We start from the raw sequence: 53711 nt of genomic DNA on the forward strand, positions 1-53711 counted from the left end.
GCGGAGTGCCAGGCGAGGCGGATCATCAGGCCACCATAGTGACCCCAGTCAGCGGGCCACCATTCCTGATCATCCGTCATCAGCGCCTGGACGTCTGCCTTGACCGCCTGATAGTCGAGCGACTTGACGGCCGTGCGGTGGTCATAGTCAGGGTCCATCGGGTTGGTGCGGGCGCCGTGCTGATGCAGGATGTCCAGGTTGAGCGATTTCGGCCACCATTTTGTGACGCTGTTGTCGGTCCCGGTGTTCCCGCCGTGCATGACGGGGCAGCCGCCGGCCGGATCGATGTTGTTGCCGTCCATGAAGTCTCTCCCTTGAGGTGAATCCGCAGAGCACAGACGCTCTGTTGAGAATCATTCTAACAAGCCGCTATCATTAACTCCAATTGGATATCCTGAAGATTGTGATAAGCTCAACTTATGATTGGACTCACGCTGAAACAGCTCCGCTATTTTGAAGCGCTTGCGCGCCATCAGCACTTTGGACGCGCTGCAGATGCCTGCTCTATTTCGCAGCCGGCGCTGTCGCAGCAGATCAAGGAACTGGAGGCGATGTTCGGGACGCCCCTGGTCGAACGAGGCAGGCGGGAGATCCGCCTGACGCCGATCGGACTTGGTCTGCTGGAGAAAGCCCGGCAGATTCTGCTCACCGTCGAAGAACTGGACGATCTGGTGCGTGCCGCGCAGGGGCCGCTGTCTGGACGTCTGAGGCTGGGCATCATCCCGACCGTGGCCCCGTATTTCCTGCCCACGATCATCGCTGATCTGGCCGGGCGCTTTCCCGGTGTTGACCTTAATCTCCGGGAGGCCGTCACCCATTCCCTGATCGGCGATCTGCAGGATGGGCGCATAGATCTTGCCGTTGTTGCACTGCCGATTTCGGAGCCGGCTCTCACAGAGTTTGCCCTGTTTGAGGAAGATTTCGTGCTGGTGCGGATGTCACAGGACGCCGATAAACCTGTACCCAGCCCAATTGCACTGCAGGCCATGCGGTTGCTGTTGCTGGAGGAGGGGCACTGTTTCCGCGACCAGGCATTGTCCTTCTGCGAGTTCGGCGAGACCCGACCGGGTGCCCTGATGGAGGGCAGTTCGCTGTCAACACTGGTGCAGATGGTTGGCGCGGGCATGGGGGTTACGCTGATCCCCGAGATGGCCGTTGATCTGGAAACCCGTTCTGCCGATGTTGCCATCGCAAGGTTCCCGCATCCACGCCCGTCGCGCACCATCGGTATGGTCTGGCGCAAAACAAATCCTCTGGCGGATCAGCTGATGCAGGTCGGAGCGATCATCCGGGCGGCTGGCATGGGTGCACGTGGCAGCAAGCAGCCAGTTTCTCAGGAGTGAGACAGCGCCTCCCGGATCGTGTCGCTGTAGGCACCGATCGCGCCCAGCCCGCCAGTGTGTATGTAACAGACCCGCGCGCCTTTCCGGATGTCACCGGTTGCTGCAAGCGCGGAAACAGCGGCAAAGGATTTGGCCGTATAAACGGGATCAAGGATCAGGCCGCTGTAGTGTGCTGCGAGCAGCATGGCATCGGCGGTGGGCTTGCCGACCTGGCCATAGCCTGGTGCCAGTGCGCCGTCCCACAAAACGATGTCGTCCGGCACGATGCCTGAGGCGCCGTCCCACAGGTCTGCCAGACGCGCAACGATGCGCCTGATGCGCGATGTCTGATCCCGGGCCGGTCGGCGGACGCAACTGCCGATCACCCTTGCTTTTGACCCGTTGCCGCGCAGGCCTGCCAGAAGACCGCTGTGCGTGGACCCGCTGCCGGAGGCGACAACGAAAACATCAAATCCGTCGTCCTGATCCAGTATCTCCCGGGCGCAATCCACATAGCCGAGTGCGCCAAGCGGTGGATGCCCTTCTGAGAGATGAATGATGTAGGGTGTGCGCCCTTCAGAGCGCAGGACTTTTGCCCTCTCATGCAGTGCGGCGTCTGCTCCCTCTTCGTCCTCACCCTCGGGGAAGGTCATAATCTCAGCCCCGAGCATTTCGCACAGCAGGACATTACCTGCAGTGCGGTAGGCTTCCGGCTTGCCCGGAACACGGTCTTCCAGCTGCACAATTGCCTGCATGCCAAGCGCGGCGGCGACTGCAGCTGTCAGCCGCACAAAGTTGGATTGCACAGCCCCGGTGATCAGAACCGTGTCGGCCCCGGCACTGACAGCCGCACCAAAATAGTACTCAAGCTGTCGCGCTTTGTTACCGCCAAAGCATGGCCCGGCGAGATCATCACGTTTGATCCAGAGTTCGATGCCCAGATGATCAGACAACCGTCCGGCGTGTTCCAGAGGGGTTGGCTGCTGCACGATGGTTGAGCGGGGATGCATGTGGATGCCCTGTGAAGATGCAGTTGGCTGCAACTATCGGCGATGGGCTGCTCTGGTGCAATGCCGGACCCCTTGCGCGCAGATTACTCCGCAGCCACCGTCCAGCCGGGGTCGAGCGACAGTGTCCCGGGCGTCCATTGACGTACATCGTTTTCCAGCACGGCTTTTCTGAGCGACGCCATACGCCTGCGCCGCTCTTCAGCGGGCATATCCAGTGCAGAAAGAATGGCTCTGTCCATCGATTTGTTTGAAAACGGGTTCGCGACAATCGCATCACCCAGCTCTACGGCGGCCCCCGCAAATTCAGACAGCACCAGAGCGCCGTCGCCGTCGATACGGGAAGCAACAAACTCTTTGCAAACGAGGTTCATGCCGTCTGCCAGAGGTGTGATCCAGGCAACATCGGCGACCTGGTAGTAGGCCACGAGATCGGCAAAAGGGATCGCGCGTGAAATCAGCGCTACCGGCTGCCAGTCCAGGGTGCCGAAACGGCCATTGATCCGACCGGCGGTCTGTTCGATATCGCTCTGGACGTTTTCATAAGCGGTCATTCCACTGGCCGCAGACACAGAGACATGCATGAGGCGGATCTTGCCGCGCAGTTCCGGATTGTTCTCCAGAATCCGTTCAAAGCAACTGAGCTGTTCCAGGCCTCCTTTGGTGTAATCCGTGCGCCCGACTGACAGGATCAGGCGGGTGTCGCCCAGATCAGCACGCAGCCGCGCGGCCTGAGCCTGGGCTTCATCCGACCGCGCCCGCTGGTCGATAAAATCCGTATCGACACCGACAGGCGTGACACTGACTGAGACGCGCTGATTTTCGAAACTTACCTCGGTCGGCATGATGCGCTCGGTCAGTGCCGTTCCCTCGGAAATCCATTTGTCAGGCACACGTTCGCGCTCGGTGACCTCGACATCGAAAAGGCTGCGCGCAACTGATACAAAGTTTGCCGCATACCGTGGTACGTGAAAGCCCACATCATCACAGGCCAGCAGACTGGCCATGATCTCCTTGCGCCAGGGCAGAACATTGAACATGTCCACCGACGGAAAAGGTGTGTGATGAAAGAAAGCGATACGTACATCCGGGCGCAGCTCACGCAGGTATCCGGGCACCAGCCAAAGATTATAATCGTGTACCCAGACCAGCGCGCCCGGCGCGGCTTCCTCCGCTGCGGCTTCGGCAAAGCGTCGGTTAACGGCCTGAAAATTCGGCCAGTCTACAGGGTCGTAATTATAGCGTTCCTTGAAATTGTGGAGGATCGGCCAGAATGCCTCTTTCGAGGTCACATGATAGTATTCCCGCACCTGTTCCGCCGACAGCGGCAGCCGCGACACCGAATACTGACCATAGGCGTCGTTGATCTCGATCCGCGGCTCGAAATCAGGGTTTTCCGGATCATCGGCCAGTTTCCAGGCGATCCATGCGCCATGCTGCACACCGCCGAAAAAGCTTTTGAGCGTGGGGACAATCCCGTTCGGGCTCTTGTTTTCGCGCAGAACAGTTCTGCCGTTCTCCTCGACTTCCTCGTAAGGCTGCCGGTGGTACACGATGATCAGGTCAGACGACATGCTGTTCTCCTCAGCTGGCAGGGAACATCCTGCGCGCCACAATGGCCTCGGCGATGCCGGAGACGCCGTGCGCCTGCGCTTTGTGGACGTGGTCGAGATCGTTCAGTTCGCGCAACAGCGCGTCTTCGGAATTGCCGACGGCTACGGCCGGGAGGCCAAGTGCAAGCATCGACAGATCGTTCAGGGTGTCGCCGGCAACCAGCGTCCGTTCGTTTCTGATCCCCAGATATGCCAGCAGGCGCAGCAGGGTCGGACCTTTGCTGACGCCACGTGGCAGAACGTCGAAATAACGGTTGTCAGAAATCAGTGTGTCCAGGCCCATGCCCTCGACCGTGGCCACGGTCGAAGGGTTAAACTGCCCCGGATCCATGTCATAGCTCACGCGGTAGCGAAAGGCGGCAGACTGCAGGCGCAGGCCGGGCGCTCCCGACAGGGCAGCCTGCACGCGCAGCCCGGCGTCACCCCAGGCTGCTGCAATCTCTTCTTCCAGCTCTTCGATCGGGTCCAGCACATGATCATGACCAACACGGGCAACTGTCGTTCCGACATCCCCGACAACAAAATCCGGACGCGGCACACCCTTGTTGCGCGTCAGATCACTGATGAAACCCGGGTCGCGACCAGTGACAAAAATCAGTCCGATTCGATGGCGGTTGCCGTCGATCCACGCGTAGAAGCGCTCGCGGTCTTCTTCGGTGCCGCCAAGGAAGGTTCCGTCGAGATCTGTGGCAAGCACCAGATCCTTTTGTGCAATATCGGGCATGGTGAAGGTTTCGTGACGGGTCATGATATCCTTTCTGCAAGTGTTGTGATGTCCTGATCAGAGGCGGGGTGGCTGAACGCGACGTCCATTGCACGCGGCTCTGCTTCGATCGGGCGCGCCCACAGGCTGGCAAATGCCATTCCCAGATCGGCGCCCTCGTGCAGGATGTCCCGCACCGTTTCACAAATAGGCATAGACACACCGAGGCGGCGTGCCAGATCGGTGACGGAGCGCGCATTGAATTCACCCTCGACGACCACAGGGCGCCCGTCAAAACAGCAATCGCGCGGGACGCCCTCGCCCAGTTGCTGCCCAAGCGCCATATTGCGCGACGTCGTGCTGGAGCAGGTCAGAGACAGGTCCCCGATGCCGGAAAGACCTGTGACCGTTTCGCGACGCCCGCCGAGCGCTTCGGTCAGAACTTTCATCTCGTCCAGCCCGCGGGTGATAAGAGCAGCACGCGTGTTTTCAGCAAAACCCGCGCCTGTCATCATGCCGCAGGCTATGGCGATCACGTTCTTTACCGCACCGCCTATCTCGACCCCGATCAGGTCGTCCGAGACATAGGCGCGGAAGCTTTCGGTCGTCAGCGAAACAGCCAGCCGTGCAGCCGGGCTTTCGTCGGGGCGCAACCGGTCCGCGTATGTGAATGGAAACGCCACAGTGGCCGCAGTCGGATGTCCAAGTGCGGTCTCCCGCGCGAAAGTTGGGCCCGACACGCAGCCGATCGGCCGGTGGCCGAGTTCCTCTTCGGCGACCTGTGTCATCAGCAAGCCGGTTTCTGCTTCAATACCCTTGGCACATATCGCGACCGGCACGCCCGGGGCGGCGTGCTCGGCAACCTGGCGGGCGACGCTGCGAACACTGCGGGAGGGCACAACAATCAGGATCACCTCGGCCCCGGCAAGCGCATCAGAAAGTCGGCGTGCGGCTCGCAGCGCAGGCGGGAGATCCACGCCGGGAAGATAGTCTGCGTTTTCATGATACCGGTTGATATTGTCCACGGCACCGCTGTTACGGCCCCAGATACATGTGCGAACACCGGCCCGCGCCAGCGTCGCGGCCAGAGCGGTGCCCCACGATCCGGCACCAACGACAGCGGCGCGCCGGTACTGACGCGCCGGAAAGGGGCAGGGTGATCCGGATACCGGTTCGTGCTTCATTGATCCCTCGCTGTTATCAGGACCGCATCCGGCGGCCGAAAAACTGGTTGTGTCGCAAACAGGCTGTTGATGTCGCAAAAGATGTATCCGAAGAGTTTCATTTCAATGCCGCGACTGCAAAAGATAGGTCAAATTGCTCCGTTTCGTCGCAGGCTGACGGTCAATTTGATCAAAAAATGTGCGCTGATGCGCGCCGATTAAGCAAGAAGTAATCCAAAAGCGACAAATTGATGTCGATTTTTGACTTTTTGGGATCGGCTCTTATATCATGCCGCAACGCAGCACGAGTTTGGGAGTTATCTGTCATGAAGTCATCCGCCGTCCGTACCGCTATTTTCCCAGTTGCCGGCCTGGGCACCCGCTTTCTGCCCGCCACCAAAGCAACTCCAAAGGAACTGTTACCGGTTCTCGACACGCCTCTTATCCAGTACGCCATCGACGAAGCACAGGCAGCCGGCATCGAGAGGATGGTATTTGTGAGCCACCCCTCAAAGGCCGCCATCGAACGCCACGTTATGGATGACGTGCGCCTGAGGTCCGAGCTGCGCGCAAGGGGAAAGCCCGAACTCGCGGCTGAACTCAAAGAAGCGTCTTTCCCTGTCGGGTCCGACGAGGTGGTCTTCGCCATGCAGAATGAACCGCTCGGACTGGGCCATGCCGTTGCCTGCGCGCGCGATCATGTTTTGCCGGGACCGGTCGCCGTTATCCTGCCCGACGATCTGATACTCGGCGAGGGTTGCATCGGCGAAATGATCGAAGCCTATCGAAACGTTCCCGCAGGTCACCTTGTGGCAACCATGCAGGTGGCCGCCAGAGAGACCCGCAAATACGGCATTCTGTCAGTGTGTGATCAGGAAGGACGCGTGCTGCGTGCGGACGGAATGGTCGAGAAACCGGATCCTGACAAAGCACCTTCCCGCGATGCCGTGGTCGGACGTTACATTCTGGACGGATCAGTCTTTGATGATCTGTCTGCGCAGACCCCGGGCGCCGGAGGAGAAATCCAGCTTACAGATGCCATTGCCCGCGGCGCGCAGAGGGTCGGCCTGGCAGGGTTTCGTTTTTCGGGCCAGCGTTTCGACTGCGGCTCCAAGGCGGGCATGCTGCGCGCAACCCTGCATCTCGCGGCGGAGGACCCGGAATGCGAAGAGGTTCTGCAGGAAATTGTGGCTTCACGGTCTTCGGCGCTCGCCGCCTGACCGTCAGGCCTGCGCAGTTCAGCTCTGATCGATAAGCCCCCAGGCCTCATAGTCCGAAACCAGCAGGTGCACCGGGCCTGTGTCTTCATCAATATCGGCGAAGCGACCGATTTCCTGTTCAAAGATATTGTCGGTGAGGTCATCGTTGACAGCTGATACCTCGCCGATCAGGACATCGCCGCCTTCGCCCCAGAACTTGTGCCAGTTGCCAGGTCGCAATGTCACGCTCTCGCCAGGGGCAAGTTTCAGCACATCGCCCGGTGCAAGTGTCCGCAGCATGCCGTCGCAGGCCACAGGCACCGGGGCATCGCGGTCAATGCTGCCGTCGGGCGCACTTTCAAACATTTCAATAGCCAGTGTGGCGCCGCCGCGGTTGATGATGTCCTCTGTCTTGAGAACATGACGGTGCATCGGTGAAATCTGGTTATGGCGCGAAATCATGATTTTTTCGGCATAGCACATCCCGCCGCCCGCCTGCAGTTCAGCCAGTGAGCCGTTACGGGTGGTGAAGAGGAACAAACCCATATTGTCGAAATCGCCCGCACCATAGTCGGTGATGTCCCATCCCAGCCTTGCAGTCGTAATGCCCCGGATATCGTCTCTGCGGCGGAGCATTTCGTCGGGCGACCAGTAGGCGAATGCAGGCATCCGGTAGCCGAAAGACCTGATGAAGGCATCGGCTTCCTGCAAAATCGTATTGATTTCAGAGCGTTTCATAGGGGCTGTCTCCGGGTGTTTGCAGGCTGTGCTTACCGTCGCGCCGGCTGACGTAAAAGCGGTTTCTGCCATAGCACGTGACGAAACAGGTTTCGGCAAGACGTCCTGCGGGCGATTCCGCAGGATCAGATATCAAGTTCCCCGATAAGTGCGGCCCAGGACGCGCCGTGCATGTCCCGGTCGTTGACCGCGCCCTGAACAGCCGGGCGGGGCAGGCTGAACTTTACAACATGCAGGTTTTCGATATCGAACCGTTTAACCGTCTGAGAGTCGGCGTCAAAAACGGCTGCAATCTGAGCGACGCTCAGCCCGTTCCGTACGCGGGCAAAGCTCTCGGCTGAGCCGCAGAAAATATCGATGGTCAGCCAGAACGGGCCGGCGTTTTTGCTGCGTACCTTGGTGACGAGAGAGCGGAGTTCAGCCAATGTCGATGACCTCCAGCCGGAAAGCACTCATCGGATCAGCCAGATGCAGCACATGGTTCATTGCAAACTCGTATACTACGCCGTGCGCCATTTCAGGCGGCGAGAAGAGAAAGGCAAAGGTTGGCTGCTCCTCTTCCTGCGTCAGTGGATGGTGCAGCAGATAAGGATTCAGCATTTTGCCGATCTCGCCGGCCTGAGCTTCGGTTGGCGCGGTGATGATGGCCACAACGCCGATTTCCACCGGATCAGCTTTACGTTTTTCCAGTTTGCCAAAGCTGGCGGAATGACCGATCAGACGCAGTTCAAGTGTGAATGCGTCCGCGCTCAGCTCCATCCGGTCCATGACTTTGGCACTGCATTTTGCGACGATATCCTCTGCCCATGCGGGTGCATTCTGCACATAGTGCTGATCGCGCAGCAGGGCGATGGCGACACTCCGGTAGCCCACAGCACGCGCGCCTTCCAGCTTGACCGTATAGTCATCCGACGGCACCCATTCAGAGCCGGTTACCCGCACAGACCTTGCATCAATGCTGGTATATTCGGCATCTGTCACATCAAGGTGGCCACCCGGTTCAAAGAGGATAAAGGGGTCAGAGTTCTCATACAGCATATGCGCCGACACAGTGTGCGGAGAGGCATGCGCGCCATCCGCCAGAGGAGTGACGGTGAAACCGGCATCGTCAAAATCGATCATGATCACGCCGGACTGCGGGTTTGTTGCACACAGCGCACCACATTCCCCTATTTTCGCGCCGTGCCATGCGCCGCCCGCGTGACAGCCTTTCATCAACGGGAGCGCGGCAAGGATTGCAGTATCAGTTGTCCGGCCCGCGATGACAATATCCGCACCTGTTTCCAGAGCTGCAGCGATCTGCTCAGCACCTGCAAGGGCAACAATGTTGGAGCAGGAGCGAATGGTACCGGCATCAATATCCGGTGCATTGCCAAGTGGCGTGATCTGGTTTGCCTCCCATTCAGAGGCAACAGCCTCCGGATCCTGCCCGCTGCGCAGTACAGCAATCCGAAGCGGGTTACCCTGCTCGGCGGCGATCTCGCGTGTGATGTCGAGCATCCAGTCAACCGCGCTGTCCGCGCCACATGTTCCAGCCGTACCGATAACCAGAGGCACACCAGCTTCGGCCCGGGCCTTCATCAGGCCCGCCCACTCGATTTTGGTCGAGGATCGCGCGTATTTTGAAACGCCGCGCCCAAGATAGGACGGCCCGCTGTCTGTGGAGCCGCCATCAATTGCTATGATGTCGGGCCCTGCTGCGATGCCACGCTGCAGGGCCTCCTGATCATAGTTCAGACCCAGTGCACCAGAAGGAACAAGGACTTTTACCATCAGTCGACGGGTCCGTCCGTCGGGTGCTTTTCCGGTTTCTTCAGAACGCCGCGCAGGAACATCGGTGCAACAAAGCCTGCAATTGCTGCAATCCAGAACCCGATGGCGATCGGTGACGAGAAGAGATACATCGGATCGCCATCCGACAGCGTCATGGCGCGGCGCAGTGCGTCTTCCATTTTGCCGCCGAGCAGAATGCCCAGAATGACCGGCACGGTCGGCACATCCAGTTTACGCAGGAAGTACCCAAGAACGCCGAAACCGATCATGAGAAGCAGATCAAAATAGCTGCCCGAGAGGGAATAGATGCCAACAAACGAGATCATTGTTACCCCGGGCAACAGAACCCAGGCCGGCACCATGAGAATTTTCACAAAAATCTTCACCATTGGCACATTCATCGCCAGCAGAACGAAGTTTGCGATCAGCAGTGAAGCGATAAGGCCCCAGACCACCTCCGGCCGTTCGGAAAAGAGCGTGGGACCCGGTGTGATGTTCAGCGTCATCAGCAACGCCAGCAGAACTGCGGTGGTGCCAGACCCTGGCACGCCCAGTGTCAGCATCGGAACAAGTGCGCCGCCGGCGGCCGAGTTATTGCCTGCTTCTGGTGCCGCGATGCCTTTGGGCACGCCTGTACCAAAGCCACCTTTGGGCCCGGCAATGGATTTCTCGGTCATATAAGCCAGAAACGAGCCAAGTGATGCACCTGCACCGGGCAGAATACCGGCGATAAACCCGACGCCCGAGGCGCGCAGCATGGTCCATCTGGTGGCCATGATATCTTTCCAGGGGATTGTAACCTTGCCGAGCTTAACCCCGATGGAGGATCCTTTTCCGTGGCTCTCAATGAAAAAGAAAATCTCGGCGATGGCGAAAAGGCCAACGATCGCAACCAGGAAATCAATGCCATCGTAAAGGTGCAGGTTGCCACCGGTCAGGCGGGGCAGGCCCGAGGAACTGTCGACGCCGATCATGGCAATACCAAGACCGATGCAGGCGGCCAGCGCGGCCTTGGCCTGGTTGTTGGACGCCATGCCACCAAGCGTACAGAAGGCCAGCAGGTACAGCGCAAAGTATTCCGCCGGGCCAAAGAGAAACGCAACCCGCGCCAGAGATGGCGCAAGAAGCATCAGGCCGATGGTGGCCAGCAGCGCGCCGACAAAGGACGCAACGCCCGAGAGTACAAGCGCATCGCCCGCCCGCCCCGCTTTGGCCATCGGGTAACCATCGAGCGTCGTCATCAGGGCCGGTTCGTCACCGGGAATGTTGAGCAGAATAGAGGAAATCCGGCCACCATACATTGCGCCGTAGTAGACCGAGGTCATCAGCACCAGCGCTGACGTCGCATCAAGGCCGAGAGTGAATGTAATGGGGATCAGAATGGCCACCCCGTTTGAGGGGCCGAGGCCCGGCAGCGCGCCGATAATGGTGCCCAGAAAGCAGCCGCAGACCGCCAGAAAAAGGGTATAGGGCGACAGAGCGACACCAAAGCCGATGGCAAGGTTTGCAAGAATATCCATGTCAGTGTCCCCCGACGAACGGAATGAGAATGGCGATTGCGTCCCATAGCTTGGCTGCGGTCGGAATGCGGTAGGCGACAATGTTGCCCAGGCCCAGCGCATATTTGAACAGGACAAACAGGCCCAGTGACAGGCCAATGCCGGACAGGATCGCGGGTTTGATCCGCGGGGAAATCTGGTAACTCAGGATGCCTGCGGCAAAGACTGTCGGCAGGATGAACCCCAGCGGCGTCAGCAGCACAGCATAAAACGCCAGCACAACAACAGCGATGGCCATTGAAACCCAGGTTGGCGGCTGCGGCCAAGCGGGGTCAGGATCGGGTTTGAAAATAATCGACAACGAACACAGCGCTGCAACCGCACCGATCATCAGCGGGAACAGTTTCGGCAGAAATTCGCCCGAGAAGAAGTTCGTCTGAATCTGAGTGGCAGCCGCGATATACGCGACTGCCGTGATCAGAGTGATCAGACCGAAAATGCGGTCTGATGCCATTACTGAGTGACTCCCAGCTCTTTCGAAAGTCCTGCGATGTCTGCGACCAGACCATCAATATAGGACTGGAAGTCGCCGCCCACCTTGGTGAAAGGCGCGAGACCATTGTCAGCCATCGCCTGTGCCCACTCAGGGCTGTCAGCGACCTGCTGGAGCTTGCCTGCCCACTCGTCGAACTGCGCGTCAGAGATGTCTTTGGGTACGTACAGACCACGCCAGTTCACGGCGACCACGTCATAACCCTGCTCTTTGGCTGTGGGGATGTCCTCAAAGCCCGGCACCCGCTCGTCGGTCAGCACTGCAATGACGCGGATGTCGCCGTTCGCAAGGAAACTTACGACTTCGGACATATCGCCTGTCATCGCCTGGGTGAAACCACCTACGGTCTGTGTGATTGCATCCGCGCCGCCGTCGACACCGATGTATTTCACTTTGGTGATGTCAGTGAAACCACCCTCTTTCAGCACCATCAGTGGTTTCATGTGGTCAAAGCCACCCACTGCGGAGCCGCCGGCAAAGGCAACAGATCCCGGATCCGCCTTGATCGCCTCAACGAGGTCGCCAAGCGACTGATATTCGCTGTCCGCAGCCACAACGATGACGCCTGGATCAGCACCGATGGCGCCCACAAAGCGCACCTGGTCGGCGGTCATACCGGCATAGGCATTCTGTGCCAGACGCGTGGTTGTTGCCGTGGATGCGGCGACAATAAGGTCTGCATCATCGCTGCGTTCGTTGACGACATTGCCGAAGGCCAGACCACCGCCTGCGCCAGGCATATTGGTCACCTGAACGGGTTTGTCCACGGCACCGATATCATACATGATTTTGCCGATCTGACGGCAGGTGAAATCCCAGCCGCCGCCGGGGTTTGCTGGTGCGATACATTCGGCAGCTGTCGAAGCGCCGGCGGCACCAAAAGTGAGAACGGCACTCGTGATGAGCGCCCCTGCGAGACGTTTTGTCATTGGTTCCTCCCATTTGACAGGCGGGCCTCCACCCGCTTGTGTAGTCACAAGACTGTAGGAACCTGACACCAACCTGTCACGCATGAAGAACACAACCCGGCCATGAGATTTCTGCTCGTAGAGGACAATGCTGATCTGGCCCGGGCGCTGTCCGGGCGCTTTGTGCTGGGCGGCCATGCGGTCGATCACGCGGCCAGCCTGGAGGATGCGGAGCTGGCGACGCAGACAGTCGGTTATGATCTGATTTTACTGGATATTATGCTACCTGATGGCGATGGCCGCACTTTCCTGCGACGTCACCGCAGCGCAGACAACCCGACGCCTGTCATCGTGCTGACGGCGCGTTCCGAGGTGTCGGACCGCGTGGGTCTGCTGGATCTGGGGGCGGATGACTATATCACCAAGCCTTTCGACTTTACCGAGCTTGAAGCGCGTGTGCGGGCCGTGTTGCGTCGCCATGGCGGGGCTGCGGACAACAGTCGCGAGTTTGCCGGGCTGACATTCGATTCGACCAGCGGGGTCATTTCAGCAGGTGGTGAGAGCACACAGCTGCGCAATCGCGAGACTCGGCTGCTGGAAGTTTTCTTTGCAGCGCCAGGTCAGATATTTTCCAAGTCGCACCTGATGGACAGGCTGTTCTCGTTCTCAGAGGAGGTCTCCGAGAATGCGATTGAAGTCTATGTAGGCAGGCTCCGGCGCCGGCTGTCGGCTTCTGACGCGACCATCGAAACGGTGCGCGGTATGGGCTACAGGATGGTGCGACGCGAATGAAAACGGGCGCCCCTTCCATACGCCGGCGTCTTGTACTGCAGCTTGCGCTTGTTGCGGCACTGTTGTCGGTGGCGTTTTTTCTGGCCGTGCGCGGGGTTGCGGGCAACGCCACTGAACAGACGCAGGATAATATCCTCGCGGCCTCTGCCACCTCAATCGCCGATGCGCTGTATTCAGAGAGCGGGGCTGTGCGGGTTGAGATCCCCTATTCGGCGCTTTCCATGCTCGGTACTGTTTCAGAAGACCGCGTTTTCTACCATGTGATCGTGGATGGCGAGACGCTCACCGGCTATGACGACCTGCCGCTGCCTCAGGGGCGCAGCGGGTCGCGCGCGCCGGTGTTCGACACCTATTCATACCGTGGCGACAGTCTGCGTGCGGTTGTTGTGACGCGGACGCTGACTGCGGCGAACCAGCCGCGTTTTGTTCAGGTCGTGGTTGCGCAGACCCGCCTTGGGCTCGAGGCAATCTCTTCGCGGATCACGACAACGGCCACAGCGGTTGGCGTTGCGTTTTTCCTTGTGGCAACGGCACTCAGCGCTTTTGCTGCTCAGAACGCGCTGCGCCCTCTCAGTCGTCTTGCCGATGCTATGGCGCGGCGGGGTCCCAAGGATCTGCGCCCGGTCAGTGCCGAGGCGCCGGCGGAGCTTGCGCCCCTCGTTGGTGGCCTGAACAGTTTTATGTCACGGCTTGGTGCGGCTCTCGGCCGGTCCGAAGATCTGATCGTTGAAGCAGCGCACCGCGTGCGTACACCACTGGCCACTGTCCGCACCCAGGCTGAGGTGGTGCACCTGCAGATGGAGAAACCCGAAAACCGCCAGGCGCTGCGTCAGATGATCCGCGCTGTCGACGAAAGCTCGCGCTCGGCGGGGCAGTTGCTGGACCATGCGATGGTCACCCTGCGTTCCGATCACCTTGAGACTGAGAAAGTGGATCCCGCTGACCTGTTGCGTGACGTCGTGGACCGCCTGGGGCCTACCGCCGGACTGCGTGATATTGCCATTCATCTTGAATTGCCGGACGCGCCACTCCGCATCGAGGGCGACCCGATCCTGCTGCAGAACGCAGTACGCAACATTCTGGACAATGCCATCAAATACTCACCGGCCGAAACAGACATCAGGGTCTCGATGGAAGGTACCGGCACATGTCGGATGACCTTCTGCGATCAGGGCAGGGGGTTTGAAGCGGCGGATATCATGCGTCTGCCCGACCGTTTCTCGCGCGGATCCAATGTTGGTGATGTCGTCGGGTCCGGCCTGGGTCTGACCATCGTATCAGACGTAGCCCGCGCCCATGGCGGTACGCTCGAAATCGCCCCCAACCCGGAAGGAGCCGGTGCATGCGTCACGCTTGTCTTGCCCTGCTGCTGATATTGCAGGCCGCCCGCGTCATGGCTTTTGAAATTGAGGAAAGCCACAGCTATCCGGCTGGTGAGTCGCAGCTGCGTATCCTGTCGACAGCTGATCAGAGTGTTTTCGATCCGATCATCCGTGCGTTCCAGACCGAACATCCGGCGATCTCGATAACATACGATGTCGCGGGCAGCACTGCCGTGATGAGTGCCATTCTGGACGAGGGGGCTGCTTATGATCTGGTGATTTCCTCGGCAATGGATCTGCAGACAAAACTGGCAAATGACGGACTGGCCCTGGCGTACCGTTCAGAGGCCACCGCCCGTCTGCCGGACTGGGCCAGCTGGCGCGATATGGTCTTTGGGTTCACACAGGAACCGGCGGTGATCGTCGTGAATAACCGGCTCTTTGGTGATCTGCCTCTGCCGCAGAACCGTGCTGCGCTGATAGAACTGCTGCGGGACCACCCGGATATTTTCCGCAGGCGTATCGGCACCTATGATGTGCGCGTTTCCGGCCTGGGCTATCTGTTTGCCACGCAGGATTCCCGGAATACCGAAAGCTACTGGCGGCTGACCGAGGTGATGGGGCGGCTTGATACCAGGCTGTACTGCTGCTCGGGCGAGATGATCAGTGATGTCGCCAGCGGCGAGCTTGCGCTGGCATACAACGTACTGGGCTCCTACGCCCGTGCGCGGTTGCGCGATACGCCCGGTATCCGCGTTGTTGAGATGGAGGATTTCGTATCGGTCATGCTGCGCTCGGCGCTGATCCCGGCGGGCGCAGATGCGGTCGAAGAGGCCGGCCAGATGATTGATTTTCTGGCAGCCATGGCAGAACGACCGGATCTGGCGGCACTGACCGGACTGCCACCGGTCAGCCTGGACGCGTCCGGCACGGACGAACGGGTTCTGAGGCCGATCCGTCTGGGGCCGGGGCTGCTGGTTTTTCTGGACCGGATGCGGCGGGATACGTTTCTGCGCAGCTGGGTCAGTTCGGTCAAACAGCAATAGATCAGCTGCGCGGCGGTGTGGACCTGTACACCGGCAGACGCCATCCGAATGCAAGAGAGCCAGCGCGCAGCGCCCAGGTCACAGCTGCGCAGATGAGCAGCGGAATAATCGCATCGGGAAAGAAAGGACGCGCCACGGTACCTGCGGTCGCCCCTGCAAAGGCCGCTGTTACATAAAGCTCGCCCTGACGCAGCACGACCGGCACGTCGTTCAGTACAACATCACGCAGCAGACCCCCCATGCACCCCGTGATCGTACCCATCAACACCACAACCAGCGGCGGCTGACCGAGGGACAGCGCCACCCCCATGCCGGCGGGCACGGCTACGGCCAGCGCAAAGCTGTCCAGCCATATCAGTGTTCTGAGCCGGCTCTCAAACAGATGGGCCGTCAGATAGACAAGCACCGCTGCAGCACAGGCCACGGCGATGTATCCCGGCTGGGCAATCCAGAAAATCGGGTTTCGGTCGAGCAGCACGTCCCGCAGTGTGCCGCCGCCAACTGCTGTCAGGCAGGCAACAAAAGCAAACCCGACAACATCAAGCTGTTGCCGGCTTGCCACCAGCGCACCGGTCAGGGCAAAGACAAATACCGAAGCATAATCGAGCAGCGCCAGCAGGGTCATTTCTTGTAAGGAGCCATGCCGGCGCGCGCCAGTTCGTCCGCACGTTCGTTTTGTGCATGCCCCGCGTGGCCCTTGACCCATTTCCAGGTCACATTGTGCTGCTGGTTGGCCGCATCGAGACGCTGCCAGAGTTCAGCGTTGGCAACGGGTTTCTTTGCTGCGTTCTTCCAGCCGTTCTTTTTCCAGCCGTGTATCCAGCCGGTAATACCGTTTTTGACGTAATTGCTGTCTGTCACGATGGTGATGGTGCTCGTCCGGCTCAGGCTTTCGAGCGCGCTGATGGCCGCCATCAGCTCCATCCGGTTGTTCGTGGTCTGCGGCTCTCCGCCCTTGAGTTCACGCTCTTTGACCACCTTGTCCCCGTCCATTGCGCGTAACAATGCACCCCAGCCGCCAGGACCCGGATTGCCCGAACAGGCACCGTCTGTGTATGCAAAAAGTTCAGGCATGTGCAGCGAGGCTTATCCACGCGGCATCTGTGCCGTCAAGGCCCTTGCCAATGCCTTCTGCGCGCCTGGTTACTGTCATGCCGGCGGCTTCCAGCAGACCTGTCAGTTCCGTGTCAGTGTAATAGGTGTAAAGCCGGCCGATACTGTCTCGTTTGCTGCCCGCGCCTGATTTCAGCGCGATGTGAAACCGGCCTCCCGGTTTCAGTGCCGTCGCGATGCGCGCCAGATGTCCGGGCATCTCATCGCGTGCTGCGTGCAACAGCGAAAAGTTGGCCCAGATACCATCAAAAGTGTCGGTTTCAGTGAGCGTATTGAACCCGGCCTGGCGGGCGATAACACCGCTTTGTTCTGCCGCCAGAGCGACCATTTCCGCCACCGGGTCCCAGGCATGTGCCTCTAGCCCCGCGCGCGCCATGACCGCAGCCGAAGCCCCCGGCCCGCACCCCAGATCCAGAACACGACCGCCCGAAGGTATGTCACGGATAAAGGCTGAGAGCAGCGGATCACTGTCATTGGCATTGTTGGTCATGCCCGCGTATTCAACTGCCTTTTCGGCATAGACACTCAGGGTCTGTTCATCACTCACAGGAATACTCCGACAGCAAGACAGGCAAGAACAATTGTTGTCAGCAGGACCCGCAGGTTCATCCACCATGCCGGGGTCAATCTCCAGCGGGAAAAGGCAAAGTCGAGGATCAGCAAACCTGCAAAACCAAACATCAGGTTGAGGCCCGCAGTGACCGGCCCGCCACCGGTCATGAAAAATGCCCAGAGCGCAGGAATGACCGACAGCGCGTATCCGATCGCCGCCTGTGTCCCGCTGGCCTTTGTCGCAAAGCCCCAGAGTACGCCGGACATAAAAGAAAGGATCACAGAGCCATAGAAAAGCTGAACGTAAGGGCCGATAAAGCGTGAGCCCAGGTTTGACAGACCCCATTGCGCCAGGGGATCGCTGAGGTACGTCAGCGCGCCCCAGACAAACGGGATAAGGCCGGCGAGGCCGAGCAGGAGAGGGGCTGTGGGGATGCGGTTCATAATGGTTCTGTTGTGCCTGCGGTTCAGGTTTCTGTCAGGATCCGGGAGCCGCCTGCCGCCGTTCCGTTCGGGGTGGACGCCCGTTTGAGGATCTGTGACCGGATCAGCTCTGCGGCATCGGCGGGCGCGTGCGCGCCGGTATCGATGCTGATGACATCCGGACGGGGAACAGCGCAATAGTCATTGCGGTCCAGGTGGCTTTGCAGACCCTCATGCGATGTCAGCTTGCCGCGTGCCAGCCTGTCCGGGGCGCTTACCCTCTCAAACAGCAGTTCTGTCGCACAATGCAGATATACGGGCACAAGGCTGCCTTTTTCTTTGGCCAGAACCGATTCCCATTCGGTCAGGACCGGCAGATCCTCTGGGTGTACATAGCAGGCGGTCGTTACAATAAAGGCGTTTTCAGACCGGGCCGCCGCGCGCAGCAGGGATATCCGCAGCTCTCCGACAAGATTCCAGAAGCCGGGTGCGCCAAAGTCCAGAACGGTTTTTGCGAGATCAATACTGTCGTGGTTTTCAAGAACCCTGGCTGGCAGAAAGTCAGCCAGCCTGTGAGCGATTGTGCGTTTGCCGACTGCCGGATGACCGTGGATGAAAATCAGGTCCATCGCCGTTTCACGCCGGTTCGCGCAGGACACGCGGGACTTTGAACTCCACGTTTTCCACAGCGGTTTCAACAAGTTCGCGGGTTACATCATAGCGATCACAGAACGCATCGATCACTTCATTGATCAGAACCTCGGGTGCGGAGGCACCCGCAGTGATCCCGACCGAGCGGATCCCTTCGAGGGCGCGCCAGTCGATATCCGTGGATCGCTGCACCAGCTGCGCATATTCGCACCCGGCACGCGCACCAACCTCGACAAGGCGTCTGGAATTTGACGAGTTCGGGGCGCCCACAACCAGCATCGCGTCGCATTTCGGCGCCATCGCCTTGACCGCCTCCTGGCGGTTCGTCGTGGCATAGCAGATATCTTCTTTGTGCGGGCCGACGATGGCCGGGAATCTTTCCTGGAGGGCCGCGACCACATCGGCGGTGTCATCTACGCTCAGTGTGGTCTGCGTGACATAGGCCAGCCGCTCGGGATCGCGCACGCTGAGACCCGCGACATCTCCGGGCGTTTCGACAAGAAGCACCTCACCCTCGGGAAGCTGCCCCATGGTGCCCACGGTTTCAGGGTGTCCGGCGTGGCCGATCATGACCATCTGCAGGCCGTTGTCCGCGTGGCGCTGTGCTTCGATATGTACCTTGCTTACGAGCGGGCAGGTGGCATCGACATAGACCATTTCGCGCGCCTGTGCGGCCCGGGGAACCGATTTCGGAACACCATGAGCTGAAAAGATCACCGGTCGGTCGTCGGGGCATTCAGACAGCTCTTCAACGAAAATGGCGCCTTTCTCGCGCAGCCCGTCCACAACGAATTTGTTGTGCACGATCTCGTGCCGCACATAGACTGGCGCACCCCACTTTTCGAGCGCCATCTCGACAATCTTGATGGCACGGTCAACGCCCGCGCAGAACCCACGCGGGGCCGCAAGATAGAGGGTAAGGGGCGGTCTGGTCATGACTGTCTCCGGTTGCCGTCCCCAGAGTTAAGCCTTTGACCGCGCAGCGTCCAGTGGTGCGTTGTTCTGTCGCCAGATCAGCCGTTGCTGGCTTCGGCGAAATCCCGCGGCGGACGACCAATAACATCCTTGAGTTCGTCGAGTTCGATGAAGTTGTCCGCCTGGCGGCGCAGTTCATCGGAAATCATCGGTGGCTGGCTCCGGATGGTCGAGACAACAGAGACCCGCACGCCCGAGCGCTGAAGGCTTTCCACGAGCGGGCGGAAATCGCCGTCACCGGAGAACAGAACAATGTGATCGACACGCGGCGCGAGTTCCATCGCGTCAACGGTCAGTTCGATGTCCATGTTGCCCTTGACCTTACGACGCCCCATGCTGTCGGTGTATTCGCGCGCGGGCTTGGTCACCATGGTGAAACCATTGTAGTTCAGCCAGTCGACAAGCGGGCGGATCGGCGAATACTCGTCATTCTCCAGAAGGGCCGTATAATAAAACGCGCGGAGCAGTTTGCCGCGGCGCATAAACTCCTGTCGAAGCAGTTTGTAATCAATGTCGAACCCGAGCGCTTTGGCTGCGGCGTAAAGGTTCGAGCCGTCTATGAACAGAGCAAGACGCTCGTCCTTGTAAAACATGGTCAGTCCTTCCGATGGTACCGGACGCTGGTACTCTGAACCTTTTGGCGTAATTATTGTGCGGTCCGTTTGAGGGGCAAAATAGGGGATTTTCCTGGTGTCGCAAGGGCGCAAAACCTTAAAAACAGGCGGAAAGCTGCCTCAATTCCGGTCAGTTGCCCTGGTCGCCGTAGGGTCAAACTATCCTTCGGTATCAGGTGACGCTGCGGAAACTATCCGAATGGGTATACGCGCTGTCCAAACGGACAGAACGGTGATTCGCGCCGTCAGCAGGTTCTACAGGACTCCCGCATTCCCGCCGGGAAACGGGCCTGATTTTGTGAACGCTGCCCTTGCAGTGGAGACAGACCTGGCACCTGCGGACTTCCTCGCATTGCTCCACAGAACCGAAGCCGGCCTCGGCCGCGTCCGCAGGGAACGGTGGGCGCCGAGAACGCTCGATCTTGACCTGATCGCCGTGGGCGATGTCGTCCTGCCGGACGCTCAAACCCACAAAACGTGGCGGGAACTGGGCCTGGAGGCTCAGATGTCGACCGCGCCGGATACCCTGATCCTGCCGCACCCCCGGCTGCAGGAGCGTGCTTTTGTGCTCGTTCCGCTGGCGGATGTGGCTTCTGACTGGGTCCATCCGGTACTGGGACAGAGCGTGGCCGCAATGCTTGATGCGCTGCCGCAAAGCCAGCGCGATGAGGTCCGGATCCTGCAATAGGTGCTTGTAAACCTGTGTGATCCACCCTAAATAGCGCACTTCTGATACCCTTTTTCCGCACGGAGAATCTCATGGCCCGCGTCACCGTTGAAGATTGCGTCGATAAAGTCCCGAACCGTTTTGAACTGGTTATGCTGGCCGCTCACCGCGCGCGTGAGATTTCCTCGGGTGCGGCCATTACGGTAAACCGCGACAACGACAAGAACCCTGTTGTCTCGCTGCGTGAGATCGCCGACGAGACCCAGAGCGCTGAAGAGCTGCGCGAACGTCTGATCGAGAGCAATCAGAACCAGATCGAGGTTGATGAGCCGGAAGAAGATGCAATGGCGCTTCTGATGGGGGCCGAGCAGGACAAACCGGAAGAAGACAGCATGTCCGAAGAGATGCTGCTCCGCCAGCTGATGGCGGCACAGGGGCAGGGCTGACACAGTCCTCCGCCTGCCTGAGGAAAACATGGCATGGCAATCACCGTCGAAGTCCCGGACATCACCGCTGACGATCTGATTGCGCTTGTTGCCAAATACAATCCCCGTACCAACGCTGACCTGATCCGCGCGGCCTATGAATATGGTCGCGACATGCATGACGGTCAGTACCGGCATTCCGGCGAGCCCTACTTCACACATCCGGTCGCTGTTGCAGCAATCCTGACAGAACAGCAGCTTGACGATGCGACGATCATAACAGCGCTGCTGCACGATACGATCGAAGACACCAAAGCATCTTATTCCGAGGTCGAAACAAGGTTTGGCAAGGAAGTTGCTGAACTGGTCGACGGTGTCACCAAACTGACGAACCTTCAGCTTAATTCGACTGAAACCAAACAGGCCGAGAATTTCCGCAAACTGTTCATGGCAATGTCCAAGGACCTGCGCGTCATTCTGGTGAAACTGGGTGACCGTCTGCACAATATGCGCACGATCAAAGCGATGCGCCCCGAAAAGCAGGCCCAGAAAGCCCGGGAAACCATGGACATCTTTGCGCCTCTGGCGGGGCGCATGGGGATGCAGTGGATGCGTGAGGAACTCGAGGACCTTGCGTTCCGGGTGCTCAATCCGGAAGGGCGTGCCAGCATCATCCGCCGTTTTATTAACCTGCAGCGCGAAACCGGCGATGTGATCCAGCGGATCACCGGCGACATGCGGCTGGAACTGGACAAGGCGGGCGTTGAGGCCGAGGTGTTCGGCCGGGCGAAAAAGCCGTATTCCATCTGGCGCAAGATGCAGGAAAAGGAACAGACTTTTTCCCGGCTGTCGGACATCTACGGATTTCGTATCATCACCGCGAGTGAGGAAGACTGTTACCGGACACTTGGTGCTATTCACCAGCGCTGGCGTGCGGTGCCCGGACGGTTCAAGGATTATATCAGCCAGCCCAAATCCAACGGGTACCGTTCCATTCACACCACCGTGTCCGGGCGCGACGGCAAGCGGGTTGAGGTGCAGATACGCACCGGCCAGATGCATGACGTGGCCGAAACCGGCGTGGCTGCGCACTGGTCCTATCGTGACGGCGTCCGCAGTCAGAACCCCTTTGCGGTAGATCCGGCAAAGTGGATCACGACCCTGACCGAACAGTTTGATGCCGAAGAAGACCACCAGGATTTCCTGGAAGCGGTCAAGCTGGAAATGTATTCGGACCAGGTCTTCTGTTTCACCCCCAAAGGAGAGGTCGTCAAGCTGCCCCGTGGTGCGACGCCGATTGATTTTGCCTTTGCGATCCACACCCGTATCGGCATGGCCTGCGTCGGTGCAAAGGTCGACCACATGCGGGTGCCGCTCTGGACGCGGCTCAAAAACGGTCAGTCGGTAGACATCATCACGGCAGAAGGTCAGAGCCCTCAGGCAACCTGGCTGGATATTGCAACCACCGGCAAGGCCCGCGCTGCGATCCGAAAGTCGCTGCGCGAGGAAGACCGCGCACGGTTTGTAAAACTCGGACGCGAGCTGGCACGCTCTGCGTTTGAGCATGTAGGGCGCAAGGCGACAGACAAGGCACTCGCCACAGCGGCACGGAACATGCGCCTCAAAAACCGGGATGACCTGCTGGCGCGGCTGGGAAGCGCGGAAATCACCGGCCGCGAAGCGGTACAGGCGGTCTATCCGGACCTGACGCCCAAAAAAGGCGAAAAGGTTGACGCAAGCCGCGCTGTTATCGGCCTTTCACCCGACCAGTCTTTCGACCGTGCCTTCTGTTGTCAGCCGCTTCCGGGGGAACGTATTGTCGGGATCACGTTCAAGGGCCGCGGTGTTGTGGTGCATGCCATCGACTGCGAACGCCTTGGCGCTTACGAAGACCAGCCCGAGCGCTGGCTTGACCTGCGCTGGCACGAGGGCAGCCATCCGGCGGTGTATGGTGCCACGCTTGAGGTTACGCTGAACAACGACACCGGTACTCTGGGGCGTATCTGTACGCTGATCGGAGAGACCCGTGCCAATATTTCTGATCTGCAGTTTGTCGACCGCAAACCTGACTTTTTCCGCCTGCTGATCTATGTGGAGCTTCGGGATGTGGCGCATCTGCACTCGCTGATGCTGACGCTGGAGGCCGAAAGTGATGTCGCCGCTGTGTCGCGGACGCGCAATATGTCGCAGACCCAAACAGAATCACCCGCCTGATGTCGCATCGCGGTCATCTGGTAGTCATATTTACACGATGATCTGTCATGGTCGCCGCGCAATCGCTGAAATGAGGAAGCTTCCGCTTGGTCTTTAAACGCAGAGATCCCAAAAGCTGGCCGCGTGCCCTGCTTGAGTTTCTGTGGCCGCGTGGCGGCTGGGCACGGGCGTTTCACTATGTAAAGCACCGTATGCGGCGCCTGCCGGACAGCCCCGAGCGGATCGCGCGCGGTATCTGGGCCGGTGTATTTGCTTCTTTCACACCATTCTACGGTTTCCACTTCTTTATTGCTGCTGGTCTGGCGACAGTCATGCGCGGCAATGTCATCGCCTCGCTGATGGCCACCTTCTTCGGGAACCCTCTGACCTATGTGCCGATCGGCGTGGCTGCGCTTTCGACCGGGCACTGGCTCCTCGGCGATACGATGGATGAGGCAGTTCCGCGGTCCTTTGGCGGAAAATTTGTCGATGCCGGCGCTGATCTGAAGGACAACTTCAAAGCGATGTTTACCGAGGACACAGCTGACTGGAGCGGGTGGCATGTCTTTTATGACGAAATTTTCTTTCCCTACATGGTGGGCGGTATTCTTCCGGGTATCTTCTTTGCGACCCTGTGTTATTATTTGTCTGTTCCGCTCATAAGGGCGTATCAGAAGCGTCGCAAAGGCGCTATCAAAGCCAAGTTTGACGCGCTTAAAGCCAAAGCCGCAGCAAAAGCGGACGCCAAGCGCAAAGCGGAACATCATTCAGCCGGGGAATAAAAAGGGGGACGTATGTCTTTTGCTGGAAAACTGCGCCTTGGCGTAAACATTGATCACGTGGCGACGGTGCGCAACGCACGCGGCGGCGCCTATCCCGACCCGCTGCGGGCCGCAAGAATTGCAGAAGAAGCGGGGGCGGACGGCATTACCGCCCACCTGCGCGAAGACCGCCGGCACATCTCGGATGCCGACATCGAGGGTCTGATGGACGTGCTGACGGTACCGCTCAACTTTGAAATGGCCGCCACGGATGAAATGCAGCAGATCGCTCTGCGCCATCGTCCGCACGCGGTCTGTATTGTCCCGGAAAAACGCGAGGAACGCACCACCGAGGGTGGACTCGAAGTCGCGCGCGAGGAGAACCGGCTGGCGCACTTTATCGCACCGTTGCGGGACGCCGGGTGCCGGGTCTCTATTTTCATTGCCGCCGACAAGCGTCAGATAGAAGCGGCACACCGGATCGGCGCTCAGGTGATCGAACTGCATACCGGGGCTTATTGTGATGCGCATGCCGAGGGCGATACGAAAACCCGCGACCGCGAGCTCGAGGCGCTGCGCGAAATGTCGTCCTTTGCGCACAGTCTCGGGCTTGAGGTCCATGCCGGCCACGGGCTGACATATGACACAGTTTCACCCGTGGCAGCCTTCCCGGAGGTTATGGAGCTCAACATAGGTCATTTCCTGATCGGCGAGAGCATTTTTCTGGGCCTTGGGCCGGCCATTTCGCAGATGCGAAAACTTATGGACGATGCGCGCAGCTGACCCCTGAAAGCTCCTCCTGACCGCGTATATTTCCCGCATCCCGAGAGCGCCTGGCGGATTTCCGCTTTGTGGCGAGAATGTGGCAACTTTTGCCCAGAAGTTGACACATTTCTCCCCTAGGTTGCGTGAAGGGTTATTTTCTTTAAGGTTTTCACTATGTTCCGTCCTATTCGATTCTGTCTCACGATGTTTCTGTCGCTGGTTGCGACCGCCGCGATCGCCCAGCTTCTTTTTGTCAGTACCGGTCTTTCCGTCAGCCTTGCGCCTGCACCCTTTGCCTGCCTTGTGTTCGCGGCCCTTCTCGAGGGTCAGAGCTTTGCAAAAGGCAATAAAAAAAGGCCTCAGCGCGATGCAATCTGGCTGGCCGCGCTCAGCATGACCGCTATGGCTGTGCTCATTCTCGACGCGATTTACGCATTTTTCCGCATTTTTTCACCGGCCCATGTGGCCGCGCTGGGCCAGATCGAACCGATGAATTTCGCTGTCGCACTGATCGCTCTGGCGATTGTTGCCTGTATTGCTGTACGCTTCAGCTACGAAACAGGATTGAAACTGGTGCTGGATCGCCACACTCCCTAAGGTTGAGAGGTATTTGCCTCATGGAAACGGCGGAAACGCTCATTCCGTTATCTCTTGTGCTGATCGGCTGGATGATTGCCGGCGGCAGTCCCGGGCCCGCGACCCTCGCGATTTCCGGAACATCAATGCAGCAGGGCCGGCTGGCCGGACTGACGATTGCGTTTGGTATCCTCGCAGGGTCTGCCTCCTGGGGGATCGCTGCTGCGATGGGGTTTTCGGCGGTGATGATGGCAAATGTCTGGCTCATTGAGGTGCTGCGCTATCTGGGTGCGGGTTACCTGTTCTGGCTGGCTCTGCGTTCATTGCGGTCAGCCTGGCGCGGCGGTTCGCTGACCAGCCCCGAGGTGCGGCGCGCTCACCTTTTCCGGCGGGGCATGCTTCTGCACCTGACAAATCCCAAGGCCGTGCTGGGATGGGGCGCGATCTACGCGATTGCGCTGCCACCACAGGCCGCTCCGTGGGATGTCTGGAGCCTGTTCGCATCTCTTTTTGCGTGTTCCTGTGTTGTTTTTCTGGGATACGCGCTGGTATTTTCCTGGGGGCCCGTTGCGCGTGGATATGCCCGCGCCCGTCGCATTTTCGATGTCGCGTTCGGTGTTCTTTTCGGACTGGCCGGCCTGAGGATACTGACTGCGCGGTTTGTCTGAACATGCCGTGTTTCGCCTGTTTCGTGATCGCTGTTCTCACTTCTGTCGCTGCACGCTACAAGGGCGCAGACAGGGAAAGGGCAGGGTATGATCCTCGGTATTGGAACAGATCTGGCGAATATCGACCGGATTCAGGGCACACTGAACCGCTTCGGCGACCGCTTCAAAAACCGGGTCTTCACGGAAACGGAGCAGCGCAAGGCTGAGCGCCGCAAGGATGTGGCCGGCACCTATGCGAAACGCTGGGCCGCCAAGGAGGCGTGTTCCAAAGCGCTGGGCACCGGCCTCGCCATGGGGATTTCCTGGAAAGACATGGCAGTGAGCAACCTGCGGACAGGCCAGCCGGTAATGCAGGTGACAGGTTGGGCGGCCGACAGGCTGGCCGAAATGACGCCTGAAGGGCATGAAGCGGTTATCCATGTCACCCTGACGGACGATCACCCATGGGCCCAGGCATTTGTTGTGATCGAGGCGCGGCCCCGCACTGCCTGATACACAGGTGTGACCGGTGATCGCCTTGACTTGCCGGGTCTGCCTGCGCATTACGACCCAAACCAGTCAGGAATCCGCCACATGGCCGCCAAAGAGAAAAAACCGCAGAACGCCTTTGTTGAGACGGTGAAAACCATTGTCTACGCGCTGCTGATTGCAGGTGTGTTCCGGACCCTGTTTTTTCAGCCGTTCTGGATTCCGTCCGGATCGATGAAAGAGACGCTGCTGGTGGGCGATTTTCTCTTTGTGAACAAGATGGCTTACGGATACTCCTACGCCTCCTGCCCCAGCCTCTATATGCCGCGGTTTGGCGTGGATATAGACGCCAGAGACATCTGCGGTTTTCTGGACGGTGACAATTCGCGGATCCTGGGTGGCGACCCGGAGCGCGGTGATGTTGTTGTGTTCCGCCATCCCGTGTCCGGACGCGACTACATCAAGCGCCTGATTGGTCTGCCGGGTGACAAAATACAGTTGCAGGATGGTCTGGTCGTTCTGAACGGAGAAGTGTTGCCACAGGAACCTGCCGGTACCTTTGAAGAGGTCATGGAACCGCAGGGACCGGAAGGCCGGCGCCCGCGCTGTTCGAATGGTCCGGTCGGTGACGGCGGTGCCTGTCTCAAGACCCGCGCCATCGAGACACTCCCCGACGGCTCCCGCTACACGGTGCTGGACATCGGCCCGCAGTCGTCTGACCGGACAGGCATCTACACTGTGCCCGAAGGCCACTATTTCTTTATGGGCGACAACCGTGACAACTCAGCAGACAGCCGGCTTGCACAACAGGTGCAGGGCGTGGGATTTGTGCCTTACGAAAATCTGATTGGTCGCGCGGACCGCATTGTCTTCTCTTCGGGTGGCCGGTCCATGCTGTTCTTCTGGACCTGGCGTGGGGACCGTTTCTTTAAGGCTGTAGAGTGAAACTCTCCGCCGAACTCAGGGCCTTTCAGGACCGGTTGGGCTATGCGTTTACCCGGCCGGAACTCCTGGCGCAGGCGATCACGCATGCTTCCATGTCCTCTGCGACCCGCGACGACAACCAGCGCCTTGAATTTCTGGGGGACAGGGTGCTCGGGCTGGTCATGGCCGAGGCGTTGCTGGCACTTGACCCGGGTGCGACCGAAGGGCAGCTCGCGCCGCGTTTCAATGCGCTTGTGCGAAAAGAGACCTGCGCCGACGTCGCGCGCGATATCGACCTCGGTGCAGTACTGCGTCTGGGGCGGTCTGAGATGTTGTCTGGCGGGCGTCGCAAGCAGGCGCTCCTGGGCGACGGCATAGAGGCAGTGATAGCGGCGGTGTATCTTGATGGCGGCTTTGGTGTGGCCAAGGAGACGATTCTGAGGCTCTGGGGCGCTCGCGTGCACGACGTGGATAAAGATGCACGGGATGCAAAAACTGCTTTGCAGGAGTGGGCACAGGCCCGGGGCCTGCGCCCCCCCCTCTATACTGAAACTGCACGGACCGGGCCGGATCACGCGCCCCGGTTTACAATTTCCGCCAGCCTCGAGAACGGGGCCGAACAGGCCGCTTGTGCCGGATCCAAACGGCAGGCAGAACAGGCCGCCGCTGCGGCGCTACTCGCCGAACTGGAGAAATCAGGATGAGCACGCGGGCAGGTTTTGTTGCACTGATCGGTGAGCCCAACGCGGGAAAGTCTACGCTGCTTAACCGTATGGTTGGTGCCAAGGTATCGATTGTAACCCACAAGGTTCAGACGACCCGGGCACGGATCAGAGGTGTGGCGATGCAGGGCGACAGCCAGATCGTTTTCGTTGACACGCCGGGACTTTTCCAGCCACGGCGCCGGCTGGACCGGGCGATGGTTGCTGCTGCGTGGGGCGGTGCCGCCGATGCCGATATCGTCGTGCTGATGGTCGAGGCGCATCGTGGCGTGACCGAGGGTGTGGAGCGCATCCTTGAAGGGTTGAGCGATATCGGCGAGGGACGCACGGTCGCTCTGGCAATCAACAAGATCGACAGGGTGGCGGCCGAGACACTTCTGGCGCTCAGCCAGGATCTGAACGAGCGGTACAGTTTTGCAGGCACTTTCATGATCTCTGCAGAGCGCGGGCACGGGGTGGATGATCTGCGCCAGTGGCTGGCGACCGAAGTACCCGAAGGCCCGTTTCTTTACCCCGAGGACCAGATTGCCGATCTGCCTGTGCGCATGATTGCGGCCGAGATGACCCGCGAAAAGCTGACACTCCGCCTGCACCAGGAACTGCCGTACCAGCTGACGGTAGAAACCGAAAAGTGGGAAGAGCGCAAAGACGGCTCGGCCCGGATTGACCAGTTGGTCTATGTTGTCCGCGACGGTCACAAGGGGATCGTTCTGGGGCACAAAGGCGAGACGATAAAAGCTGTTTCCAAAGCGGCGCGCGAAGAACTTGAAGAGTTTCTGGGGCGCCGGGTGCATCTTTTTCTGCAGGTCAAGGTGCGGCCCAACTGGCTGGAAGAGGCTGAGCGTTATTCCGAGATGGGACTGGAGTTCAGGGATGGGAATAACTGAGCGCGTTTTGTGCATTGCTGAGGCATTCCGGTAATGGCGCGCCTCACCGCACGGTTCTGGGTTGACGCTTATCTCGCACGCCTGCGTGGCGCGGATATTCCCGCTTTTGTCGTTGCCCACGGTGATGATACGGCAGGAACGGTCCTTGTAAAAATGAACACTCTGGATGGTGAGGGCCGACTGTTTCACAGGACATGGGACCTGCTTGAGGACAGGCAGATCTGGTCGGAACTTGCCACGGGCGCGGAAAGCGATCTGGACGCTGCGATCGAACGGCAGCGCGGTTTTGATCCGGATATCTGGGTCATCGAAGTCGAAGACCGGCAGGGTCGCCATCTGCTGGACCAGCCCGGGCTGAGCTGATGGAATGGCGGGATCAGGGCATTCTGCTGAATACGCGCCGTCACGGCGAAACCTCTGCGATTATCGAGGTTTTTACACCCGACCATGGCCGTCATGCCGGTGTCGTCCGCGGTGGAACCAGCCGGAAAATTGCGCCGCATCTGCAGCCCGGTGCACAGCTGGATCTGTTGTGGCGCGCACGCCTCGAAGATCATATTGGCAGTTTTCAGGTCGAACCGGTGCGCAGCAGGGCCGCTCAGGCGCTGGGCGACCGGCTGGCTCTGGCCGGACTGAACGCGGTTACAGCCCTGCTGGGGTTCTGCCTGCCGGAACGCGAACCGCATGCGGGGCTCTACCGGCAGACAGAACAACTGCTCGATCTGCTGGACCAGCCTGCTTTATGGCCGTTGGCCTATCTGCGATGGGAAGTCCGTCTGTTGCACGAGATGGGCTATGCGCTGGAACTGGAGCGTTGTGCTGTGACCGGAACCCGGGAAGACCTGGCCTATGTCTCGCCGAAATCCGGCCGTGCGGTGTCACGCGGTGCGGCAGGAGAATGGGCGGATCGTTTGCTGCCTCTGCCGGATGTCCTGCGTGGACTGGGGGACGCAGAGGATCAGGAAATCGCTGACAGCTTTGTAACGACCGGGTACTTTCTGACATCCCATCTGGCGCGCGATCTGGGGGACAGACCACTGCCCGAAGCGCGTGCAAGATTTGTCGACGTGTTCAGCCGCCGGATATGAAGATCATGCTGCGGCCTTCCGGCGTCGACAGGACCAGGGTATCGCCCAGAACTTCCGACAGGGTCATCTCGCCCAGGGTTTTAAAAAAGATGGTTTCGGCTTCCAGCGCGGGACATGCCCGGCGGGTCGCTGCAATCGGGCCCGCCCCGAACCAGGGATAAGGCACGGTCATTGCCGCGCTGTAGCTGTTACACGGAGCGGTACCCGCGATTTTGCCGGTTTCCGGGAACGTCAGCGTTGCTTCCGCGGCAAAAGCATCTCCGTCGATTTCTGTCAGTTGCCAGATACGGTCAGATCCGCCGTAAGCCGCGACGGTTTCGTCTTTGCGGCAGGCTGCCGTCGCCAGAAGTACGCAACAGCATGTCAGAATCCCGGTGCGCAGTGTCATTGGAGCGCGACAACCAGATCCGCCAGCGTATCGAACGCATGGGCGGGGCGTGTTTTGCCGCCAATCTGAGGCAGTCCGATCAGAGCCGCAAGGGCGCTTTGCGCGAACTCCGGGTTCGTTATCCCGAGCTGGCGCAGAAGATTGCCAAGATAGGTCAGTCGTTCCGTGTCGACCTGTGACAACGCACGGGCCACAGTTTTGTCTGTCCGGGCCCAGGCGCGCATGGCAGGGTCCTGTTTGTCTGCCAGAACACGCTTGCCGAACCGTCTCAGGCGCTGCTCGGCATTCCCGTCTTCGGCCAGCGCGTCGACGACATCTGCAAACGCCCGGCTCTGCCAGTCTTTGACAACGGCTTTCTGAAAATCCGGGACATCCCTGAAATGCCAGTAAAACGAGCCTTTGGTCGTCCCAAGCTGGCGCGCAAGCGGTTCTGCTGCCAGCGCGTTCGGCCCCTCAGCCACCAGAGCCTTGAGGCCGGCATCTATCCAGGACTGACGGTTCAGGCGGGTGCGTTTCATACCCCAGCCTTAAGAAGCGGCCGTAACTTCTGCAAGCTGATGCGCGGCCATTCGCGCAATACGGGACGTTTCGCCGCAACGCAGCGTAAATTTGATGCGCTGCAGCAACAGCGCAGCACCTGAAAACATGTGTGGGTGGGCGCTCTTTCCGCGTCAGCTCAGGATACGGCGCGCGATAACCTGTGCCTGAATTTCTGCAGCACCCTCAAAGATATTCAGGATACGTGCATCGCACAGAACCCGGCTGATTTTGTATTCAAGCGCAAAGCCGTTACCACCGTGAATCTGCAGACCATTGTCAGCGGCAGCCCAGGCAACGCGCGCGCCCAGCAGCTTTGCCATGCCAGCTTCGACATCGCAGCGGCGCCCCTCGTCTTTTTCAAAGGCCGAGAAGTAGGTCAGCTGGCGCGCGATCATGATTTCGACGGCCATCATGGCCAGCTTGCCCGAAACCCTCGGGAATTCGATCAGTGATTTGCCGAATTGCTTGCGGTCCTGCGCATATTGCATCGCGATGTCGAGCGCGGACTGTGCGACACCGATGGCACGGGCCGCTGTCTGGATCCGCGCCGATTCAAAGGTTTCCATGAGTTGTTTGAAACCCTTACCTTCTTCGCCGCCCAGCAGATTTTCGCCTTTGACAAAAAAGTTGTCGAATGCCAGCTCGTATTCCTTCATGCCGCGATAGCCCAGCACCTCGATCTCTCCGCCGGTCATGCCTTCGGTCGGGAACGGGTTTTCGTCATCGCCGGGCGTCTTTTCGGCAATGAACATCGAAAGACCTTTGTAGTCTGTAGTCTCCGGGTCGGTGCGCGCCAGCAGCGTCATGATCTGAGTGCGCGTAGCGTGGGTAATCCACGTTTTGTTGCCGGTGATCCTGTAGTCGTCGCCATCTTTGACAGCACGGGTGCGCAGGCTGCCAAGGTCCGACCCGGTATTGGGTTCGGTAAACACGGCTGTGGGCAGAGTTTCCGCCGAGGCAAGCCGCGGCAGCCATTTTTCTTTCTGGGCCTCGGTACCGCCGGCAATGATCAGCTCCGCTGCAATCTCGGAACGTGTCCCGAGAGACCCGACACCAATATAACCGCGGGACAGCTCTTCTGAGACAACGCACATTGACGCTTTCGAAAGGCCGAACCCGCCATATTCCTCGGGAATCGTCAGACCGAAGACGCCCATTTCCGCCAGCTCGTCGATGACCTCCATCGGAATGAGTTCATCTTTGAGGTGCCAGTCATGGGCAAAGGGTTCTACTTTCTCGACGGCATAGCGGCGGAACTGTTCGCGGATCATTTCCAGTTCGTCATCCAGGCCAGATGTGCCGACCGTGATGTTTGCCGAATGCTCCTGCATCAGCGCCACCAGACGCGTACGCGCCGCCTGGGTATTGCCGTGCTGGGTCAGGGTCATCACTGAAGGCTCCATCATGGCCCGCATATCCTGCTGGCCAAGACCCAGATCCTGCAGGCGCAGGATTTCACCCTGGTTCATCTGTATGCCGCCATAGATCTGCCAGAGATACTCTCCGAACGCGATCTGGTGTATCAGCTGTTCGGTCTCGCCGAACCGACCGCTCGAATGCAGGTTTTCGGCCCACTTCTGCATCTGATGAAGAGACTGGACATAGGTTGCGAGCCACGCAAGGCCGTGGGCTGCGGTCTGGTGCTCCTCGACAAGCGCGCCGGAAACGCGACCATCGGGCGCAACGAGTGCCTTCACACTGCTGCGGGCGGTTGCGAGGATGCTGTCTGCCGCGGGCAGAGCACCTGCAGTCAGTTTCAGCAGATCAGCAAGCAGCACCTCTGTTTGCGTCGCAGGGTTTTGTCCATCGTGGGCCATCTGAAACATCCTTTTCCGGTCGGAAAGAGGTCTAGGCAGTTTGCAGTTGCAGCGCAACAAAAATACAATGAGATGCGGCAATTTGTATGAAAATTACGCTGCGGTACAGGCGGCGTCGCTGCGTTGCAACAAAGCGCCGTGACCGATTCCTTGCTGCAGACGAAAAAAAACCGATCTACCGGCCATTCTGACGCGGTACATCGGCTTCTCACTCGTAATCAGGAACCAGCTGCAGAGCTGATTCTCCCCTTATCCCTGACGGGCAACAGTCACGCCGGAAACGTCCTCTATGAACGTAACGATCCGGGATTTGATGGTGTCGTCGCGGATCGCGGCGAGCGCTGTCACGATCTCCATGCTGGGATCGCGACCTTTTTCGGCTTCTTCCGAAGCGTCGAGGCCTTCAAAGAAATATGAGGTCGGAACGTCAAGAATTCTCGACAGTTCATACAGCCGGCTGGCGGCGATACGGTTAGAGCCGATTTCATATTTCTGAATTTGCTGGAAGGACAGACTCAGTTCACGCGCCACGTCTGTCTGGGACAGACGACGGATCGTGCGGATCTGTTTCAGTTTTCTTCCGACATGAACATCTACAGGATGGGACATACTTTTTAACACCTCTGGTTGAGACTGACTACTCTCATCGCGGGAAACGGCGACTCGATCAACTGACTACCTTTTAATTTTTTTTGATTAAAAATGTTCAGTCGATGGGTGAAAAATGTTGCATTGGTGGATGATTTATTTACCATTATGATCAATGAACGAAATTATGAAGCCAACCGAGTCTGCCCCGGTCACCAGAAAGGCCGTAGAATCTCATAGCCTTTTGCATGAGATGATCCGGTCGTTTACTACTCTGGCGAGAACTCTGAACCTCAGCCATGCGGTTCGGGAGCTGGGCAGCACGCGTCAGACTGTGCGTCGTCACATCGCTTTGCTCGAGGAAGCCAAGGGCGTTGAGCTCTTTGCGATCGAGGATCGTCAGTACCGTCTGACAGAGGCAGGAGAGCAGGCGCTGCCCGCAGCGCAGGAGATTCTGGCCCGCGGGAACGCATGGCTGAGTGGCGACATGAACCATCTCAGCGGCCTTCTGTCGCTTTCTCACAGTCAGCCAAACGGCTGGAGTTTTCATCAGCACCAGCAGCGAATCGATGTAATCTGGCAGCCGGAAAATATTCTGTTCCGCGAAGCCTTTCGGGCGTGGGGCATGAGCGGCGGCCATATTGAGCACGAAAATATGGCGCACATTCGCCCGTATCTGATGGTCTACAGAGAATCGCCGACGGGCTGGATCTGTGTGGAAATGGGCGAAAAGTCATTTTACTCGATCTGGTTCGGCTGGACGAACGCCCGGAGCAGTATTGGCCGTCCGATCGGTCAGTTTCCGGGAGGGCAGGATTTCGCCCTGATGCTCGATCTGCCTTACAAAGACGTTAAAACAACAGGAGGATGTCGCTTAGATCAGATATTTACACAGGTCCCGCGTATGCCGGGCGGAGACCTTGTGCCGACAGCCTATCACCGACTGTTGCTGGGAGGCGCTTTTCCGGACGGGAGTTTCGCGCTGATTGCGGTGCTGGACCGCTCACGCGAAATCAATATCCCCGGGCTTGGTCCCGAAGTCCTGGATCTGGCACCGCTGGATTCACAGGTGGTGTTTGATTCGTCATGCGTAAAATACGAGCAGGCAATAATAAATTAGGTTAACCTGTGATGGTAATGCCATCAGAGGAGAAGCCCTAATGACCCTGCACACCTTTCAGGACGGAACAAGGTTCCTGGCCAGCAGTTCAAGTCTGCTGAATGAGCACGGTATCGAATTACAGGTCGGTCACGACTTTGACGAGTATCGCGAGATACTTGCAGAGGCGCGGCCAGGCCATACTCTGGGTGCGCCTCTGAACCCGGATCTCCAGCCTATGACTCCTGCAAATTCCTTCTGGATTGCGGGACGGGATGGTAATGGAACAATCATGCACACCCAGGCAATGCGCTGTGTCGACCTGCATGGCGGGTATTTGTCCGATTATCTGCGTCATCGCTTTGTTGATTACCCCCCATCCGGCATGGATCTGGACATGAAACGGTCCCGTTACAGGGCTGGTCCGGGTGCTCAGCGCATCAAAGGACAGGTCTGCTACCACGGAGAATTCTGGATGGGAGGCACGCCGGGGCAGTACCGTGGCACGGGCCTTTCGTACATCCTGGGGCGGTATGCGTTCCTTCTGGGCCTGCAGATGTATGATCCCGACTACATTTTCGGCTTTATGGAACGCACGGTCGTCTTCAAGGGCTTCCCCGCACGACACGGATACATGCATATGGAGCCAAGCGCATTACGCTGGTACATTAAGAATAATGAAAACCCGCTCGAAGGGTATCTTGTTTACGTGGGACGTGACGATATCCGTTTTCTGCTGGACATGCCCCTGTCAGATATTCTTGATATGGCGGCCTGAAACACAAAAGCGCCCGCCGTCAGATGGCTGCGGCGGGCGCCCTTTTTCCGCGGCAGGATATCAGCTGATCGCTGCGGCCCGCACGTCGTCGTCAATGAATGGCAGATACTGCGCGAAGTTATCCGAAAACATCTTTACCAGTTTTGCGGCCTGACGGTCGTAGGCCTCGGGGTTGTCCCATGTCCGGCGCGGATCCAGCAGGATACTGGGCACACCTTTTACGTCGACAGGAACAGAGAAACCAAAATTCGGATCCTTGCGGAATTCGGCGTCCGCGAGCGATCCATCAAGAGCCGCAGTCAGCAGGCCACGCGTGGCTTTGATCGGCATGCGGCTGCCTGTACCATACGCACCGCCGGTCCAGCCGGTATTCACAAGCCAGCAGGTGGCGCCATGCGTCGCAATCTTTTCGCGCAGCAGGTTCCCGTAGACTTCCGGACGACGTGGCATGAAGGGTGCGCCAAAGCAGGTTGAAAAGGTGGGCTCCGGCTCTGTGACGCCACGCTCGGTACCGGCGACCTTGGACGTAAAGCCGGACAGGAAGTGATACATTGCCTGTGCAGGTGTGAGCCGCGATATGGGCGGGAGTACACCAAAGGCATCGCAGGTCAGCATGATGATGTTTTTCGGGTGCCCGCCGCGTGCGACCTCGGATGCATTCGAGATGTAATGCAGGGGGTAGGCGCAGCGCATATTCGCTGTCAGGCTGTCGTCTTCAAAATCAAGTTCTCGGGTGCGTTCATCGTAGATCATATTTTCGATGACGGTACCGAACTTTTCCGTTGTCGCGTAGATCTCCGGCTCAGCCTCGGCGCTGAGGTTGATCGTTTTGGCATAGCATCCACCCTCAAAATTGAAGGTGCCGGTATCCGACCAGCCGTGTTCATCATCTCCGATCAGGGTGCGTGACGGATCCGCCGAAAGCGTTGTTTTGCCCGTACCTGACAGACCAAAGAAAACAGCAGCATCTACCGGGTTTCCATTCGCATGATTTGCCGAGCAGTGCATCGGCATGACACCTTTTTCAGGCAGAAGGTAGTTCAGCAGGGTAAAGACGGATTTCTTGTTTTCGCCTGCATATTCCGTACCGCCGATCAGAATGAGTTTCTTGTCAAAGTTCATCGCGATGACGGTTTCAGACCTGCAGTTGTGTTTTTGCGGATCGGCCTTAAAGCTGGGGCAGTTGATAACGGTGAAATCCGCGGTGAATTCGTCAATGTCCTCAAGATCGGGGCGGCGCAGCATGTGGCGGATAAACAGCCCGTGCCATGCCAGTTCAGTTATCATACGTACGTTAATGGCGTGTTTGGGATCCGCACCACCAACAAGGTCCTGCACAAAATAGTCCCGGCCTTCCATGTGTTTCAGCATGTCCGCATGCAGAGCATCAAAGCCCTCGGGCGACATCGCGGCATTGTTTTCCCACCAGATCGTTTCCGCGACGCTGTCAGTTCTGACCACATGTTTGTCTTTTGGAGACCGGCCCGTAAATTTCCCGGTCGTGACAAGAAATGTTCCGCCCTTACCCAGCCGGCCTTCACCGCGGGCCAGCGCGTTTTCGATCAGGTCCGGTTCCATCAGGTTGTAATAAACGTCTCCAAGGCCCTTTATTCCCTGATCTTCCAGTCTGAAGTCCGGGTTCACGCGCCCATGTGTCATTACGTTTTCTCCTGATGCGCCACCGTCAGCGGCAAGAAACTGAAACCGTGCGAATGATTTATCCACACCCACGCGGCCTCTTAACATGCCGTTTTATGTCCTGAACAGGACGCTTTCAGGGAGTTAGCGCCACCATTGCAAACTTTGTCGGAGGATGACGTCAGCATGGTTTATGTGGGCGCTATCATTTTAACGAAGCCGTCAACAATGTGCGGCAATTTAGCCATCCGTAACCAAATTATGCCCCAATTGCGCCCAGGTGCTGCACTGATTCGCAGTTAACGATTGATTCGATCGGGTGAAAAATGGTGATTATTGCCAAAAACCCAACAAACGAGCAGTACAAGGATACAGGTAATGTCTAAAATCGCACTGGTAGACGACGACAGGAATATCCTGACGTCCGTTTCGATGACGCTCGAGGCCGAAGGTTTCGAGGTTGAAACCTATAACGACGGTCAGGCCGCGCTGGACGCATTCAACAAGAAACTGCCGGATATGGCAGTGCTTGATATCAAGATGCCCCGGATGGATGGTATGGATCTGCTGCAGCGTCTGCGCCAGAAAACGGCGATGCCGGTAATCTTCCTGACCTCGAAAGATGACGAGATCGACGAGGTTCTTGGTTTGCGCATGGGCGCTGACGACTATGTCAAAAAGCCGTTCTCGCAGCGTCTGCTCGTTGAGCGTATCCGCGCGTTGCTGCGTCGCCAGGATGCCGTTGCCGGTGATGTCGTCGCGGACAGTGAAGAAACCAAAGTGATGGAACGTGGCGACCTGCGGATGGACCCGCTGCGCCATGCGGTCAGCTGGAAAGGCAAGGACGTCTCACTGACGGTCACAGAATTCCTTCTTCTTCAGGCTCTCGCGCAGCGTCCTGGTTTTGTGAAATCCCGCGACCAGCTGATGGACGTTGCCTATGACGATCAGGTCTATGTCGATGACCGCACAATCGACAGCCACATCAAGCGCCTGCGCAAAAAGATGCGGACGGCAGATGACGAGTTCTCCGCGATTGAGACACTCTACGGGATCGGTTACAGGTATAACGAAGAATAAGTAACCGTGGCCCTGGCCGAAAGGACTTTCGTGCGGGATATGACGCCCCCTCAGCCGAGGGACGAGGACCTCGTCCTCGGTGAAGACTGGGTCGCACCTGAAAGTGCGGCCGGCAATGAGATGCGCGCGAGCAGGGAGCGTCGGGGCCTGATGTCTCTGCGCACCTCGCCACTGACGCGCAAGATTATCACGTTCAACCTGATTGCCCTCAACATACTCGTTGCGGGCATTCTTTATCTGAACTCGTCGCGCGACAGCCTTGCACTGCAGCGTGCCGCGTCCCTGGTTTCCGAAGCTGAACTGATTGCGGATGTGGTCGAGGCCCGGTTGCCGTCCGGTGCCCCGGTGAGCCTTGCGACCGGAGACGGCATTGACGTTGCCGACACTCTGGCCGGTCTGGATCTGCGCAGCGGTATCGAAGTTTTTGTCTTTGACCCCGGCGAACAACTGGTCGCAAATATCGAAGGCAAGCTTGCAGCGGATGAGATCGCCGGCGGTATCGGCGGAAAAACGTTCCTCACTGACTTACTGAGCTGGCTCTGGACTGCTGTGTCCGAGCCGTTCAGCGAGCCTGAAAATGTGACCATCACACCGCTGAAGGACAAGATCAGGCCCATTGTCAGTGAGACTCTGCGCGACGGAACTCAGATCCGGAACGGTCTTGATGTGGCGGGTGGCGTTCTGTTCACCGTCGCGACCCCCGTCTTTCAGAACGGCCAGCCAGTGGGTGTTGTGGCCGTGGCAACAGCCGCCGGAGAAATTGACAAGCTTGTACGCACCGAGCGCGAGCGTGTACTGCAGATGTTTGTTATCGCGACTGTTGTGTCTATCGGTCTGAGCCTTGTGCTCGCATCCACCATCGCAAACCCTCTCGCGGACCTTGCCGCCGCAGCTGAACTCGGGCGGGACAAAAACGCCCGGAAAATGAACCCCGGCAGGATCCGGATTCCGGATCTGACGGCGCGTCCGGATGAAATCGGCCGGCTCAGTGGTGCATTGCGTGGAATGATATCAGCACTCTACAATCGCATCGATGGCAACGAACAGTTCGCGGCTGATGTTGCGCATGAGATCAAGAACCCACTGGCTTCACTCAGATCTGCGGTGGGCACACTGCGTATGGTAAAGCGTGATGATCAGAGGGAAAAACTCCTGGATGTGATCGATCACGATGTGCGCCGTCTTGATCGGCTGGTCAGTGATATCTCCAATGCGTCGCGTCTCGACAGTGAACTGGTTAAAGAAGAAGAAGAGCCTTTCGACGTCCTGGGGACACTGACTAACCTTGGGCAGTATCTTGGCGATGATGCACGAACGCGCGGGATCGATTTCATCACTGACCTGCCGGACACACCGATCATGGTTTACGGTCTTGAAGCACGTCTGGCACAGGTATTTGTCAATCTTATCACCAACGCGATTTCCTTCTGCGAAGACGGAGATGCGATCCGCATCTGGGCCCGCAAAAAGGAAAACCGCGTGCTTATTGTGGTGGAAGACACCGGCCCGGGCATTCCCGACCAGGCACTGTCAAAAATTTTCAAACGCTTCTACTCACAGCGGCCGGATGAACATTTCGGCAACAACTCCGGTCTGGGGCTGGCCATATCCAAACAGATTGTTGAGGCGCACGGCGGTGTTATCTGGGCGGAAAATATCCGCCCGACTGAAGCAGATATCACTTCTGATCCGCTGGGCGCACGCTTTGTCGTGGGCCTGCCGATCTGACCGTTGAAACCGGCACCGACCACCAGCGCTGGAGCCAGTTCGCAAACCCTGCATGCGAGCACTGTGGCGGTGGACGGCCGCGCCGTTCTGATAACCGGAGCATCCGGCTCCGGTAAATCGGCACTCGCACTTCAGCTTATGGCACACGGCGCACAGCTTGTGGCCGACGACCGCACGCTGGTCGAATGCGACGGCGAAAGTATCGTCGCCTCCTGTCCGGCGGCTATTTCGGGTCTTATTGAAGCGCGGGGCGCAGGCATTCTGAATGCCGAACCAAGTGGCCCGGTACCTGTCGCGCTGGTGGTCGATCTTGATCACGTGGCCGTCGCCCGTCTTCCGGCGGCCCGGACATTCGACATTCTTGGTCGGGCAGTGCCCTGTCTTCACAAAATCGATGCCAGCCATTTCCCTGCAGCAATTCTGCAATATCTCAGGTGGGCTGCACAGGAGTAGAAATGACGGCCGACGGACCTCAGGCGCGACGCATCATCTTTGTCACCGGCCCCTCCGGAGCCGGCAGATCAAGCGCGCTCAAAGTGCTGGAGGATGCAGGGTACGAAGCAATAGATAACCTGCCACTGCGTCTGCTTGATGCGCTGCTTGCCGGTCCGGAAAACGACAAACCGATGGCGTTGGGGATAGACCCCCGCAACCGCGATTTTTCCACAACCCGCATTATTGACACGCTGGGCAGTCTGGCCGTGACGCCTGGCGTTGCCCCCGAGTTGTTGTATCTCGATTGTCATCCGGATGTTCTGCTGCGACGGTATTCCGAGACACGCCGCCGCCACCCGCTGTCTCCGGACGACCGGCCAGCGGCGGGGATCCAGCGAGAAATAGACATACTGCTTCCGCTCCGGGCGCGGGCGGATGTTCTGATCGATACCTCTGACCTGAATGTGCATCAGCTGCGCGCGGAGACCGAGAACTGGTTTGCGCCAGACGGCGAACACCGCCTGAGCGTGTCGGTGCAGTCGTTTTCCTATAAACGCGGCCTGCCTCGCAGTGTCGATATCGTCTTTGACTGCCGGTTCCTGACGAATCCCTACTGGGAAAAAGACCTGCGCAGCCTCGACGGGCGCGACAACAGGGTGGCAGAATACGTCAGCCGGGATGTCCGGTTTGCCGACTTTATTAAGAAAGTGGAGGACCTCGGGGAATTTTTGCTGCCTGCTTATCGTGATGAGGGAAAGTCTCACCTGGCAATCGCCTTTGGGTGTACAGGTGGCCAGCACCGTTCAGTGACAGTGGCTGAAAGGCTCGCATTGCGCCTTGCAGAGGAAGGCTGGCAGGTGTCAATTAGGCACCGCGAACTCGATCTGCGCAGAAAAAATGATGAGGCCTGAACCTTTGATCGGTATTGTGATAGTCGCACATGGCGGGCTCGCAGCGGAGTATCTCGCGGCGATCGAACATGTGGTCGGCAAGCAGACCGGTGTGCGTGTGATTGCAATTCACGCGGATCATGACAGGCAATCCAAAGAGCGTGAAATCTGCGCGGCAGCGGACGAAGTGGACACAGGCGGCGGCGTGGTCGTGGTGACCGATCTTTATGGTGGGTCGCCGTCCAATCTCAGCCTGCTGGCCTGCAAGCCGGGTAACCGGCGCATCCTCTACGGAGCCAATCTGCCGATGCTGATCAAACTGGCCAAAAGCCGCCGCAAAGCCGTGCCGGATGCCGTCCGCGCGGCGCTGGAGGCCGGCAAAAAGTATATCGACAGCCAGAACATCAGTGTTGAATAAGGGGCCCGTTTGCACATGACCCGATGTACCGTCAAAATTGAGAATGAGAAGGGGCTGCATGCCCGGGCATCGGCAAAACTGGTCGAGGTTGTCGAGAAATTCGACGCCAGTGCGGAGGTCTCACGTGATGGCATGACAGCATCAGGCGACAGTATAATGGGTCTTTTGATGTTGGCAGCTTCACGGGGAACCTTTATTGACATTGAAACGACGGGCCCGGAGGCTGAAGCGCTGTCAAAAGCGCTGAAAGAACTGGTGTCTGACAAATTCGGTGAAGAGGCCTGATCGCGCCTTGTACCGCCAGTAACAAACCGGGGGCCTGTCCGTGACAGACAGCTCACAAGAGATCAGTCAGGCAGAAAAGCCCGCGCAGGCGGACTTTTCAAAGTACGACCGCCGCAGCCTGTCATACGCCTCAACCTTTGAAGACCCGTTTCAGTCTGCGGTGATCAAGGTCATGGAAGCGATGACCGGCAAACTGACCATCTTGCGCAAAGTCCGCGAGTTTGAACGTCGCGGCGCACCCTCCGGCCAGGCGTTCTGGCGGGCCGCGCTGGACGTGATGGGCATTGAACTGCAGACGCCGCAATACCAGCTGGACCGCTTCCCCAAAGAAGGCCCGGTCATTGTGGTTTCAAATCATCCGCACGGCATGATCGACGGTATGATTTTTGCTGATCTCATCGGGCGTGTGCGTTCAGATTATCGCATTCTGACGCGCTCTCTCCTCACAGCCATCGATGAGGTTGCCGGGTCCTACATGATCCCTGTGCCCTTCCCGCACGATACCGACGCACAGCGCAAGGGTGTGGAAATGCGGGCAAAAGCGATGTCGCATCTGGCGGACGGTGGCGTTGTGGCGCTGTTCCCTTCGGGATCTGTTGCCGCATCGGAAACCTGGTTCGGACCGGCCGTTGAGGCTGAATGGAATGTATTTACAGCAAAACTGATCCGGCGTTCAGGTGCTACTGTTGTACCGATCCGGTTTCCCGGACAAAATTCGCGCGCCTATCAGATCGCCAACAAAATCTCACCAATGCTGCGGCAGGGACTGCTGCTGCATGAGGTGGTACATGCGTTCAACAAACCGCAGGCACCGGTGGTGGGCGAGCCGCTGGACAGGGAAACTGTGGACAAATGGGCCGATGACCCACGCGGGTTCATGGCCTGGCTGCGCGAGCACACACTGTCGTTGCGAGACTGACGGTCAGCGCGTTGGTACAGGCGTCTCGCCGCGGTAATCGTAAAACCCCCGCTGCGTTTTCCGGCCCAGCCAGCCCGCTTCGACGTATTTGGTGAGCAACGGACAGGGCCGGTACTTGGTATCGGCCAGCCCGTCGTGCAGCACATTCATAATGGCAAGGCAGGTGTCCAGTCCGATGAAATCGGCAAGTTCCAGTGGCCCCATCGGGTGGTTGGCCCCAAGTCGCAGGGAACTGTCGATCGACTGAACGCTGCCAACGCCTTCGTAAAGTGTGTATACGGCTTCGTTGATCATTGGCATCAGGATCCGGTTGACGATAAACGCCGGGAAATCTTCTGCTGAGGCGGCCGTTTTATTCAGCCGCTCAACAACGGTGCGACAGGCGCTGAACGTTGCTTCATCTGTCGCGATTCCACGGATCAGTTCGACAAGCTGCATGACAGGCACCGGGTTCATAAAGTGGAAGCCCATGAACTTTTCCGGTCGGTCCGTCCGGCTGGCCAGACGTGTGATCGAAATTGACGAGGTGTTCGATGTGAGGATCGTATGTGGCAGCAGATGTGGAACCAGATCCTCGAAAATGGCCTGTTTCACCGTTTCGCGCTCGGTCGCTGCCTCAATAATCAGATCTGTCTGGCCAAGCTCGCTGAGCGTCGTAGTAGGTCGTATTCTGGCCAGCGCAGATGCCTGTTCTTCGGGCGTAATTTTCCCGCGCCCGACCTGACGATCCATGTTGCCGGTCATCAGGGTGACAGCAGAATCGAGGGCTTCCTGGCTGATGTCATTCAGCATCACATCATAGCCAGCGAGCGCCATGACATGGGCAATGCCATTTCCCATCTGGCCGGCACCGACAATTCCAACTGATCTGATTTCCATGCGCGACGCCCCTGGTTGTTCTGCGCACTGTAAGACCGGGGCGGGGGCACCCGCAAGGCTGCGGCGCATGAATAATTTGGGTCAAAATTGCACTTTAAGGATTTCGTAGGTTTCGCGGGGCATACACGTCGCGGGTGATTTAAAAGGTGGGTTATGACCTATGATGTGATGAGCACAGGTGCGCTTGATTATGCGCCCTGTTGTTATGGCAATTCGAGGCTGTTGTTCCGCGGGCCAAAGCGGCGGCTGGACGCGCCCTATGTGGCGTTTCTTGGTGGTACAGAGACATATGGCAAGTTCATAAAGGCACCGTTTCCGGCGCTCGTTGAAAGCAGTCTCGGTGTCAATTGCGTGAACTTCGGCGTGCCAAACGCAGGAATTGATGTGTTTCTGAATGACGGCTCGCTGATCGACGCAGCCTGTGGTTCCAGCCTGACAGTGATCCAGGTCGTGGGCGCACAAAATCTGTCGAACCGTTTCTATTCGGTGCATCCACGGCGTAACGACCGGTTTGTCACCGCGTCGCCGCTGCTCAAAATGGTGTATCCCGAAGTGGACTTTGCCGAGTTCCACTTTAACCGGCACATGCTGAGCTGCTTGCAGGAAACCAGCGATGATCGTTTTTCCGTCGTTCGTGCAGAAGTTCAGGCGGCGTGGCTGGCGCGGATGCGTCTGTTGCTCCGCAAGATCAGCGGGCCGGTGGTTCTGGTGTGGGTTGCGGATCATGCGGCGCTGACAGAAGAAGACAGTGCAAACGTTTCAGTGCGTACGCGTGACCCGTTGTTTGTGACCCGTGAAATGCTCGAAGAACTGCGCCCCGAAATTGCAGGGCTGGTTGAAGTCGTGGCAACACCCGAAGCGGTTGCCTCCGGAACGGCCGGCATGGTCTTCAGTGAGCTGGAAGCGGTTGCCGCGCGGGAAATGCTGGGACCGCAGGCCCATGGTGAGGTCGCCCGCACATTGCATCCGGTGTTGCAGGATCTCGTCTGACCAACAAAAAGGCCGCCCGGAACCGAGCGGCCTTTGTACTTTTACGGAATGTACTCAGACTTTTTCGATCAGCTCCGGCACAGCCGAGAACAGGTCAGCAACAAGCCCATAGTCCGCAACCTGGAAAATCGGTGCTTCTTCGTCCTTGTTGATGGCCACGATGATCTTGCTGTCCTTCATACCGGCCAGGTGCTGGATAGCGCCCGAAATGCCAACTGCGACGTACAGATCGGGCGCGACGACCTTACCGGTCTGACCAACCTGCCAGTCGTTGGGGGCATAGCCGGAGTCAACTGCTGCGCGGGATGCGCCAACAGCGGCCCCCAGTTTGTCCGCCAGCTTTTCGATCAGCGCAAAGTCGTCTTCAGAGCCAACGCCGCGACCGCCGGACACAACGACGCCTGCTGATGTCAGCTCGGGGCGGTCAGATGCAGCCACTTTGTCCTCAACCCATTCGCTGAGGCCCGGGTTTCCTGCAGCGCCGATGCTTTCGACTGCAGCAGAGCCACCTGTCGCCGCCGCGTCAAAGGTCGACCCACGGAAGGTCACGACCTTCTTTGCGTCTGCAGATTTCACGGTCTGCATCGCGTTGCCCGCATATATCGGGCGTTCAAACGTGTCTGCGTCGACAACCGCAGTGGCGTCGGAAATGACCATCACGTCCAGCAGCGCGGCAACGCGTGGCATGATGTTTTTCGCATCGGTCGTCGCCGGAGCCACGATGTGCGAATAATCCCCGGACAGGGAAACGATCAGGTCCGCAACCGGCTCGGCCAGGCGTTTGCCATACAGCGCGTCTTCGGCGCAGAGCACCTTTGCAACGCCCTGGATTGTTGCGGCTTCAGCCGCTGCGTCGGCGCAGGTGGCACCGGTGGCCAGAACGGTTACATCGCCCAGGGCCTGCGCCGCGGTCACCGCCTTGGCGGTGGCGTCCATCGCGAGTTCACCGTCGTTAATTTCTGCAAGGAGAAGAACAGCCATTACACAGCCCCCGCTTCTTTGAGTTTCGCCACCAGTTCATCGACTGAGGCCACTTTGATACCCGCTGCGCGCGCTTCGGGTTCGACAGTTTTCACCACTTCGAGGCGCGGCGTGACATCAACGCCATAGTCAGCAGCCGTCTTTTCATCCAGCGGCTTCTTCTTGGCTTTCATAATGTTCGGCAGGGATGCGTAGCGCGGCTCGTTAAGGCGCAGGTCTACGGTAACAACGGTCGGCATGCTGACTTTGATCGTCTGCAGACCGCCATCCACTTCACGCGTCACAACCGCTTTGTCACCTTCAACAGCAACTTCTGACGCGAATGTCGCCTGCGACCAGCCCATCAGCGCTGCCAGCATCTGGCCGGTTGCGTTCATGTCGTTATCGATGGCCTGTTTGCCGCAGAGCACAAGTCCGGGCTGCTCTTCGTCAACGATAGCTTTAAGGATCTTGGCAACAGCCAGCGGTTCGATGTCGTTGTGCACATCGTCTGCCGCGATCACCAGAATGGCGCGGTCAGCGCCCATTGCCAGTGCCGTGCGAAGCGTTTCCTGGCTTTGCTTGACGCCGACAGAAACAACCACGACTTCGTCAGCCTGACCGGCTTCTTTGAGGCGGATCGCCTGCTCGACTGAAATTTCGTCGAAAGGGTTCATCGACATTTTCACATTGGCAAGATCGACACCCGAACCGTCCGCTTTGACGCGCACTTTGACGTTGTAGTCGATCACGCGTTTGACAGGTACCAGAACCTTCATTGGCGCATCTCTCCTTGGTTGCGACTCACACCCCCGTGCGAGTTCCTCGTTTTCTGAACGGTGGTTTACCTGCCACGGAGCAGCGGAAACAGTGCAAAATCGTCGCGATCCGGCACAGGAACGCCGCGTTCTTTGCGAAATTCAGGTTTCAGAGCAAAAGTTTCCGATCCGCTACGCCCTCTGCAGGGTGTCAGCGGTTAGCGCCGGGCACCCAGAGCACGTCGTCCCGGCCGCCGTTATTCGCTGTCCGGGCTGCGACAAAAAACCAGTCACTGAGCCGGTTAAGATACTTAACTGCCGACGGGTTGATTGCCTCCATCGTCGCCAGTTCCACACACAGGCGCTCGGCGCGACGGGAAACTGTCCGGCAGACATGCAGATGCGCAGCAAGGGCCGAACCGCCAGGCAGAATAAAACTGCGCAGCGCCTCAAGGTCCGCATTCATTGCGTCTATTTCGTTCTCCAGACGCTCCACCTGGGCGTCGACGACGCGCAGAGGCGGGTATTCAGCCTGCGCGTCCAGTTCCATATCCGGCCGGCAGAGATCGGCACCGATATCGAAAAGGTCGTTCTGAATTCGGCTCAGGGCGTCGTCCAGATCGCCGGTGGCTTCGAGGCGAGCAACCCCGACAAAGGAGTTCAGCTCGTCTGAGGTGCCATATGCCGTAACCCGCAACGAGTGTTTCGCCACGCGTGCCCCGTTTCCCAGTGCAGTTTCGCCGGCGTCGCCGGTTTTGGTGTAGATTTTGTTCAGAACGACCATTGCCGGTCAGTCTCCTCAGTTGCGGAAGTAAACATAGACGAGGATGAGTAGCACAGCGATGAACTGAGCCCCGATACGCCAGCGCATCAGCTTGTTGGAATTCTCGCGGTTGAATTTTCCACCGCCTGCAAATCCGCCCAGCCCGAACATCAGAATGACGACGACGGCAAGACAGGCGATAACGACGAGTATAAAAAGCGGATCCACGGCAGATGTCCTTTTCTTGTTCGGAAGTCATGTAGGGGGCGCGTCAGGAAAAGCGAGGCCGGTGCGACCCAGAAGCGCGGGATCAGGTGCGTGACAGGACCCAGTCCAGTGCGCGGGTCGGCAGGATACGGCGCAGGGCGCCCATGATATAGGTCGGCGTGGTCACATAGTATCGTGGCCTCGGACGGGGTGCCGTCAGCGCGTGACGCAGTTTGTCGACCACGGCTTCGGGAGGCAGTTCAAATCTGTCAGGTCCGCTGCTGTGATAAAGCCGCTTGCGCAGCTTGTGTTCATAATCATCACGCCGCGCCGCATTCTGCCAGTCGATCCAGCGTTCGAAGTGTGGAATCGAGTTTTCACGGATTTTCGAGGTGACCGGCCCCGGTTCGATCAGCACGAAATGAATATCCGTATCCCGCATTTCGATACGCATTGTATCCGTCAGGCCCTCGAGTGCGAATTTCGTTGCGTTGTATGCGCCACGCCAGGGCAGTGTAATAAACCCGAGAACTGACGAGCACTGAATGATCCTGCCATGCCCCTGGCGGCGCATAACCGGCATCAGAGCGCGGGTGAGCTCGTGCCAGCCAAAGAAGTTCGCCTCGAAAATTGCGCGCAGCGCATCTGTGGGCAAGTCTTCGACAGCGCCTGGTGTGCCATGCGCGCCGTTGTTGAACAGTGCATCAAGGGTGCCGCCCGTCGCCTCCAGAACTTTCCCGAGACCGGTTCTTATGGAAGCGGTGTCCGTGTAATCAATGCGCGGACTTTCAAAGCCCTCCGCCTTCAGCCGGTCGCAGTCCCGCTGCTGTCTGCAGGAGGCAAAGACCCGCCATCCGTCGTTACGCAGACCGACCGCCGCCGCATATCCAATGCCCGACGAGCATCCGGTAATAAGAATCGATTTTGGCATGGCGGTCCCTCCGGCTGTGGGCAGGGAATGCCCGTTCCCGAAGGGCAGTGCAATGATGTCAGTCGTTCAGCAGAAAATCCGCCATCCACCCTGCCGGGCTGCCGTCCACGGGACGCAGCTGTACCCAGCCGGCGCCATTCTCGGCAATGATCTCGACCATCGCGTCACGTTTCAGCTGGTTCACCACCTTGTAGCTGGTGCCCGGCCCCCCCCGCACATTCACCAGGTCGCCAGCGACGGTACGCACATCCGGCGTTGCACTCACGTCTGTCGACGCAGATGTGTTTCCGGGAAAGATCAGACTGGGCACAGTGCCATCGCCATCTGCCGTGATTTCCGGCGCTTCCAGTGAGATACCGCGCGCAACTACAGGCGTCACTGAGGCCTCGGCGGACGCAGTATTCAGTTTTTGCTCGGCCGGCGCGATAACAGCAGCAGTTGCCGGAACGGCCTCTGTGACAACATCCTCAAAGGATGTCAGGTTCAGGGCGGCCCGCGTGACAGTTACGCCGTCGTCCTGTTGCCTTGCAAGCGCAGGCGCCGGAACGGGTTTCGCAGGAAGTTCTGCCACGGTAACCGGGCCGGGTGCGTTGTCAGACATTTCCTGCAGGCGGTCCAGAACGGCGGCATCGCGGGCAGCGACCGGATCAAAATCCGCCCCCCCGCTCAGCTCGTAAAAGCCAAGTGTCAGAAATCCAAGTACCAGAACAATAAACAACTTCATAAGTAACATCCCACTCCCTTCGGCATGTGATATTAACACATCCCGGACCGTGAGGGTTCCTAACAGAACGGTTTTTTTTGAGGGAGTGGGAATTTCGGGAAAAAAACATCAGTGCCGCTGTGTTGCAGGCATGTAACGACCGTTGCGATATGCGGCTTGTAGGCCTTCTGACGGCTCGTTACACAAGGGCAATGGCTGACGATACTGAAACACCTGAACCGGACTCCAGAGACCTTTCGGAACCACTGCGCCGCGCGCTTGGCGACCGGTATCTAACCTATGCGCTGAGCACTATTATGCACCGTGCTTTGCCGGATGCCCGTGATGGGCTGAAGCCGGTGCACCGCAGAATTCTCTTTGCAATGCGGGAGTTACGTCTGTCTTCCACGGGTGGGTTCCGGAAATCAGCTAAGATTTCCGGTGACGTGATGGGCAACTATCACCCGCATGGTGACGCTGCGATCTATGATGCGATGGCGCGGCTGGCCCAGGATTTCAACGTACGTTATCCGCTGGTCGACGGTCAGGGTAATTTCGGTAACATCGACGGGGATAACCCGGCAGCCAGCCGCTATACCGAAGCGCGGATGACGGCCGTCGCCGAGGCGATGCTCGAAGGCCTCAACGAAAACGCTGTCGATTTCCGCGAAAACTATGACGGCACGCTGACCGAACCGGCGGTACTGCCCGCACAGTTTCCGAATCTGCTGGCCAATGGGGCGTCCGGTATCGCGGTGGGCATGGCGACCAATATTCCGCCACATAACACTGCAGAGCTTTGCGATGCCTGTATTCACCTGATCAGAACACCTGATGCGCGCGATGATACGCTGCTGAACTACGTGCCGGGGCCTGATTTTCCGACCGGCGGAGTGATCGTCGAACCGGCTGAGAATATTGCTGCGGCCTACCGGACCGGGCGCGGTTCTTTCCGTCTGCGGTGTCGCTGGGAGGTTGAGGATCTGGGTCGCGGGCAGTGGCAGATTGTCGTTACCGAGATCCCCTATCAGGTTCAGAAATCCAAGCTGATCGAAAAAATCGCAGAAGTTATCCAGACCAAGAAAATCCCGATTCTGGCCGATGTACGTGACGAGAGCGCCGACGATATACGGATGATCCTGGAGCCGCGGTCCAAGAATGTGGATCCCGAAGTGCTCATGGGCATGCTGTACCGGTCCTCTGATCTGGAAGTGCGGTTCTCGCTCAATATGAACGTTCTGATCGATGGGGTGACGCCAAAAGTCTGCTCCATGAAGGAAGTGCTGCGCGCATTTCTTGATCACCGTCAGGAAGTTCTGATCCGGCGATCGACACACCGGATGGAGAAAATCGATCACCGTCTTGAGGTACTTGAGGGCTTTGTCATTGCCTTTCTGAACCTCGACCGGGTGATCGACATTATCCGGTATGATGATGATCCCAAGGCGGCCCTGATGCGCGAGGACTGGGGCAGGACCCATGTCCGGGCGCGGGACGAGGCGGATTACGTTTCGCCTGCTCCCGGCGAGGGCGAGCTGAGCGAGGTTCAGGCAGAAGCTATTCTGAACATGCGCCTTCGGTCGCTGCGCCGTCTTGAGGAGATGGAACTGCTGCGCGAACAGGAAGCCCTGATGGAAGAGCGCGCAGGCCTTGAGGATCTGCTGGAAAACCCCTCCCTGCAATGGGACAGCATCGCGGCCCAGCTGCGCGAGACCAAAAAGCAGTTTGGCCGCGACTGGGAAGGTGGTGCGCGCCGTACAACCTTTGCCGAGGCAGGCGAAGTTGAGGATGTGCCTATTGAAGCGATGATTGATCGCGAGCCGATCACAGTCGTCTGTTCGCAGATGGGCTGGGTCCGGGCAATGACAGGTCACATCGATCTGACCCGCGAGCTCAAATTCAAAGATGGCGATGGCCCACGCTTCATTTTCCATGCCGAAACCACGGACAGACTGCTGGTATTCGGATCCAACGGTCGCTTTTACACCGTTTCGGCGTCCAACCTGCCCGGCGGGCGGGGCATGGGTGAGCCGCTGCGCCTGATGGTGGATCTGCCGAACGAGGCGGATATCGTCACGATACTGACGCACAGACCCGATCGCAAACTGCTGGTCGCCTCTGGTGCCGGAGATGGATTCGTAGTGCCCGAGAACGACGTGGTCGCCCAGACCCGGAGCGGCAAACAGGTACTGAACGTGCGCGGAGAAACCCGGGCCATGGTCTGCAAACCCGTCACAGGAGACAGCGTAGCCGTGGTCGGTGAAAACCGCAAAGTGCTGGTCTTTGGCCTTGATGAACTGCCCGAAATGGGACGTGGCAAAGGTGTGCGGCTGCAGAAATACAAAGACGGAGGCCTGTCTGACGCCATTACGTTTGCCCGGGAGGAAGGTCTCAGCTGGCTGGATCCGGCAGGGCGCACCCGGACCGAGACTGAACTGGCGGAGTGGACAGGCAAGCGCGCCAGTGCCGGTCGTATGGCCCCGCGCGGCTTTCCCAGAGACAACCGTTTTACCTGAACGGTCCGGGGTGCGGGTCAGACAGGTTCGGCCGTCAGCCAGACGCCGCCATCCGGGCGCAGGGTCAGGATCATCACCGGCGCAGGATCGCGCCCGGGGACCCTCGTGAAACGGAACCGGCCGAGCAGAGTAGCCAGTATGATCATCGCTTCCTGCAGAGCAAATGAGGCGCCGATGCAGATGCGCGGACCATCTCCGAACGGCAGCCATGCATAGCGGTCGATCGACTGGCGGTCTGCGAACCGCTGAGGCCGGAATGAGTCCGGATCCTGCCACAGCGTACGGTGCCGACCCAGCGCATAGATCGGGATCATTACCGTATCACCCGGCTCTACAGGCGCGCCGGCCAGCGTGTCCTGTTTCTGCGCTGTACGCGAGACGATGCCTGCCGGTGGATACAGTCGCAGGGTCTCTTCGATTATCCGCCTGACCAGGCCCAGGTTTTCCAGATCACCAGCCTCTGCCGCGCGCTGACCAACGACGCTGTGTATCTCGTGTCGGGCCGCGTCCTGGACATTCTGATCAAAGGTGCAGAGATACAGTGCCCAGGCGAGTGTGAGGGCCGTTGTTTCGTGGCCTGCTACGATAAAGGTCAGCAGATTGTCGCGCAGCTCTGATGTGCTCATTCGGCGACCGGTGCGCGGGTCTTCGGCTTCACGCATCAGATCGAGCAGGTCAGGTGTGGCCGACGGCCCCCTGCGCAGGCGTGCTTCGATTGCGGCATCGGCATCCGCTTTCATCTTTTGCATGGAGCGCGTTGCCGCGACGCGCCCCGGACGCGGTACCCAGTCGGGCGCGCCCAGCACGTCAAGCAGCGAAACGCGGCCTGCTTTTTCAGTGTAGGCCTCGATTGCTCTGTGCACTGATGCGCGCTCAAAACTACCGTCCGTCGAGAATGTGACTTCGGAAATCACATCAAAGGTTGCCGTCGTCATCTCGTCCAGCAGATTGACAGCCCGGTGTTTCTGAGATGCGATACGATCTGCGCTGCGGGTTGCGGCCCCGGTCATGACAGGCCCCAGCGATGCGATGTTACGGTGCGAGAACGCCGGTGCCGCTGCGCGTCTCTGCCATCGCCAGTGCGCGCCTTCGGCAACAAAAAGCGAGTCGCCCACCGCAGGTCTCAGCAGATTTCGCGTCACAACCGACTTGGGGTAGTCAGCGACGCGTTCCAGCAAAATCTCCCGCAGGGCAGGCGGATGCATCACCATATGCCAGCGTGTTCCCGTCCGGCCGGACAGGATCTTCTGCTCGGTGGCTGCCTGTGGAATGATACTCAGAAGATTTTCCTGCATCCGCGCAAAGCTGCCGAGCACGCCGACAGGTTCCGTCGGCAACCGTGCGCGTACAGGCAATTCTGTGCTGTTGTCTCCGCCGTCCCGGGGCATCTGCCGCTGTTCCTCTCTGGACCCGGAACGTAGAACGCAGAGCGGGGCGGTCCACCGCCCGGCGGCGCCCGGACGCATTGCGCTGGGCGATACCATGCGCTAGCACTTGTGCAGGCAGGAAATTGAGGGCAGTTCATGTTCAGAAAAGCAGTCTGGATGCTGGGCGCGGTTGCGCTTTCAGCGTGTGTAAACAGTTCGGATCTGAACGATCCGGCGGTTCTGCTGGGCGACTTCAGCCTGGGCCACAACGTGGTGGTCGCGCCGAAGGTCGCCAAGGGCCCTGCCAGCAGGGAAGTGCCGGTGGATGAACTGACGGCTTCTATCCAGTCCGCCATTGCCGAGAGGTTTGACCGGTACGACGGCCCGAAGGACTATCATTTTGGCCTCAGTGTTGAAGCCTATGTTCTGGCACAGCCGGGCATTCCGGTGCTTCTTTCGCCAAAATCGGCGATGATTGTGCAGCTGACTGTCTGGGATGACGCCAAAGGAGCAAAGCTCAATACCGAGCCTGAGCAGATCACTGTGCTTGAGGAGCTTTCCGGACAGAACGTCTTCGGCTCGGGCCTGCTCAAGTCAGGTGATCAGCAGCTCGAGGAAATGTCCCGCAGTGTGGCCAAAGCCATCGAAAACTACCTCGTCGCCCAGAATGCCGAATACGGGTGGTTTACTGAAAATGCCGTCGTTGACACCGGCGAGGAGGAAGAACCTGCGGAGCGCTGAGTGAAGTGCACGTCGTGCTTGATTTTCCTGTCAGATGCCAATACATGCCGCGCCATGTGAACGACAGGGTCGCGGACGTGACCCCTCAGAAAAAAGGGCGCCACACTCATGGCAAAGGCAAAGTTTGAACGGACGAAACCGCACGTAAACATCGGCACGATTGGTCACGTTGACCACGGCAAG

61 protein-coding genes (1 of these 61 cut by a window edge) are annotated in these 53711 nt (G+C 58.7%); 30 read left to right on the forward strand and 31 right to left on the reverse strand.

Features of this window, described 5'->3' with window-relative positions; translation table 11 throughout:
* Positions 1 to 302, reverse strand: partial view of a catalase/peroxidase HPI gene (gene katG, locus Q0792_RS18270; protein ID WP_298844224.1) — the beginning only. 1876 nt of this gene lie to the left of the window's left edge; 302 of the gene's 2178 nt are visible here — the first part of the coding sequence; its start codon is at positions 300 to 302; the stop codon falls past the left edge of the window.
* 117 nt (positions 303 to 419) lie between these two features.
* Between katG and Q0792_RS18275 the strand changes: the two genes are divergently transcribed.
* A complete protein-coding gene (locus Q0792_RS18275; protein ID WP_298844227.1) occupies positions 420 to 1343 on the forward strand; it encodes a hydrogen peroxide-inducible genes activator in 924 nt (307 codons plus the stop codon).
* On the opposite strand, the gene Q0792_RS18280 is transcribed toward Q0792_RS18275, so the two are convergent.
* From Q0792_RS18280 to Q0792_RS18295, 4 genes are all read right to left on the reverse strand, one after another.
* Positions 1334 to 2332 carry a D-cysteine desulfhydrase family protein gene (locus Q0792_RS18280; protein WP_298844230.1) on the reverse strand — a complete coding sequence of 333 codons (999 nt, stop codon included), beginning with the start codon at positions 2330 to 2332 and terminating at the stop codon, positions 1334 to 1336. The genes Q0792_RS18275 and Q0792_RS18280 overlap by 10 nt on opposite strands.
* 83 nt (positions 2333 to 2415) lie before the next feature.
* Positions 2416 to 3903: a glucosylglycerol-phosphate synthase gene (ggpS, locus tag Q0792_RS18285; RefSeq protein WP_298844233.1), complete on the reverse strand. Its 1488-nt coding sequence runs from the start codon at positions 3901 to 3903 to the stop codon at positions 2416 to 2418.
* Between the two features lie 10 nt (positions 3904 to 3913).
* Positions 3914 to 4690 (reverse strand): HAD family hydrolase, encoded by a 777-nt coding sequence (locus Q0792_RS18290; RefSeq protein WP_298844236.1) that lies wholly within the window; start codon positions 4688 to 4690, stop codon positions 3914 to 3916.
* Positions 4687 to 5829, reverse strand: coding sequence for an NAD(P)H-dependent glycerol-3-phosphate dehydrogenase (locus tag Q0792_RS18295; RefSeq protein WP_298844238.1), 1143 nt, complete (start codon positions 5827 to 5829; stop codon positions 4687 to 4689). Before Q0792_RS18295 ends, Q0792_RS18290 begins: the two co-directional genes overlap by 4 nt.
* A gap of 305 nt (positions 5830 to 6134) precedes the next feature.
* Between Q0792_RS18295 and Q0792_RS18300 the strand changes: the two genes are divergently transcribed.
* Positions 6135 to 7028: a UTP--glucose-1-phosphate uridylyltransferase gene (locus tag Q0792_RS18300; RefSeq protein WP_298844241.1), complete on the forward strand. Its 894-nt coding sequence runs from the start codon at positions 6135 to 6137 to the stop codon at positions 7026 to 7028.
* Between the two features lie 18 nt (positions 7029 to 7046).
* Here the strand turns inward: Q0792_RS18300 and Q0792_RS18305 are convergent, their stop codons facing one another.
* The 6 genes from Q0792_RS18305 to Q0792_RS18330 all read right to left on the reverse strand — a co-directional run bounded on the left by Q0792_RS18305 (position 7047) and on the right by Q0792_RS18330 (position 12499).
* The gene (locus Q0792_RS18305) at positions 7047 to 7745 is read right to left on the reverse strand and encodes a D-lyxose/D-mannose family sugar isomerase (protein WP_298844245.1); all 699 of its coding nucleotides are present in this window, start codon (positions 7743 to 7745) and stop codon (positions 7047 to 7049) included.
* A 125-nt stretch (positions 7746 to 7870) separates the two neighbouring features.
* Positions 7871 to 8170 carry a DUF4387 family protein gene (locus tag Q0792_RS18310; protein ID WP_298844248.1) on the reverse strand — a complete coding sequence of 100 codons (300 nt, stop codon included), beginning with the start codon at positions 8168 to 8170 and terminating at the stop codon, positions 7871 to 7873.
* Positions 8163 to 9518: an acyclic terpene utilization AtuA family protein gene (locus Q0792_RS18315; RefSeq protein ID WP_298844250.1), complete on the reverse strand. Its 1356-nt coding sequence runs from the start codon at positions 9516 to 9518 to the stop codon at positions 8163 to 8165. The genes Q0792_RS18310 and Q0792_RS18315 overlap by 8 nt, the downstream gene beginning before the upstream one ends.
* The gene (locus Q0792_RS18320; protein ID WP_298844252.1) at positions 9518 to 11038 is read right to left on the reverse strand and encodes a tripartite tricarboxylate transporter permease; all 1521 of its coding nucleotides are present in this window, start codon (positions 11036 to 11038) and stop codon (positions 9518 to 9520) included. The genes Q0792_RS18315 and Q0792_RS18320 overlap by 1 nt, the downstream gene beginning before the upstream one ends.
* Before the next feature lies 1 nt (position 11039).
* On the reverse strand, positions 11040 to 11531 hold the full coding sequence (locus tag Q0792_RS18325) for a tripartite tricarboxylate transporter TctB family protein (RefSeq protein WP_298844254.1): 492 nt from the start codon (positions 11529 to 11531) through the stop codon (positions 11040 to 11042).
* Positions 11531 to 12499, reverse strand: coding sequence for a tripartite tricarboxylate transporter substrate binding protein (locus Q0792_RS18330; RefSeq protein ID WP_298844256.1), 969 nt, complete (start codon positions 12497 to 12499; stop codon positions 11531 to 11533). Before Q0792_RS18330 ends, Q0792_RS18325 begins: the two co-directional genes overlap by 1 nt.
* Positions 12500 to 12601: 102 nt before the next feature.
* Between Q0792_RS18330 and Q0792_RS18335 the strand changes: the two genes are divergently transcribed.
* Genes Q0792_RS18335 through Q0792_RS18345 form a run of 3 tightly spaced genes read left to right on the forward strand, consistent with a single transcriptional unit; the run spans position 12602 to position 15638 of the window.
* A complete protein-coding gene (locus tag Q0792_RS18335; protein WP_298844258.1) occupies positions 12602 to 13270 on the forward strand; it encodes a response regulator transcription factor in 669 nt (222 codons plus the stop codon).
* Positions 13267 to 14643 carry a sensor histidine kinase gene (locus tag Q0792_RS18340; protein ID WP_298844261.1) on the forward strand — a complete coding sequence of 459 codons (1377 nt, stop codon included), beginning with the start codon at positions 13267 to 13269 and terminating at the stop codon, positions 14641 to 14643. Before Q0792_RS18335 ends, Q0792_RS18340 begins: the two co-directional genes overlap by 4 nt.
* Positions 14613 to 15638, forward strand: coding sequence for an ABC transporter substrate-binding protein (locus Q0792_RS18345; RefSeq protein ID WP_298844264.1), 1026 nt, complete (start codon positions 14613 to 14615; stop codon positions 15636 to 15638). Before Q0792_RS18340 ends, Q0792_RS18345 begins: the two co-directional genes overlap by 31 nt.
* Position 15639: 1 nt before the next feature.
* Here the strand turns inward: Q0792_RS18345 and Q0792_RS18350 are convergent, their stop codons facing one another.
* The 7 genes from Q0792_RS18350 to Q0792_RS18380 form a co-directional block, all read right to left on the reverse strand.
* Positions 15640 to 16263, reverse strand: coding sequence for a trimeric intracellular cation channel family protein (locus tag Q0792_RS18350; protein WP_298844268.1), 624 nt, complete (start codon positions 16261 to 16263; stop codon positions 15640 to 15642).
* Complete coding sequence (rnhA, locus tag Q0792_RS18355) at positions 16260 to 16712, reverse strand: ribonuclease HI (RefSeq protein WP_298844271.1); 453 nt, start codon at positions 16710 to 16712, stop codon at positions 16260 to 16262. Before rnhA ends, Q0792_RS18350 begins: the two co-directional genes overlap by 4 nt.
* A complete protein-coding gene (locus Q0792_RS18360; RefSeq protein ID WP_298844274.1) occupies positions 16705 to 17298 on the reverse strand; it encodes a bifunctional 2-polyprenyl-6-hydroxyphenol methylase/3-demethylubiquinol 3-O-methyltransferase UbiG in 594 nt (197 codons plus the stop codon). The genes rnhA and Q0792_RS18360 overlap by 8 nt, the downstream gene beginning before the upstream one ends.
* Complete coding sequence (locus Q0792_RS18365; RefSeq protein WP_298844279.1) at positions 17295 to 17747, reverse strand: DUF3429 domain-containing protein; 453 nt, start codon at positions 17745 to 17747, stop codon at positions 17295 to 17297. The genes Q0792_RS18360 and Q0792_RS18365 overlap by 4 nt, the downstream gene beginning before the upstream one ends.
* Positions 17748 to 17770: 23 nt before the next feature.
* Positions 17771 to 18355 (reverse strand): hypothetical protein, encoded by a 585-nt coding sequence (locus Q0792_RS18370; RefSeq protein WP_298844282.1) that lies wholly within the window; start codon positions 18353 to 18355, stop codon positions 17771 to 17773.
* 7 nt (positions 18356 to 18362) lie between these two features.
* Positions 18363 to 19313 (reverse strand): 4-hydroxy-3-methylbut-2-enyl diphosphate reductase, encoded by a 951-nt coding sequence (ispH, locus tag Q0792_RS18375; RefSeq protein ID WP_298844284.1) that lies wholly within the window; start codon positions 19311 to 19313, stop codon positions 18363 to 18365.
* A 77-nt stretch (positions 19314 to 19390) separates the two neighbouring features.
* Positions 19391 to 19945 (reverse strand): NYN domain-containing protein, encoded by a 555-nt coding sequence (locus Q0792_RS18380; RefSeq protein WP_298844286.1) that lies wholly within the window; start codon positions 19943 to 19945, stop codon positions 19391 to 19393.
* 97 nt (positions 19946 to 20042) lie between these two features.
* Between Q0792_RS18380 and folK the strand changes: the two genes are divergently transcribed.
* The 13 genes from folK to recO all read left to right on the forward strand — a co-directional run bounded on the left by folK (position 20043) and on the right by recO (position 30110).
* Positions 20043 to 20654: a 2-amino-4-hydroxy-6-hydroxymethyldihydropteridine diphosphokinase gene (folK, locus tag Q0792_RS18385; protein WP_367276788.1), complete on the forward strand. Its 612-nt coding sequence runs from the start codon at positions 20043 to 20045 to the stop codon at positions 20652 to 20654.
* Between the two features lie 71 nt (positions 20655 to 20725).
* Positions 20726 to 21079, forward strand: a complete 354-nt coding sequence (gene rpoZ / locus Q0792_RS18390) for a DNA-directed RNA polymerase subunit omega (protein WP_169639358.1) — start codon at positions 20726 to 20728, stop codon at positions 21077 to 21079.
* Between the two features lie 33 nt (positions 21080 to 21112).
* Positions 21113 to 23272 (forward strand): bifunctional (p)ppGpp synthetase/guanosine-3',5'-bis(diphosphate) 3'-pyrophosphohydrolase, encoded by a 2160-nt coding sequence (locus Q0792_RS18395; protein WP_298844289.1) that lies wholly within the window; start codon positions 21113 to 21115, stop codon positions 23270 to 23272.
* A gap of 86 nt (positions 23273 to 23358) precedes the next feature.
* On the forward strand, positions 23359 to 24033 hold the full coding sequence (locus Q0792_RS18400; RefSeq protein WP_298844292.1) for a DUF2062 domain-containing protein: 675 nt from the start codon (positions 23359 to 23361) through the stop codon (positions 24031 to 24033).
* Positions 24034 to 24045: 12 nt separating this feature from the next.
* Complete coding sequence (locus Q0792_RS18405; RefSeq protein WP_298844295.1) at positions 24046 to 24795, forward strand: pyridoxine 5'-phosphate synthase; 750 nt, start codon at positions 24046 to 24048, stop codon at positions 24793 to 24795.
* A gap of 156 nt (positions 24796 to 24951) precedes the next feature.
* Entirely contained in the window at positions 24952 to 25374 is a 423-nt protein-coding gene (locus tag Q0792_RS18410) for an ABZJ_00895 family protein (RefSeq protein WP_298844298.1), read from the forward strand.
* A 20-nt stretch (positions 25375 to 25394) separates the two neighbouring features.
* Positions 25395 to 26021 (forward strand): LysE family translocator, encoded by a 627-nt coding sequence (locus tag Q0792_RS18415; protein ID WP_298844301.1) that lies wholly within the window; start codon positions 25395 to 25397, stop codon positions 26019 to 26021.
* 87 nt (positions 26022 to 26108) lie between these two features.
* Entirely contained in the window at positions 26109 to 26513 is a 405-nt protein-coding gene (gene acpS, locus Q0792_RS18420; protein WP_298844303.1) for a holo-ACP synthase, read from the forward strand.
* Between the two features lie 81 nt (positions 26514 to 26594).
* Positions 26595 to 27434, forward strand: a complete 840-nt coding sequence (gene lepB, locus Q0792_RS18425) for a signal peptidase I (protein WP_298844306.1) — start codon at positions 26595 to 26597, stop codon at positions 27432 to 27434.
* Positions 27431 to 28117 carry a ribonuclease III gene (rnc, locus tag Q0792_RS18430; protein ID WP_298844309.1) on the forward strand — a complete coding sequence of 229 codons (687 nt, stop codon included), beginning with the start codon at positions 27431 to 27433 and terminating at the stop codon, positions 28115 to 28117. Before lepB ends, rnc begins: the two co-directional genes overlap by 4 nt.
* Positions 28114 to 29022 (forward strand): GTPase Era, encoded by a 909-nt coding sequence (era, locus tag Q0792_RS18435; RefSeq protein ID WP_298844312.1) that lies wholly within the window; start codon positions 28114 to 28116, stop codon positions 29020 to 29022. Before rnc ends, era begins: the two co-directional genes overlap by 4 nt.
* 33 nt (positions 29023 to 29055) lie before the next feature.
* Entirely contained in the window at positions 29056 to 29385 is a 330-nt protein-coding gene (locus Q0792_RS18440) for a DUF1491 family protein (protein WP_298844314.1), read from the forward strand.
* Positions 29385 to 30110 carry a DNA repair protein RecO gene (recO, locus tag Q0792_RS18445; RefSeq protein ID WP_298844317.1) on the forward strand — a complete coding sequence of 242 codons (726 nt, stop codon included), beginning with the start codon at positions 29385 to 29387 and terminating at the stop codon, positions 30108 to 30110. Before Q0792_RS18440 ends, recO begins: the two co-directional genes overlap by 1 nt.
* Here recO and Q0792_RS18450 read toward each other — a convergent pair.
* From Q0792_RS18450 to Q0792_RS18465, 4 genes are all read right to left on the reverse strand, one after another.
* Positions 30094 to 30498: an META domain-containing protein gene (locus Q0792_RS18450; RefSeq protein ID WP_298844319.1), complete on the reverse strand. Its 405-nt coding sequence runs from the start codon at positions 30496 to 30498 to the stop codon at positions 30094 to 30096. The genes recO and Q0792_RS18450 overlap by 17 nt on opposite strands.
* Positions 30495 to 31016: a TetR/AcrR family transcriptional regulator gene (locus tag Q0792_RS18455; protein WP_298844322.1), complete on the reverse strand. Its 522-nt coding sequence runs from the start codon at positions 31014 to 31016 to the stop codon at positions 30495 to 30497. Before Q0792_RS18455 ends, Q0792_RS18450 begins: the two co-directional genes overlap by 4 nt.
* A 153-nt stretch (positions 31017 to 31169) precedes the next feature.
* Positions 31170 to 32855 carry an acyl-CoA dehydrogenase family protein gene (locus tag Q0792_RS18460; RefSeq protein WP_298844326.1) on the reverse strand — a complete coding sequence of 562 codons (1686 nt, stop codon included), beginning with the start codon at positions 32853 to 32855 and terminating at the stop codon, positions 31170 to 31172.
* Between the two features lie 249 nt (positions 32856 to 33104).
* Entirely contained in the window at positions 33105 to 33464 is a 360-nt protein-coding gene (locus tag Q0792_RS18465) for a helix-turn-helix transcriptional regulator (protein WP_298844329.1), read from the reverse strand.
* A 166-nt stretch (positions 33465 to 33630) separates the two neighbouring features.
* On the opposite strand from Q0792_RS18465, the gene Q0792_RS18470 reads away from it, so the two are divergent.
* Positions 33631 to 34563 carry a LysR family transcriptional regulator gene (locus Q0792_RS18470; RefSeq protein ID WP_298844332.1) on the forward strand — a complete coding sequence of 311 codons (933 nt, stop codon included), beginning with the start codon at positions 33631 to 33633 and terminating at the stop codon, positions 34561 to 34563.
* A gap of 40 nt (positions 34564 to 34603) precedes the next feature.
* The gene (locus Q0792_RS18475; protein WP_298844334.1) at positions 34604 to 35320 is read left to right on the forward strand and encodes a hypothetical protein; all 717 of its coding nucleotides are present in this window, start codon (positions 34604 to 34606) and stop codon (positions 35318 to 35320) included.
* Positions 35321 to 35380: 60 nt separating this feature from the next.
* Here Q0792_RS18475 and Q0792_RS18480 read toward each other — a convergent pair whose 3' ends face one another.
* Positions 35381 to 36979, reverse strand: coding sequence for a phosphoenolpyruvate carboxykinase (locus Q0792_RS18480; protein WP_298844337.1), 1599 nt, complete (start codon positions 36977 to 36979; stop codon positions 35381 to 35383).
* Positions 36980 to 37336: 357 nt separating this feature from the next.
* On the opposite strand from Q0792_RS18480, the gene Q0792_RS18485 reads away from it, so the two are divergent.
* The 7 genes from Q0792_RS18485 to Q0792_RS18515 are packed head-to-tail and all read left to right on the forward strand — an operon-like array spanning position 37337 to position 42713.
* Positions 37337 to 38038: a response regulator transcription factor gene (locus tag Q0792_RS18485; RefSeq protein WP_195819692.1), complete on the forward strand. Its 702-nt coding sequence runs from the start codon at positions 37337 to 37339 to the stop codon at positions 38036 to 38038.
* Between the two features lie 39 nt (positions 38039 to 38077).
* Entirely contained in the window at positions 38078 to 39766 is a 1689-nt protein-coding gene (locus Q0792_RS18490) for a sensor histidine kinase (protein ID WP_298844401.1), read from the forward strand.
* Positions 39767 to 39769: 3 nt separating this feature from the next.
* Entirely contained in the window at positions 39770 to 40219 is a 450-nt protein-coding gene (locus Q0792_RS18495; RefSeq protein ID WP_298844347.1) for an HPr kinase/phosphorylase, read from the forward strand.
* Positions 40220 to 40221: 2 nt separating this feature from the next.
* A complete protein-coding gene (rapZ, locus tag Q0792_RS18500) occupies positions 40222 to 41112 on the forward strand; it encodes an RNase adapter RapZ (protein WP_298844349.1) in 891 nt (296 codons plus the stop codon).
* Positions 41113 to 41116: 4 nt separating this feature from the next.
* Positions 41117 to 41509 carry a PTS fructose transporter subunit IIA gene (locus Q0792_RS18505; RefSeq protein WP_298844405.1) on the forward strand — a complete coding sequence of 131 codons (393 nt, stop codon included), beginning with the start codon at positions 41117 to 41119 and terminating at the stop codon, positions 41507 to 41509.
* Between the two features lie 15 nt (positions 41510 to 41524).
* Positions 41525 to 41794: an HPr family phosphocarrier protein gene (locus Q0792_RS18510; RefSeq protein ID WP_298844352.1), complete on the forward strand. Its 270-nt coding sequence runs from the start codon at positions 41525 to 41527 to the stop codon at positions 41792 to 41794.
* A 40-nt stretch (positions 41795 to 41834) separates the two neighbouring features.
* Entirely contained in the window at positions 41835 to 42713 is an 879-nt protein-coding gene (locus tag Q0792_RS18515; RefSeq protein WP_298844354.1) for a lysophospholipid acyltransferase family protein, read from the forward strand.
* A 3-nt stretch (positions 42714 to 42716) separates the two neighbouring features.
* Here Q0792_RS18515 and Q0792_RS18520 read toward each other — a convergent pair whose 3' ends face one another.
* Positions 42717 to 43592 carry a 3-hydroxybutyryl-CoA dehydrogenase gene (locus Q0792_RS18520; protein ID WP_298844356.1) on the reverse strand — a complete coding sequence of 292 codons (876 nt, stop codon included), beginning with the start codon at positions 43590 to 43592 and terminating at the stop codon, positions 42717 to 42719.
* A 153-nt stretch (positions 43593 to 43745) separates the two neighbouring features.
* Between Q0792_RS18520 and Q0792_RS18525 the strand changes: the two genes are divergently transcribed.
* Positions 43746 to 44582 carry a DUF6473 family protein gene (locus tag Q0792_RS18525; protein WP_298844357.1) on the forward strand — a complete coding sequence of 279 codons (837 nt, stop codon included), beginning with the start codon at positions 43746 to 43748 and terminating at the stop codon, positions 44580 to 44582.
* 54 nt (positions 44583 to 44636) lie between these two features.
* On the opposite strand, the gene Q0792_RS18530 is transcribed toward Q0792_RS18525, so the two are convergent.
* From Q0792_RS18530 to Q0792_RS18555, 6 genes are all read right to left on the reverse strand, one after another.
* Positions 44637 to 45563, reverse strand: a complete 927-nt coding sequence (locus Q0792_RS18530; protein ID WP_298844359.1) for an FAD-binding protein — start codon at positions 45561 to 45563, stop codon at positions 44637 to 44639.
* On the reverse strand, positions 45563 to 46321 hold the full coding sequence (locus Q0792_RS18535) for an electron transfer flavoprotein subunit beta/FixA family protein (protein ID WP_298844362.1): 759 nt from the start codon (positions 46319 to 46321) through the stop codon (positions 45563 to 45565). Before Q0792_RS18535 ends, Q0792_RS18530 begins: the two co-directional genes overlap by 1 nt.
* Positions 46322 to 46511: 190 nt before the next feature.
* Complete coding sequence (locus Q0792_RS18540) at positions 46512 to 47084, reverse strand: cob(I)yrinic acid a,c-diamide adenosyltransferase (RefSeq protein ID WP_298844365.1); 573 nt, start codon at positions 47082 to 47084, stop codon at positions 46512 to 46514.
* A 15-nt stretch (positions 47085 to 47099) separates the two neighbouring features.
* Positions 47100 to 47291: a twin transmembrane helix small protein gene (locus tag Q0792_RS18545; RefSeq protein WP_298844367.1), complete on the reverse strand. Its 192-nt coding sequence runs from the start codon at positions 47289 to 47291 to the stop codon at positions 47100 to 47102.
* Positions 47292 to 47373: 82 nt separating this feature from the next.
* Positions 47374 to 48201 carry an SDR family NAD(P)-dependent oxidoreductase gene (locus Q0792_RS18550; protein ID WP_298844370.1) on the reverse strand — a complete coding sequence of 276 codons (828 nt, stop codon included), beginning with the start codon at positions 48199 to 48201 and terminating at the stop codon, positions 47374 to 47376.
* Positions 48202 to 48259: 58 nt separating this feature from the next.
* The gene (locus Q0792_RS18555) at positions 48260 to 48925 is read right to left on the reverse strand and encodes an SH3 domain-containing protein (RefSeq protein ID WP_298844372.1); all 666 of its coding nucleotides are present in this window, start codon (positions 48923 to 48925) and stop codon (positions 48260 to 48262) included.
* Positions 48926 to 49116: 191 nt separating this feature from the next.
* Here Q0792_RS18555 and parC point away from each other — a divergent pair, with 191 nt between their 5' ends.
* Positions 49117 to 51420: a DNA topoisomerase IV subunit A gene (gene parC / locus Q0792_RS18560; RefSeq protein ID WP_298844375.1), complete on the forward strand. Its 2304-nt coding sequence runs from the start codon at positions 49117 to 49119 to the stop codon at positions 51418 to 51420.
* A gap of 17 nt (positions 51421 to 51437) precedes the next feature.
* Here the strand turns inward: parC and Q0792_RS18565 are convergent, their stop codons facing one another.
* Positions 51438 to 52808, reverse strand: a complete 1371-nt coding sequence (locus Q0792_RS18565; RefSeq protein ID WP_298844378.1) for a cytochrome P450 — start codon at positions 52806 to 52808, stop codon at positions 51438 to 51440.
* 135 nt (positions 52809 to 52943) lie between these two features.
* Between Q0792_RS18565 and Q0792_RS18570 the strand changes: the two genes are divergently transcribed.
* On the forward strand, positions 52944 to 53528 hold the full coding sequence (locus Q0792_RS18570) for a hypothetical protein (protein ID WP_298844381.1): 585 nt from the start codon (positions 52944 to 52946) through the stop codon (positions 53526 to 53528).
* Positions 53529 to 53711 lie beyond the last annotated feature (183 nt).

Source organism: uncultured Roseobacter sp., from assembly GCF_947495025.1.
In the GTDB taxonomy this organism is placed as follows: Bacteria; Pseudomonadota; Alphaproteobacteria; order Rhodobacterales; family Rhodobacteraceae; genus Roseobacter.

What these genes read in the sequence shown, in the direction of transcription:
- Q0792_RS18455 (WP_298844322.1), bottom strand. Translation starts at nt 31,016, where the DNA reads ATGAAACGCACCCGCCTGAACCGTCAGTCCTGGATAGATGCCGGCCTC.
- Q0792_RS18380 (WP_298844286.1), bottom strand. Translation starts at nt 19,945, where the DNA reads ATGTTTTACAAGGACGAGCGTCTTGCTCTGTTCATAGACGGCTCGAAC.
- Q0792_RS18440 (WP_298844314.1), top strand. Translation starts at nt 29,056, where the DNA reads ATGGCGCGCCTCACCGCACGGTTCTGGGTTGACGCTTATCTCGCACGC.
- Q0792_RS18465 (WP_298844329.1), bottom strand. Translation starts at nt 33,464, where the DNA reads ATGTCCCATCCTGTAGATGTTCATGTCGGAAGAAAACTGAAACAGATC.
- ggpS (WP_298844233.1), bottom strand. Translation starts at nt 3,903, where the DNA reads ATGTCGTCTGACCTGATCATCGTGTACCACCGGCAGCCTTACGAGGAA.
- recO (WP_298844317.1), top strand. Translation starts at nt 29,385, where the DNA reads ATGGAATGGCGGGATCAGGGCATTCTGCTGAATACGCGCCGTCACGGC.
- Q0792_RS18395 (WP_298844289.1), top strand. Translation starts at nt 21,113, where the DNA reads ATGGCAATCACCGTCGAAGTCCCGGACATCACCGCTGACGATCTGATT.
- Q0792_RS18475 (WP_298844334.1), top strand. Translation starts at nt 34,604, where the DNA reads ATGACCCTGCACACCTTTCAGGACGGAACAAGGTTCCTGGCCAGCAGT.
- Q0792_RS18470 (WP_298844332.1), top strand. Translation starts at nt 33,631, where the DNA reads ATGAAGCCAACCGAGTCTGCCCCGGTCACCAGAAAGGCCGTAGAATCT.
- Q0792_RS18485 (WP_195819692.1), top strand. Translation starts at nt 37,337, where the DNA reads ATGTCTAAAATCGCACTGGTAGACGACGACAGGAATATCCTGACGTCC.
- Q0792_RS18415 (WP_298844301.1), top strand. Translation starts at nt 25,395, where the DNA reads ATGGAAACGGCGGAAACGCTCATTCCGTTATCTCTTGTGCTGATCGGC.
- era (WP_298844312.1), top strand. Translation starts at nt 28,114, where the DNA reads ATGAGCACGCGGGCAGGTTTTGTTGCACTGATCGGTGAGCCCAACGCG.
- rapZ (WP_298844349.1), top strand. Translation starts at nt 40,222, where the DNA reads ATGACGGCCGACGGACCTCAGGCGCGACGCATCATCTTTGTCACCGGC.
- Q0792_RS18550 (WP_298844370.1), bottom strand. Translation starts at nt 48,201, where the DNA reads ATGCCAAAATCGATTCTTATTACCGGATGCTCGTCGGGCATTGGATAT.
- parC (WP_298844375.1), top strand. Translation starts at nt 49,117, where the DNA reads ATGGCTGACGATACTGAAACACCTGAACCGGACTCCAGAGACCTTTCG.
- Q0792_RS18325 (WP_298844254.1), bottom strand. Translation starts at nt 11,531, where the DNA reads ATGGCATCAGACCGCATTTTCGGTCTGATCACTCTGATCACGGCAGTC.
- ispH (WP_298844284.1), bottom strand. Translation starts at nt 19,313, where the DNA reads ATGACCAGACCGCCCCTTACCCTCTATCTTGCGGCCCCGCGTGGGTTC.
- Q0792_RS18335 (WP_298844258.1), top strand. Translation starts at nt 12,602, where the DNA reads ATGAGATTTCTGCTCGTAGAGGACAATGCTGATCTGGCCCGGGCGCTG.
- Q0792_RS18450 (WP_298844319.1), bottom strand. Translation starts at nt 30,498, where the DNA reads ATGACACTGCGCACCGGGATTCTGACATGCTGTTGCGTACTTCTGGCG.
- Q0792_RS18295 (WP_298844238.1), bottom strand. Translation starts at nt 5,829, where the DNA reads ATGAAGCACGAACCGGTATCCGGATCACCCTGCCCCTTTCCGGCGCGT.
- Q0792_RS18480 (WP_298844337.1), bottom strand. Translation starts at nt 36,979, where the DNA reads ATGACACATGGGCGCGTGAACCCGGACTTCAGACTGGAAGATCAGGGA.
- acpS (WP_298844303.1), top strand. Translation starts at nt 26,109, where the DNA reads ATGATCCTCGGTATTGGAACAGATCTGGCGAATATCGACCGGATTCAG.
- Q0792_RS18490 (WP_298844401.1), top strand. Translation starts at nt 38,078, where the DNA reads ATGACGCCCCCTCAGCCGAGGGACGAGGACCTCGTCCTCGGTGAAGAC.
- Q0792_RS18275 (WP_298844227.1), top strand. Translation starts at nt 420, where the DNA reads ATGATTGGACTCACGCTGAAACAGCTCCGCTATTTTGAAGCGCTTGCG.
- Q0792_RS18520 (WP_298844356.1), bottom strand. Translation starts at nt 43,592, where the DNA reads ATGGAAATCAGATCAGTTGGAATTGTCGGTGCCGGCCAGATGGGAAAT.
- Q0792_RS18510 (WP_298844352.1), top strand. Translation starts at nt 41,525, where the DNA reads ATGACCCGATGTACCGTCAAAATTGAGAATGAGAAGGGGCTGCATGCC.
- Q0792_RS18300 (WP_298844241.1), top strand. Translation starts at nt 6,135, where the DNA reads ATGAAGTCATCCGCCGTCCGTACCGCTATTTTCCCAGTTGCCGGCCTG.
- Q0792_RS18565 (WP_298844378.1), bottom strand. Translation starts at nt 52,808, where the DNA reads ATGCCCCGGGACGGCGGAGACAACAGCACAGAATTGCCTGTACGCGCA.
- Q0792_RS18290 (WP_298844236.1), bottom strand. Translation starts at nt 4,690, where the DNA reads ATGACCCGTCACGAAACCTTCACCATGCCCGATATTGCACAAAAGGAT.
- Q0792_RS18535 (WP_298844362.1), bottom strand. Translation starts at nt 46,321, where the DNA reads ATGAAGGTTCTGGTACCTGTCAAACGCGTGATCGACTACAACGTCAAA.
- rnhA (WP_298844271.1), bottom strand. Translation starts at nt 16,712, where the DNA reads ATGCCTGAACTTTTTGCATACACAGACGGTGCCTGTTCGGGCAATCCG.
- Q0792_RS18410 (WP_298844298.1), top strand. Translation starts at nt 24,952, where the DNA reads ATGTTCCGTCCTATTCGATTCTGTCTCACGATGTTTCTGTCGCTGGTT.
- Q0792_RS18305 (WP_298844245.1), bottom strand. Translation starts at nt 7,745, where the DNA reads ATGAAACGCTCTGAAATCAATACGATTTTGCAGGAAGCCGATGCCTTC.
- Q0792_RS18555 (WP_298844372.1), bottom strand. Translation starts at nt 48,925, where the DNA reads ATGAAGTTGTTTATTGTTCTGGTACTTGGATTTCTGACACTTGGCTTT.
- Q0792_RS18320 (WP_298844252.1), bottom strand. Translation starts at nt 11,038, where the DNA reads ATGGATATTCTTGCAAACCTTGCCATCGGCTTTGGTGTCGCTCTGTCG.
- Q0792_RS18530 (WP_298844359.1), bottom strand. Translation starts at nt 45,563, where the DNA reads ATGGCTGTTCTTCTCCTTGCAGAAATTAACGACGGTGAACTCGCGATG.
- Q0792_RS18365 (WP_298844279.1), bottom strand. Translation starts at nt 17,747, where the DNA reads ATGAACCGCATCCCCACAGCCCCTCTCCTGCTCGGCCTCGCCGGCCTT.
- Q0792_RS18315 (WP_298844250.1), bottom strand. Translation starts at nt 9,518, where the DNA reads ATGGTAAAAGTCCTTGTTCCTTCTGGTGCACTGGGTCTGAACTATGAT.
- Q0792_RS18350 (WP_298844268.1), bottom strand. Translation starts at nt 16,263, where the DNA reads ATGACCCTGCTGGCGCTGCTCGATTATGCTTCGGTATTTGTCTTTGCC.
- Q0792_RS18370 (WP_298844282.1), bottom strand. Translation starts at nt 18,355, where the DNA reads ATGGACCTGATTTTCATCCACGGTCATCCGGCAGTCGGCAAACGCACA.
- Q0792_RS18460 (WP_298844326.1), bottom strand. Translation starts at nt 32,855, where the DNA reads ATGGCCCACGATGGACAAAACCCTGCGACGCAAACAGAGGTGCTGCTT.
- Q0792_RS18570 (WP_298844381.1), top strand. Translation starts at nt 52,944, where the DNA reads ATGTTCAGAAAAGCAGTCTGGATGCTGGGCGCGGTTGCGCTTTCAGCG.
- Q0792_RS18340 (WP_298844261.1), top strand. Translation starts at nt 13,267, where the DNA reads ATGAAAACGGGCGCCCCTTCCATACGCCGGCGTCTTGTACTGCAGCTT.
- Q0792_RS18330 (WP_298844256.1), bottom strand. Translation starts at nt 12,499, where the DNA reads ATGACAAAACGTCTCGCAGGGGCGCTCATCACGAGTGCCGTTCTCACT.
- Q0792_RS18525 (WP_298844357.1), top strand. Translation starts at nt 43,746, where the DNA reads ATGACCTATGATGTGATGAGCACAGGTGCGCTTGATTATGCGCCCTGT.
- rpoZ (WP_169639358.1), top strand. Translation starts at nt 20,726, where the DNA reads ATGGCCCGCGTCACCGTTGAAGATTGCGTCGATAAAGTCCCGAACCGT.
- Q0792_RS18540 (WP_298844365.1), bottom strand. Translation starts at nt 47,084, where the DNA reads ATGGTCGTTCTGAACAAAATCTACACCAAAACCGGCGACGCCGGCGAA.
- Q0792_RS18345 (WP_298844264.1), top strand. Translation starts at nt 14,613, where the DNA reads ATGCGTCACGCTTGTCTTGCCCTGCTGCTGATATTGCAGGCCGCCCGC.
- lepB (WP_298844306.1), top strand. Translation starts at nt 26,595, where the DNA reads ATGGCCGCCAAAGAGAAAAAACCGCAGAACGCCTTTGTTGAGACGGTG.
- Q0792_RS18405 (WP_298844295.1), top strand. Translation starts at nt 24,046, where the DNA reads ATGTCTTTTGCTGGAAAACTGCGCCTTGGCGTAAACATTGATCACGTG.
- Q0792_RS18280 (WP_298844230.1), bottom strand. Translation starts at nt 2,332, where the DNA reads ATGCATCCCCGCTCAACCATCGTGCAGCAGCCAACCCCTCTGGAACAC.